The organism is Phytobacter diazotrophicus, assembly GCF_052061655.1.
GTDB lineage: Bacteria > Pseudomonadota > Gammaproteobacteria > Enterobacterales > Enterobacteriaceae > Phytobacter > Phytobacter diazotrophicus.
Genome location: NZ_CM125428.1, coordinates 1259135 through 1311839, shown reverse-complemented (window position 1 = coordinate 1311839; position 52705 = coordinate 1259135). Strand labels below are relative to the sequence as shown.

General features: G+C 50.8%; 70 protein-coding genes, 1 tRNA gene and 2 pseudogenes (1 of these 73 only partly in view). 14 read left to right on the top strand and 59 right to left on the bottom strand.

The genetic code is table 11. The annotated features are described in order from the left end of the window. Positions 1 to 124: 124 nt before the first annotated feature. From lepB to ACS0RQ_RS06470, 3 genes are all read right to left on the bottom strand, one after another. Positions 125 to 1099, bottom strand: a complete 975-nt coding sequence (gene lepB / locus ACS0RQ_RS06480; RefSeq protein WP_039079627.1) for a signal peptidase I — start codon at positions 1097 to 1099, stop codon at positions 125 to 127. Between the two features lie 16 nt (positions 1100 to 1115). Next, entirely contained in the window at positions 1116 to 2915 is a 1800-nt protein-coding gene (gene lepA, locus ACS0RQ_RS06475) for a translation elongation factor 4 (protein ID WP_271849567.1), read from the bottom strand. A gap of 154 nt (positions 2916 to 3069) precedes the next feature. Continuing rightward, positions 3070 to 3459 carry a HumD family translesion DNA polymerase gene (locus tag ACS0RQ_RS06470; protein ID WP_499079323.1) on the bottom strand — a complete coding sequence of 130 codons (390 nt, stop codon included), beginning with the start codon at positions 3457 to 3459 and terminating at the stop codon, positions 3070 to 3072. Positions 3460 to 3885: 426 nt separating this feature from the next. On the opposite strand from ACS0RQ_RS06470, the gene ACS0RQ_RS06465 reads away from it, so the two are divergent. Further along, a complete protein-coding gene (locus ACS0RQ_RS06465) occupies positions 3886 to 5022 on the top strand; it encodes an acyltransferase family protein (RefSeq protein ID WP_334632468.1) in 1137 nt (378 codons plus the stop codon). Positions 5023 to 5067: 45 nt separating this feature from the next. Here the strand turns inward: ACS0RQ_RS06465 and ACS0RQ_RS06460 are convergent, their stop codons facing one another. The 11 genes from ACS0RQ_RS06460 to ACS0RQ_RS06410 form a co-directional block, all read right to left on the bottom strand. Continuing rightward, complete coding sequence (locus tag ACS0RQ_RS06460; RefSeq protein WP_334632469.1) at positions 5068 to 5244, bottom strand: hypothetical protein; 177 nt, start codon at positions 5242 to 5244, stop codon at positions 5068 to 5070. 15 nt (positions 5245 to 5259) lie between these two features. Continuing rightward, the gene (locus ACS0RQ_RS06455; RefSeq protein WP_334632470.1) at positions 5260 to 5682 is read right to left on the bottom strand and encodes a tail assembly chaperone; all 423 of its coding nucleotides are present in this window, start codon (positions 5680 to 5682) and stop codon (positions 5260 to 5262) included. Between the two features lies 1 nt (position 5683). Further along, on the bottom strand, positions 5684 to 6886 hold the full coding sequence (locus ACS0RQ_RS06450) for a gp53-like domain-containing protein (RefSeq protein WP_420488904.1): 1203 nt from the start codon (positions 6884 to 6886) through the stop codon (positions 5684 to 5686). A 2-nt stretch (positions 6887 to 6888) separates the two neighbouring features. Continuing rightward, positions 6889 to 7530, bottom strand: coding sequence for a baseplate wedge 1 family protein (locus ACS0RQ_RS06445; RefSeq protein ID WP_334632471.1), 642 nt, complete (start codon positions 7528 to 7530; stop codon positions 6889 to 6891). Further along, on the bottom strand, positions 7527 to 8756 hold the full coding sequence (locus ACS0RQ_RS06440) for a baseplate J/gp47 family protein (protein ID WP_334632472.1): 1230 nt from the start codon (positions 8754 to 8756) through the stop codon (positions 7527 to 7529). Before ACS0RQ_RS06440 ends, ACS0RQ_RS06445 begins: the two co-directional genes overlap by 4 nt. After that, positions 8753 to 9115, bottom strand: a complete 363-nt coding sequence (locus ACS0RQ_RS06435; protein ID WP_249572479.1) for a contractile injection system sheath initiator — start codon at positions 9113 to 9115, stop codon at positions 8753 to 8755. The genes ACS0RQ_RS06440 and ACS0RQ_RS06435 overlap by 4 nt, the downstream gene beginning before the upstream one ends. Beyond that, the gene (locus tag ACS0RQ_RS06430) at positions 9112 to 9822 is read right to left on the bottom strand and encodes a phage baseplate protein (protein WP_334632473.1); all 711 of its coding nucleotides are present in this window, start codon (positions 9820 to 9822) and stop codon (positions 9112 to 9114) included. Before ACS0RQ_RS06430 ends, ACS0RQ_RS06435 begins: the two co-directional genes overlap by 4 nt. A gap of 4 nt (positions 9823 to 9826) precedes the next feature. Continuing rightward, positions 9827 to 10582 carry a hypothetical protein gene (locus tag ACS0RQ_RS06425; protein ID WP_334632475.1) on the bottom strand — a complete coding sequence of 252 codons (756 nt, stop codon included), beginning with the start codon at positions 10580 to 10582 and terminating at the stop codon, positions 9827 to 9829. An 82-nt stretch (positions 10583 to 10664) separates the two neighbouring features. Beyond that, on the bottom strand, positions 10665 to 10970 hold the full coding sequence (locus ACS0RQ_RS06420; RefSeq protein ID WP_334632476.1) for a phage baseplate plug family protein: 306 nt from the start codon (positions 10968 to 10970) through the stop codon (positions 10665 to 10667). Continuing rightward, positions 10967 to 11782 (bottom strand): hypothetical protein, encoded by an 816-nt coding sequence (locus tag ACS0RQ_RS06415; RefSeq protein ID WP_334632478.1) that lies wholly within the window; start codon positions 11780 to 11782, stop codon positions 10967 to 10969. The genes ACS0RQ_RS06420 and ACS0RQ_RS06415 overlap by 4 nt, the downstream gene beginning before the upstream one ends. 39 nt (positions 11783 to 11821) lie before the next feature. After that, complete coding sequence (locus tag ACS0RQ_RS06410; RefSeq protein ID WP_249572484.1) at positions 11822 to 12334, bottom strand: KilA-N domain-containing protein; 513 nt, start codon at positions 12332 to 12334, stop codon at positions 11822 to 11824. A 229-nt stretch (positions 12335 to 12563) separates the two neighbouring features. Between ACS0RQ_RS06410 and ACS0RQ_RS06405 the strand changes: the two genes are divergently transcribed. Beyond that, the gene (locus ACS0RQ_RS06405; protein ID WP_334632480.1) at positions 12564 to 13007 is read left to right on the top strand and encodes a hypothetical protein; all 444 of its coding nucleotides are present in this window, start codon (positions 12564 to 12566) and stop codon (positions 13005 to 13007) included. A 1-nt stretch (position 13008) separates the two neighbouring features. Here ACS0RQ_RS06405 and ACS0RQ_RS06400 read toward each other — a convergent pair whose 3' ends face one another. The 39 genes from ACS0RQ_RS06400 to ACS0RQ_RS06210 all read right to left on the bottom strand — a co-directional run bounded on the left by ACS0RQ_RS06400 (position 13009) and on the right by ACS0RQ_RS06210 (position 38390). Further along, positions 13009 to 15333, bottom strand: coding sequence for a transglycosylase SLT domain-containing protein (locus ACS0RQ_RS06400; protein ID WP_334632482.1), 2325 nt, complete (start codon positions 15331 to 15333; stop codon positions 13009 to 13011). Further along, a complete protein-coding gene (locus ACS0RQ_RS06395; protein ID WP_249572487.1) occupies positions 15330 to 15548 on the bottom strand; it encodes a hypothetical protein in 219 nt (72 codons plus the stop codon). Before ACS0RQ_RS06395 ends, ACS0RQ_RS06400 begins: the two co-directional genes overlap by 4 nt. Then, positions 15545 to 15955, bottom strand: coding sequence for a hypothetical protein (locus ACS0RQ_RS06390; RefSeq protein WP_334632485.1), 411 nt, complete (start codon positions 15953 to 15955; stop codon positions 15545 to 15547). Before ACS0RQ_RS06390 ends, ACS0RQ_RS06395 begins: the two co-directional genes overlap by 4 nt. Next, positions 15955 to 16383 (bottom strand): phage tail fiber protein, encoded by a 429-nt coding sequence (locus ACS0RQ_RS06385; RefSeq protein ID WP_334632487.1) that lies wholly within the window; start codon positions 16381 to 16383, stop codon positions 15955 to 15957. The genes ACS0RQ_RS06390 and ACS0RQ_RS06385 overlap by 1 nt, the downstream gene beginning before the upstream one ends. A gap of 9 nt (positions 16384 to 16392) precedes the next feature. Continuing rightward, positions 16393 to 17883, bottom strand: coding sequence for a DUF3383 domain-containing protein (locus ACS0RQ_RS06380; RefSeq protein WP_334632489.1), 1491 nt, complete (start codon positions 17881 to 17883; stop codon positions 16393 to 16395). Continuing rightward, complete coding sequence (locus ACS0RQ_RS06375) at positions 17880 to 18398, bottom strand: phage neck terminator protein (RefSeq protein ID WP_334632491.1); 519 nt, start codon at positions 18396 to 18398, stop codon at positions 17880 to 17882. The genes ACS0RQ_RS06380 and ACS0RQ_RS06375 overlap by 4 nt, the downstream gene beginning before the upstream one ends. After that, positions 18395 to 18766, bottom strand: a complete 372-nt coding sequence (locus ACS0RQ_RS06370; protein WP_334632493.1) for a hypothetical protein — start codon at positions 18764 to 18766, stop codon at positions 18395 to 18397. Before ACS0RQ_RS06370 ends, ACS0RQ_RS06375 begins: the two co-directional genes overlap by 4 nt. Next, positions 18747 to 19214 (bottom strand): hypothetical protein, encoded by a 468-nt coding sequence (locus ACS0RQ_RS06365; RefSeq protein WP_334632495.1) that lies wholly within the window; start codon positions 19212 to 19214, stop codon positions 18747 to 18749. Before ACS0RQ_RS06365 ends, ACS0RQ_RS06370 begins: the two co-directional genes overlap by 20 nt. Then, a complete protein-coding gene (locus ACS0RQ_RS06360; protein ID WP_334632497.1) occupies positions 19207 to 19611 on the bottom strand; it encodes a DUF4054 domain-containing protein in 405 nt (134 codons plus the stop codon). Before ACS0RQ_RS06360 ends, ACS0RQ_RS06365 begins: the two co-directional genes overlap by 8 nt. Before the next feature lie 3 nt (positions 19612 to 19614). Next, positions 19615 to 19941, bottom strand: coding sequence for a hypothetical protein (locus tag ACS0RQ_RS06355; protein WP_334632499.1), 327 nt, complete (start codon positions 19939 to 19941; stop codon positions 19615 to 19617). Between the two features lie 3 nt (positions 19942 to 19944). Next, positions 19945 to 20964, bottom strand: a complete 1020-nt coding sequence (locus ACS0RQ_RS06350; protein ID WP_334632501.1) for a major capsid family protein — start codon at positions 20962 to 20964, stop codon at positions 19945 to 19947. Further along, the gene (locus ACS0RQ_RS06345) at positions 20964 to 21461 is read right to left on the bottom strand and encodes a structural cement protein Gp24 (RefSeq protein WP_334632503.1); all 498 of its coding nucleotides are present in this window, start codon (positions 21459 to 21461) and stop codon (positions 20964 to 20966) included. The genes ACS0RQ_RS06350 and ACS0RQ_RS06345 overlap by 1 nt, the downstream gene beginning before the upstream one ends. Continuing rightward, positions 21461 to 23296, bottom strand: a complete 1836-nt coding sequence (locus ACS0RQ_RS06340) for a DUF2213 domain-containing protein (protein ID WP_334632505.1) — start codon at positions 23294 to 23296, stop codon at positions 21461 to 21463. Before ACS0RQ_RS06340 ends, ACS0RQ_RS06345 begins: the two co-directional genes overlap by 1 nt. A gap of 63 nt (positions 23297 to 23359) precedes the next feature. Beyond that, a complete protein-coding gene (locus ACS0RQ_RS06335; RefSeq protein ID WP_334632507.1) occupies positions 23360 to 24169 on the bottom strand; it encodes a phage head morphogenesis protein in 810 nt (269 codons plus the stop codon). Next, a complete protein-coding gene (locus ACS0RQ_RS06330) occupies positions 24126 to 25553 on the bottom strand; it encodes an anti-CBASS protein Acb1 family protein (RefSeq protein ID WP_334632508.1) in 1428 nt (475 codons plus the stop codon). The genes ACS0RQ_RS06335 and ACS0RQ_RS06330 overlap by 44 nt, the downstream gene beginning before the upstream one ends. Beyond that, positions 25550 to 27070: a phage terminase large subunit gene (terL, locus tag ACS0RQ_RS06325; RefSeq protein WP_334632510.1), complete on the bottom strand. Its 1521-nt coding sequence runs from the start codon at positions 27068 to 27070 to the stop codon at positions 25550 to 25552. Before terL ends, ACS0RQ_RS06330 begins: the two co-directional genes overlap by 4 nt. Continuing rightward, positions 27024 to 27533, bottom strand: a complete 510-nt coding sequence (locus ACS0RQ_RS06320; RefSeq protein ID WP_334632513.1) for a DUF2280 domain-containing protein — start codon at positions 27531 to 27533, stop codon at positions 27024 to 27026. Before ACS0RQ_RS06320 ends, terL begins: the two co-directional genes overlap by 47 nt. A gap of 30 nt (positions 27534 to 27563) precedes the next feature. Then, complete coding sequence (locus ACS0RQ_RS06315; RefSeq protein WP_334632515.1) at positions 27564 to 28208, bottom strand: putative metallopeptidase; 645 nt, start codon at positions 28206 to 28208, stop codon at positions 27564 to 27566. Positions 28209 to 28279: 71 nt separating this feature from the next. Continuing rightward, on the bottom strand, positions 28280 to 28540 hold the full coding sequence (locus tag ACS0RQ_RS06310; RefSeq protein ID WP_334632517.1) for a DUF1378 family protein: 261 nt from the start codon (positions 28538 to 28540) through the stop codon (positions 28280 to 28282). Beyond that, entirely contained in the window at positions 28537 to 29067 is a 531-nt protein-coding gene (locus ACS0RQ_RS06305) for a hypothetical protein (RefSeq protein WP_334632519.1), read from the bottom strand. Before ACS0RQ_RS06305 ends, ACS0RQ_RS06310 begins: the two co-directional genes overlap by 4 nt. Next, a complete protein-coding gene (locus ACS0RQ_RS06300; protein ID WP_334632521.1) occupies positions 29064 to 29591 on the bottom strand; it encodes a lysozyme in 528 nt (175 codons plus the stop codon). Before ACS0RQ_RS06300 ends, ACS0RQ_RS06305 begins: the two co-directional genes overlap by 4 nt. A gap of 2 nt (positions 29592 to 29593) precedes the next feature. Continuing rightward, the gene (locus tag ACS0RQ_RS06295) at positions 29594 to 29836 is read right to left on the bottom strand and encodes a phage holin (protein WP_317077090.1); all 243 of its coding nucleotides are present in this window, start codon (positions 29834 to 29836) and stop codon (positions 29594 to 29596) included. A 52-nt stretch (positions 29837 to 29888) separates the two neighbouring features. Then, entirely contained in the window at positions 29889 to 30377 is a 489-nt protein-coding gene (locus ACS0RQ_RS06290; protein WP_334632523.1) for an HNH endonuclease, read from the bottom strand. A gap of 215 nt (positions 30378 to 30592) precedes the next feature. Next, a tRNA-Ile gene (locus ACS0RQ_RS06285) sits at positions 30593 to 30667 on the bottom strand. A 390-nt stretch (positions 30668 to 31057) separates the two neighbouring features. After that, positions 31058 to 31747, bottom strand: a complete 690-nt coding sequence (locus tag ACS0RQ_RS06280) for a bacteriophage antitermination protein Q (RefSeq protein WP_334632525.1) — start codon at positions 31745 to 31747, stop codon at positions 31058 to 31060. After that, a complete protein-coding gene (locus tag ACS0RQ_RS06275; RefSeq protein ID WP_334632527.1) occupies positions 31744 to 31866 on the bottom strand; it encodes a PPVAKH motif-containing phage-derived small protein in 123 nt (40 codons plus the stop codon). The genes ACS0RQ_RS06280 and ACS0RQ_RS06275 overlap by 4 nt, the downstream gene beginning before the upstream one ends. Further along, a complete protein-coding gene (locus ACS0RQ_RS06270; protein WP_334632529.1) occupies positions 31863 to 32501 on the bottom strand; it encodes a recombination protein NinG in 639 nt (212 codons plus the stop codon). Before ACS0RQ_RS06270 ends, ACS0RQ_RS06275 begins: the two co-directional genes overlap by 4 nt. A gap of 2 nt (positions 32502 to 32503) precedes the next feature. Beyond that, positions 32504 to 33100, bottom strand: a complete 597-nt coding sequence (locus ACS0RQ_RS06265) for a DUF1367 family protein (protein ID WP_334632531.1) — start codon at positions 33098 to 33100, stop codon at positions 32504 to 32506. 147 nt (positions 33101 to 33247) lie between these two features. Next, positions 33248 to 33502 (bottom strand): DNA polymerase III subunit theta, encoded by a 255-nt coding sequence (locus tag ACS0RQ_RS06260; protein WP_334632533.1) that lies wholly within the window; start codon positions 33500 to 33502, stop codon positions 33248 to 33250. A gap of 35 nt (positions 33503 to 33537) precedes the next feature. Next, positions 33538 to 34059 carry a DUF551 domain-containing protein gene (locus ACS0RQ_RS06255; protein ID WP_334632535.1) on the bottom strand — a complete coding sequence of 174 codons (522 nt, stop codon included), beginning with the start codon at positions 34057 to 34059 and terminating at the stop codon, positions 33538 to 33540. Next, a complete protein-coding gene (locus ACS0RQ_RS06250; protein WP_334632537.1) occupies positions 34056 to 34472 on the bottom strand; it encodes a hypothetical protein in 417 nt (138 codons plus the stop codon). The genes ACS0RQ_RS06255 and ACS0RQ_RS06250 overlap by 4 nt, the downstream gene beginning before the upstream one ends. Then, entirely contained in the window at positions 34469 to 34978 is a 510-nt protein-coding gene (locus ACS0RQ_RS06245) for a hypothetical protein (RefSeq protein ID WP_334632539.1), read from the bottom strand. The genes ACS0RQ_RS06250 and ACS0RQ_RS06245 overlap by 4 nt, the downstream gene beginning before the upstream one ends. A gap of 3 nt (positions 34979 to 34981) precedes the next feature. Next, a complete protein-coding gene (locus ACS0RQ_RS06240) occupies positions 34982 to 35560 on the bottom strand; it encodes a hypothetical protein (protein WP_334632542.1) in 579 nt (192 codons plus the stop codon). Continuing rightward, positions 35557 to 35751 carry a hypothetical protein gene (locus ACS0RQ_RS06235; protein WP_334632543.1) on the bottom strand — a complete coding sequence of 65 codons (195 nt, stop codon included), beginning with the start codon at positions 35749 to 35751 and terminating at the stop codon, positions 35557 to 35559. Before ACS0RQ_RS06235 ends, ACS0RQ_RS06240 begins: the two co-directional genes overlap by 4 nt. Further along, positions 35744 to 36085: a hypothetical protein gene (locus ACS0RQ_RS06230; RefSeq protein WP_334632545.1), complete on the bottom strand. Its 342-nt coding sequence runs from the start codon at positions 36083 to 36085 to the stop codon at positions 35744 to 35746. Before ACS0RQ_RS06230 ends, ACS0RQ_RS06235 begins: the two co-directional genes overlap by 8 nt. 87 nt (positions 36086 to 36172) lie before the next feature. Further along, complete coding sequence (locus ACS0RQ_RS06225) at positions 36173 to 36952, bottom strand: replication protein P (RefSeq protein WP_334632547.1); 780 nt, start codon at positions 36950 to 36952, stop codon at positions 36173 to 36175. Beyond that, positions 36949 to 37677: a helix-turn-helix domain-containing protein gene (locus ACS0RQ_RS06220; protein ID WP_334632597.1), complete on the bottom strand. Its 729-nt coding sequence runs from the start codon at positions 37675 to 37677 to the stop codon at positions 36949 to 36951. The genes ACS0RQ_RS06225 and ACS0RQ_RS06220 overlap by 4 nt, the downstream gene beginning before the upstream one ends. 134 nt (positions 37678 to 37811) lie before the next feature. Continuing rightward, the gene (locus ACS0RQ_RS06215) at positions 37812 to 38132 is read right to left on the bottom strand and encodes a CII family transcriptional regulator (protein WP_334632549.1); all 321 of its coding nucleotides are present in this window, start codon (positions 38130 to 38132) and stop codon (positions 37812 to 37814) included. Positions 38133 to 38165: 33 nt separating this feature from the next. Beyond that, positions 38166 to 38390, bottom strand: coding sequence for a transcriptional regulator (locus ACS0RQ_RS06210; protein ID WP_165159171.1), 225 nt, complete (start codon positions 38388 to 38390; stop codon positions 38166 to 38168). Positions 38391 to 38500: 110 nt separating this feature from the next. Between ACS0RQ_RS06210 and ACS0RQ_RS06205 the strand changes: the two genes are divergently transcribed. Together ACS0RQ_RS06205 and ACS0RQ_RS06200 are read left to right on the top strand one after the other, a co-directional pair. Then, positions 38501 to 39202, top strand: coding sequence for an XRE family transcriptional regulator (locus tag ACS0RQ_RS06205; protein ID WP_334632551.1), 702 nt, complete (start codon positions 38501 to 38503; stop codon positions 39200 to 39202). Positions 39203 to 39255: 53 nt separating this feature from the next. Next, positions 39256 to 40164, top strand: coding sequence for a hypothetical protein (locus ACS0RQ_RS06200; RefSeq protein WP_334632553.1), 909 nt, complete (start codon positions 39256 to 39258; stop codon positions 40162 to 40164). 34 nt (positions 40165 to 40198) lie between these two features. Here ACS0RQ_RS06200 and fumD read toward each other — a convergent pair whose 3' ends face one another. Beyond that, positions 40199 to 40408, bottom strand: coding sequence for a fumarate hydratase FumD (gene fumD, locus ACS0RQ_RS06195; protein WP_334632555.1), 210 nt, complete (start codon positions 40406 to 40408; stop codon positions 40199 to 40201). A 171-nt stretch (positions 40409 to 40579) separates the two neighbouring features. On the opposite strand from fumD, the gene ACS0RQ_RS06190 reads away from it, so the two are divergent. From ACS0RQ_RS06190 to xis, 9 genes and pseudogenes are all read left to right on the top strand, one after another. After that, positions 40580 to 40756, top strand: a complete 177-nt coding sequence (locus ACS0RQ_RS06190) for a hypothetical protein (RefSeq protein ID WP_334632557.1) — start codon at positions 40580 to 40582, stop codon at positions 40754 to 40756. Between the two features lie 483 nt (positions 40757 to 41239). After that, the gene (locus ACS0RQ_RS06185; protein WP_334632559.1) at positions 41240 to 41422 is read left to right on the top strand and encodes a hypothetical protein; all 183 of its coding nucleotides are present in this window, start codon (positions 41240 to 41242) and stop codon (positions 41420 to 41422) included. Then, a pseudogene (locus ACS0RQ_RS06180) lies at positions 41406 to 41537 on the top strand (hypothetical protein); the annotation flags it as partial. The gene ACS0RQ_RS06185 and the pseudogene ACS0RQ_RS06180, both read left to right, overlap by 17 nt. A gap of 81 nt (positions 41538 to 41618) precedes the next feature. After that, entirely contained in the window at positions 41619 to 41798 is a 180-nt protein-coding gene (locus ACS0RQ_RS06175; RefSeq protein WP_250353155.1) for a YdaE family protein, read from the top strand. A 124-nt stretch (positions 41799 to 41922) separates the two neighbouring features. Beyond that, positions 41923 to 42975: pseudogene (locus tag ACS0RQ_RS06170) on the top strand (RecE family exodeoxyribonuclease); the annotation flags it as partial. 1815 nt (positions 42976 to 44790) lie between these two features. Next, positions 44791 to 45879, top strand: a complete 1089-nt coding sequence (locus ACS0RQ_RS06165) for a RecT family recombinase (RefSeq protein WP_334632561.1) — start codon at positions 44791 to 44793, stop codon at positions 45877 to 45879. A gap of 40 nt (positions 45880 to 45919) precedes the next feature. Further along, positions 45920 to 46105 carry a hypothetical protein gene (locus tag ACS0RQ_RS06160; protein ID WP_334632563.1) on the top strand — a complete coding sequence of 62 codons (186 nt, stop codon included), beginning with the start codon at positions 45920 to 45922 and terminating at the stop codon, positions 46103 to 46105. Next, complete coding sequence (locus tag ACS0RQ_RS06155) at positions 46102 to 46320, top strand: TraR/DksA family transcriptional regulator (protein ID WP_334632565.1); 219 nt, start codon at positions 46102 to 46104, stop codon at positions 46318 to 46320. Before ACS0RQ_RS06160 ends, ACS0RQ_RS06155 begins: the two co-directional genes overlap by 4 nt. Before the next feature lie 35 nt (positions 46321 to 46355). Beyond that, a complete protein-coding gene (gene xis / locus ACS0RQ_RS06150; RefSeq protein ID WP_334632567.1) occupies positions 46356 to 46643 on the top strand; it encodes an excisionase Xis in 288 nt (95 codons plus the stop codon). Here xis and ACS0RQ_RS06145 read toward each other — a convergent pair. From ACS0RQ_RS06145 to rpoE, 5 genes are all read right to left on the bottom strand, one after another. After that, positions 46621 to 47850 (bottom strand): tyrosine-type recombinase/integrase, encoded by a 1230-nt coding sequence (locus ACS0RQ_RS06145; RefSeq protein WP_334632569.1) that lies wholly within the window; start codon positions 47848 to 47850, stop codon positions 46621 to 46623. The two genes, xis and ACS0RQ_RS06145, sit on opposite strands and share 23 nt — an antisense overlap. Positions 47851 to 48265: 415 nt before the next feature. Then, the gene (gene rseC, locus ACS0RQ_RS06140) at positions 48266 to 48736 is read right to left on the bottom strand and encodes a SoxR-reducing system protein RseC (RefSeq protein ID WP_271849566.1); all 471 of its coding nucleotides are present in this window, start codon (positions 48734 to 48736) and stop codon (positions 48266 to 48268) included. Then, on the bottom strand, positions 48733 to 49689 hold the full coding sequence (gene rseB / locus ACS0RQ_RS06135; RefSeq protein ID WP_039079565.1) for a sigma-E factor regulatory protein RseB: 957 nt from the start codon (positions 49687 to 49689) through the stop codon (positions 48733 to 48735). Before rseB ends, rseC begins: the two co-directional genes overlap by 4 nt. Then, complete coding sequence (rseA, locus tag ACS0RQ_RS06130; RefSeq protein ID WP_039079564.1) at positions 49689 to 50339, bottom strand: anti-sigma-E factor RseA; 651 nt, start codon at positions 50337 to 50339, stop codon at positions 49689 to 49691. The genes rseB and rseA overlap by 1 nt, the downstream gene beginning before the upstream one ends. Before the next feature lie 31 nt (positions 50340 to 50370). Next, positions 50371 to 50946 carry an RNA polymerase sigma factor RpoE gene (gene rpoE / locus ACS0RQ_RS06125; protein WP_044172203.1) on the bottom strand — a complete coding sequence of 192 codons (576 nt, stop codon included), beginning with the start codon at positions 50944 to 50946 and terminating at the stop codon, positions 50371 to 50373. 426 nt (positions 50947 to 51372) lie between these two features. On the opposite strand from rpoE, the gene nadB reads away from it, so the two are divergent. Beyond that, a protein-coding gene (gene nadB, locus ACS0RQ_RS06120; RefSeq protein ID WP_039079563.1) for an L-aspartate oxidase crosses the window boundary here: on the top strand, positions 51373 to 52705 show its 5' portion. The gene runs 287 nt beyond the window's last position; 1333 of the gene's 1620 nt are visible here — the first part of the coding sequence; it begins with the start codon at positions 51373 to 51375; its stop codon lies off the right edge, out of view.

Sequence of the window (52705 nt, the reverse complement as noted above, 5' to 3'; positions counted from 1 at the left end):
TGAGGAGCCAGCCTGAAACTTCGGGGGAACATTCTATACGCAACGACATGGGATGTCGTTAGTCTGAACGGATTTATCGCGGAAATAATTCGGGGTGCGGATATTCTGTCCGCACCCCGTTCAATTAATGAATGCCACCAATGCGACTTAAGCGCACACCGGTTGGCCATTCACCTTCTTGTTTTTCAAAACTCATCCAGATAGCGGTAGCTCTGCCCACCAAATTGGCTTCTGGTACAAAGCCCCAATAACGGCTGTCAGCGCTGTTATCGCGGTTATCGCCCATCATGAAGTAATGACCCGGCGGAACAATCCACGTCGCCAGCGGCTGGCCCTGCTGTTTGTAATACATGCCCAGTTGATCCTGCGCGACCGGCACGGTCAGAATACGGTGGGTGACATCCCCCAGCGTCTCTTTGCGCTCACCCAGACGAATACCATCATCACGGTTCTCGCCTTTCGGCAACTGGAAGAAACCACTGCTGGCTTCCCCGCCCGTGCGGCGCCCGAAGGTCTGCACGAAATCACTCGGTTCAACATTACTGTAGGTGATTGGCAGCGCGTTATCACAAGCCTGGCCGGAGCTGCATTTTGGCTGAACGGTAACCTCTTTGGCGACAGGATCGTAACTCACTTTATCGCCCGGCAGGCCGACAACACGTTTGATGTAATCAAGACGCGGATCGTCCGGATATTTAAATACCGCGATGTCACCCCGTTTCGGATGACCAGTTTCGATCAGGGTTTTCTGGTAAATCGGATCTTTAATGCCATAGGCGAACTTCTCAACCAGAATAAAATCACCAATCAGCAGCGTTGGCATCATCGAACCTGACGGGATCTGGAAGGGTTCATAAATAAATGAACGCACGACCAGAACAATCGCCAGCACCGGGAAAACCGATGCGCCAGTTTCCAGCCAGCCCGGTTTCGGGCCGACTTTTTTCAGCGTTTTGTTATCGAGGGCATCACCTGTTGCCAGTTGGGCAACAGCCTGACGCTCACGGCGTTTGGGTGCAAAAATAAACTTATCCAGGCACCATAGAAATCCCGTCGCCAGGGTCGCAACGACCAGGATCAGGGCAAACATGTTCGCCATGCCAACTCCTTAAGGGTTATTTGCCGTCTTTACCGACATGCAGAATGGCGAGGAACGCTTCCTGCGGCAGTTCGACGTTGCCGACCTGCTTCATGCGTTTCTTACCTTCTTTCTGTTTCTGCAGCAGCTTTTTCTTACGGCTAACGTCACCGCCATAGCATTTTGCCAGAACGTTTTTACGCAGTTGTTTTACCGTCGAACGGGCAATGATGTGGTTACCAATGGCCGCCTGAATGGCAATATCAAACTGTTGACGCGGGATGAGCTCTTTCATCTTCTCAACCAGCTCGCGCCCGCGGTATGGTGCGTTGTCGTTGTGGGTGATCAGCGCCAGCGCATCAACACGTTCACCGTTGATCAGCACGTCCACACGAACCATGTTAGAAGCCTGGAAGCGTTTGAAGTTGTAATCCAGTGACGCATAGCCACGGGAGGTTGACTTCAGACGGTCGAAGAAGTCGAGCACCACTTCCGCCATCGGGATTTCATAGGTCAGCGCCACCTGGTTACCGTGGTAAACCATGTTGGTCTGCACGCCACGTTTCTCGATACAGAGCGTAATCACGTTGCCCAGGAACTCCTGTGGCAGCAGCATATGACACTCGGCGATCGGCTCACGCAGCTCATAAATATTGTTCAGCGGTGGCAGCTTGGACGGGCTGTCGACGTAGATAATCTCTTTCGAGGTGGTCTCAACTTCGTAGACTACCGTTGGTGCGGTGGTGATCAGATCCAGATCATATTCACGCTCCAGACGCTCCTGAATGATCTCCATATGCAGCAGACCAAGGAAGCCGCAGCGGAAACCAAAGCCCAGCGCGGTAGAACTTTCCGGTTCGTAGAACAGCGATGCATCGTTCAGGCTCAGCTTGCCGAGCGCATCACGGAAGTTCTCGTAATCGTCGGAGCTTACCGGGAACAGACCGGCATAAACCTGCGGCTTCACCTTTTTAAAGCCCGGCAGCGCTTTGTCAGCCGCATTTCGCGCCAGCGTCAGGGTATCGCCCACCGGCGCGCCCATAATGTCTTTAATGGCGCAAACCAGCCAGCCTACTTCGCCGCAATTCAGTTCAGTACGGTCAACCTGTTTCGGTGTGAAGATGCCCAGACGGTCAGCGTTATAGACCTGGCCGGTACTCATCACTTTAACTTTATCGCCTTTACGCAGCGTACCGTTTTTCACACGGATCAACGACACGACGCCCAGGTAGTTATCGAACCAGGAGTCAATAATCAGTGCCTGTAACGGTGCATCCGGATCACCTTGAGGTGCCGGAATTTCGCGCACCAGGCGTTCGAGGACATCGACAACACCCACACCGGTTTTTGCAGAGCAACGCACCGCGTCGGTGGCATCGATACCAACGATATCTTCAATTTCTTCCGCAACACGTTCCGGATCGGCTGCAGGCAGGTCGATTTTATTCAGTACCGGCACCACTTCCAGATCCATTTCCATGGCGGTATAGCAGTTTGCCAGCGTCTGCGCCTCTACCCCCTGGCCGGCATCCACCACCAGCAACGCACCTTCACAGGCGGCCAGCGAACGGGAAACTTCGTAGGAGAAGTCAACGTGACCAGGAGTATCGATAAAGTTCAGTTGATAGGTTTCGCCATCGGACGCTTTAAAGTCCAGCGTAACGCTCTGCGCCTTGATGGTAATACCGCGTTCACGTTCGAGATCCATAGAATCAAGAACCTGAGCTTCCATTTCGCGATCGGACAAGCCGCCACAAATTTGGATAATGCGGTCAGACAGCGTCGACTTACCGTGGTCGATGTGAGCAATGATGGAGAAATTTCTTATGTTCTTCATAAATATGAATTTATTAACTCGCTATGCTGATTGATTCTTCTTGATGGACACAGCGGTGGACATTCCACGATAACTACCCCATCAACGACTGGCGAGCATATTACACTGTAGCGTTGAAATCGTCAGCAAACGATCTGTTGGTTAACATATGATGTTACATCACCGGGCAGTCGTCGAATTCTCCAGTTCGGGCATCGTTGATGATGTAAGTCACGACACCCTTCACCACGACCCTTTCCTCGCAGTCGTCGTCAGTTATCCATGTTTTCTTATCAGCGTGGTCCAATTCTTCCAGGTGCACCTGCGGCAGTAGCCTCAGACGCAACAGCCTTATCTGGTCGTTCAGATGACAAATCACCAGGCTTCCGTCTACCGGAGTCAGCGATGTGTCCATGACCAGTATCGCGCCCTTCTTAATGCCTTCCCGCCATGATGTGACCCCACAGCGAATGAAGAATGTCGCCGCAGGCTTTCGTATCAACTCCCTGTCGAGAGATATTGCATCTTCGTGGTAATCCGCTGCCGGGCTTGGGAATTGTGACATTGCAACCATAACTCACCTCCTGAAAATACTGTATATAAAAACAGTATAATCAAAAGAAAGTGATCGTGGCAACCCGCCGAAGTTAACCATACTTATGTAACCAGAAAAGTTATATATTTATAAAAGAAACTCATTTTTACATGCACGAAAAGTAAAATAAAACATTGTCCAGAATCAAAGGTCATAACTTATTAAGGCAGGAAATTAAAATACAGCACAAAACAACATTCCCGAAAGTTAATGAAAGCTTACATGTATTTAATTAAATATTAACATTTTGAATAAAATGTGTTTTCTACTCGAATGTTGCACACTATTGCGCTATATTCGAGATTCAGCAATAAAAATACTTACACAGCGTTACTATATAAATCTGAACAAAGATTTTTACAGTTAATTCCTCATTAATAATTAAATTTTTTGATTATGAATAAACTCAACCAATTGACTGCACTACGGTTTTTTGCTGCATTCGCAGTGGTAATAGGTCATGCTGGAGATTATCAACCATTCTCCATGTATGCTGTTCACTTTTTTAACAAATCACACGCAGTATCGTTTTTCTTCGTTTTGTCAGGTTTTATTTTATCCTTTGTTTATAAACAATTCTCATCGCCTGGCGCTTGTTGGGATTTCTTCACGGCAAGGGTATCAAGAATATTTCCTGTTCACGCATTTACTTTATTTATTTGTATTATTGCTTTTTGGCCTGATATTTATTCGGCAGGAAGTGGAAATCTTGACACGATATTTATTTCAAACCTATTCATGATTCAGTCATGGATACCTGATATCAAATATTATTTTTCATTCAACGGTGTATCATGGAGTATTTCTACTGAGATAGGATTCTATATCCTATTTCCTCTAATGATATATCTTATTAAAAGATTCGGCGTTATATCATTTGCCATACCTGTAATAGCAGCGGTGTGCATGATATACCTTACAATTCAATGGCAATTGCCTATTGTTGGCGTTAACGCGATTGATGCTACAGGTATGATTTATATAAACCCATTATGCAGGTTTTTTGAGTTCTCGCTTGGCATTGCGGCTTGTATGGTTTATGAAAAGATAACCACCAGTGACATCAAAGTGCTAAGAACCAGTGCTGTCAGTATCCTGTCATTAGTTATGATATTCGTCTGCCCTTCGCTTGTATATTATATCGGAAGGTTATTCCAGACATCACCTCAATGGCCGGTTTCAATCTATATGTTTCAGAACGGAATGGGGATTTTCTTTGCAGTGACAATCTGCCTGGTTGCGGCGTGTAATGGATGGATTGCGAGGGCGTTGGGTAATAAATTCTTTGTATGGCTAGGTGAAATAAGTTTTTCTCTTTATATGGTTCACCAGTTAGCAATAAGGTTCATAGTTAAATACTTTCAGCCTGAAATAAATATAAACTCTGGTTTTGTATTTTCCATGTACATTATTGTATCATTAATTCTTTCAGCTATGGTTTATCACCTGATTGAATGCCCGGCCAGAAAGGAACTAAGAGAGTTTTTCTCTTCAATAAAATTGAGATTTTGTAGCTTTGTGCATCACGCATAAAAATAAGTCTACAAGGCCCGCAAAAGCGGGCCTTATTTAACATTTTTATATCGGAATGATGAAATCACAGTCGGGGTCTGGGCAAATCCAGCACAGCAACCCGTAACGCATCCCCTGATACATCTGCGATCCACAAATAGGACAGAATTTTACTGTCTGCGTCTGAGCGTTGCTTTCATCGACTGCCGGGCTTTCTGGAGTCGTGGTTGTTTTCTCTGCCATTATGCGATCCTTATTTTAAACGGGATATTGCGCAATCACTTCCGCGCGATCTGATGAGTACTGCGTTTTTCGTGCTGCAATCTGAGAAACAACAGCGCTTTTTTTGGCGCTCTCGGTTGTGCCATCGTCAACCGCAGCAGCCAGCCACGCGCGATTTAGCGATTCAATATCAGCCTGATACTGAGTGGTGAGGTTTTGCAGGGCTATTTTCAGAAGCTCTGAGTTTGGTGGTTGCGGAATATCTACCCAGGCCGGTTCGCCATCAACCGCGCCGAGTTGCTTGCCATCTGGTGGCGTTTGCTTCCAGAACGTCTGGGCCACTTCGTCGGTCAGTAGCACCGCATCTGCTGGCCAGGTTTCTGATGTGTACGTGCCGTCGTCTTTCCATCTGGCAGGAATGAATGACAGTAATGACGGCGAAAAATAAACACTTTCCATATTAATACCCCAGTACAAAGTAACGGATTGCAGCTCCTGGCGCTGCTGCGCCAGTTGAAGAGACTGACGCAAATAACTGAATTGTGGTCTGAGTAATAGACGCAACCTGCGTTGTAATCGCGTACCGGCCGCCGCTGTAATATGCACAGACCGCACACAACCCACCGTTAGGGAATGGCGTCGGCAGCGTAGCCTGGGAAAGCCCTGTTGCATCAGAACCGGATGTCGTACCCCACTGCACTATCAGGCCGCCGGGAACGTCCGGGATGCGAATAAAATCATTCAGTGCAAACGATCGCTTAGACATGAATGCCGTTATCGCTGCAGACACAAACGCAGTAGTGGCGAGTAGCGTTGAGTTGTCACCTGCTGTTGGGGTTGGAGCTGTCGGGCTGCCGGTTAAAGCAGGGCTGGCAAGAGGCGCCTTTGTATTCAGCGCAGCGTTGACGTTGGCGGAGAAAATAGGATCGTTACCAACCGCTGACGCCAGTTTATTGAGAGTATTCAGGTTCGACGGAGCGCCGCCTATCAGGGCTGTAATCAACGACTGAGCAAACTGCGTGGTTGCGATTTGCGTATTGTTCGTTCCAGCCGCTGCTGTCGGGGCAAACGGTGTCCCCGTAAACGACGGGGAGTTAATTGGTGCTCCCTGCAGGTAAAAAAGCGCGTTTGCAATGGATGTCTGACTAATAAGGTTACGTCCGACCGACGTCAGGGAGGTCAATGAATATGTGTTTGCTCCCGTGAAATAGGGAAGCGTATCAGCGGCACCCGTTAATCCTGCCAATGAAGCCAGACCAGAACTCAGGTATGACAGCAGATCAAGCCAACCAGTTGTTACCGAGTTTGGATTATTGGTATTGCCGTCAGTCGTGCTGACGAAAATTTTTGAGCTGTTATCACTGATTAAAACGGCCCCTTTCGGGTATCCGCCGATGCTTGTAGAAAAGGCGGCATCAAACGAATTTAAAGCACCAGCGGAAAACCAGCGGCCAATGCTGCACAGCTCATATAAAATCTGGTTCATGTCCTGACCTTTTGGGGGCAGTCCACCAGCAGACTTGAGCAACATTGTAATGGCCGGAAAGCCAACATCATAAGATGCCTGATTACTTCCCGCCGGGGTGGTCGATAGTAAGTCTTCGCGAGGGCCATTAATGGCAAATGGCACAGGTTGTTTTTTCGGTGCATCTGTACGATTCATATTTAGTCTCTAAAAAAGGTTCCGTCATTGAATGGATATGCGTCATCAGCGAATCCGAAATAAGGAGGAACAACTTGTGAAATATTTAACTGAACGCCACTCGGGACAGGCACAACCTCATAATTAGTCAGAATTGACACCTCATAAGGAGCCAGAGCAAATTCAAACGTTATGCCTATCGTCATGTCACCGTAATTTACGCAATAAGCTCTGCCCCTTCCTGAAAAAAGCATTCTCAGAAATTTGTTTATTTCTGGAATTGTGGCAATGCTGATATTTGAAAATGCTTTACACAAAATTAAGGTGCGGTATGCGTCATCACCTAAACGAACTGATGTTGTTTCCTGAACGCCAGCATAAAAAGGTGAATCGTTAAAAGGTAATGGATAGTCAGGAGCACCATCATCAGCCTCTGCATAACCAAATGAATCGCTGTCTATTGGTGCTGTAACATATCGGCTGATACCAACAATTTTACCCCAAACATCCAGACCATACGTTTCATTTGTCGTTAAATCCCATACTCGCTTAATAAATTCATCGGTGAAATCATCAAGACTTACCGCCTGGTTAAATGTATCAATGATATTTAATAAACGGGTACTTGCTGAGTATTGAGTTAGGATTGTGTTTTCCCATGTCACGACAGTACCACCGTAATATCAGATGCCTGAATAGTCGGAACCTGATTTATCCCCATGGTTACGGATGGAGTGAACGTCACGCCGTCCAGAGAAACTTCCAGAGAGAGTATCCCGACAGTATCAGGAGAGATGGAAATAACCGGGGCATAATATTTCCCGGCGTTAATGGTTGCACCAATTCTGGCTTTAACAATGCCGTCGTAGTTTCCGTTAAAAACCGACTGGACCATCGCCTGAACCTGAGCCGTGATATCGCTGGGAGGGTTCAGGCTGCCATCGAGCGTCACCCTGAAATAGACACGCGTCGGTGCGGCCTTTTGCCACTGCATAGTGTATGAGGGGTAAGGCGGCTCATAATTTTCGCTGTCATACACCGTATAAGTTGTGCTGCCGTTAAAGTTGCACCCCGGGTTATATGTATTCAGGATTGCTTCGGCCACATCGGCATCTGCACCGCCGTAGACGCAGATCCAGATTGAATGCGCTGCGACAGAAACGCTCGTTGCCCCCTTAATCACTGCGGCAGCAGTCCTGTTTGACCAGACATAGGCGTCCAGTACGTTCTTCGTGGCCAGAAGGGCTGCCAGCGTTGCCCCGTCCTGATTTCGTGCATTCCGAGCAACAGACTGTTTACGGCGCGTCTCAAAAGCTATGCGGCTTTCGACATTCACCCCCACGACGCCCGGCGCGGCATTGTTAATGGCATCCCATCCCGGAACTGCGCGGTAGATTTGATTCAGTTCGCCAATACCGCAGGCAATCGGGCCGGTAGTCTGACAGGTAAACTGTACATCGACAGTGCCGGATGCCGGGATGGTCGCGGCATCAGAGGTGGCATAGATATATCCGTTGACGTCAATAGCCGTGCTACCAGCCGGGATTACCGTTCCCACGAGCCCGACGCATTGTGCGGTGACGACTGTCCCTTGCGCGGAAATGCGATCCATGAAATAGATTCGCCCGATGCCGTCCTGCCAGCGCCCGGTTGCATAGTCCGGGTTCATCTGGTTAAACAGGCAAAGAAGCTTGTCATTTTCCTGGGCAATGATTTCTGTGTCTGACTGCGCAATCTGGCCCTGCGGTGTGCTCAGTGACTGACTGGCCCCCGACCCCATCGCGGTGTTAATGTCGGTCAGGCGCCCGGATAAAATATCAGCCACGTCCGGAACGGCTATTCCCGTCTCCGTAATGGTTACATCAGGAACAGAAGTCGTTAATGTCGTCATAGGTTTGCCTGTGCAACTTTTCCGTAAATATCAGTGACGCGAATTGTCCCGGTCGTATTCCTGGTGCTCTTGTCAAAGAAAACGCTCGCGACAGCCTGATCCACAATCGCCAGCTTTTTGGCTTCGGCCTGCATCTTCTGCGCGATATACCCCGGCGTGGGCGATTTCCCCAGGACGTTTTGTTTCCACGGAATACCCAGGGTATTGTCGAAATAGCACTCGCCATAAAACACCAGACACGCGCTGGCCACATCCTGCGCGACCGCTTCACTGTCAGTGGCGATCGCAATATTCCCCTGACCATCCAGCATCAAATCCCAGGTGCTGGTATCCAGTTTCAGTGTTTTGTAGTAGCTCATACGGTTATGCTCGGGCCGTCAGATGTTTTGGTTGAAGAGCCGCTCTGTACGTTCTGTACCGGGTGATTGTGAGCGTCATAGGCATCACGAAGTGCTTTGAGAGATGCGCTTTGCGTCCCGCTGTTGTCGGTGATGTTTCCGCCAGCTGTAATATTCCCGGTAACGTGCATCAGATGGGTTGTGACGTTTACACCGCCAGGCGCAGTAATATTTGCGGTATTACAGTTCACATTAACGTTGCCGGGAGAAACGACATTTATGGCGTTATCAGCGAACTGCACGTACTGCGTCGGCTGGTTATTCAGTACGCCGCCAAAGTAGATCGCATCAGTCTTGCTGTGCGTCCTTTTGCTCCCAGGCACTGATTGTTTTCTGTTGGCGCGGGCAATGCTGTTGTCCCGGTCGCAGGATGCGATGATGCCAATGTCACCCACTACCGGATCCATGATTACGGCGCTGTTGCCGCGCTGTAACCGCCATACCGGCACGTTGTAAATGACGGAGTTTGGTATCATTGCCCCTGTAGGATCGACCTGAGTCACCAGCGGCGTAACATCAACGACCAGATTCGGCGCAGTTCCGCGAATGGCATTCACCACCACGAGATCAATAAATGAAGCACCGGACAATAATTTTTTAAAAATTAATGCCAGCGATTCAGCATCATTCGTTTGTGGAGTTGTTGGAGTGAAAAGATTCTCAGCCATTAAACTACCCGTCTATTTTTTTGTTCGCGATACAAATCGAATGCCATGGCCCATCCTCAACCCATGAAGAAAGTTCATGAGTTACGCTGGTCAATTTATAATTGCTGCTGGCATGCGGTAATGATGTTACTAATTTTATTTTACGACCAGTAGTTAGCAATGAGGAAAATTGTGTCTGAAACATTACTCCGCCATTAGCAAATATTGGATAACCAATAAGACCATAATCAGGAGAAATTAATGGGATAATCTCATCTCTTTCCTTTTCATCATCCCAGAAAGAAATCTGCGGCGACATTACCGACATTGATACTTTCATGTCGTAACAGATCTGTTCAAGTTGGTCAAACACACTTCCATAATAATGAGGGTTAGTTAAAGTTTTCCCCTCCAGCCCGATAATGAGAGGATTATATCCGGCATTTTTACAAATAGCCGTTAAAACGCTGATTAGTGGTGTTGCGCCATTAAAAGAAAACGGAGAGGCTACTTTATTTTGAAGTTCAGCATTGGCTGTCGCTGTTATTAGTAATGCTGCATTTGGCACAGCCATATTAGCCATTGACGAAGTCAAAAAACCCGCAAATAAAGTGGTGTCTTCAACATAAATACTCAGGCTGACCTTATCAGTATCAGGGCCATAAAGTCCCATAGCTTTAGAAGATAGCGCCGCCAGCAGTTCAATACCCAGACCATAGATGCTGACACTTACCTGTGTGCCAAACAAATTACCAGAGGACTGGCAAGACACGGTTGCCATGACATTGCTGATCGATATTTTATTGCTGTTCGTTCCTTCAAACGTCGACGTTAGATTGTTAAACTCAAACCGAAGAGATCGCTCAGTATACAAGCTCATTCTCCTCTATGTAGTAGAGGGTGTACCTGCCGCCCAGGCCGTCATAGGTCGGGTCGTTCTCCCACTGGCTGTCGATAAATACCAGATCCCCCTTAAACCCGAGATACGCATAGCGGACCATTTTATTACCGTACAGACACGGCACACCCTGAAAAACAGGCGTGTTATTGACCGACAGATCCATGTACAGGAAGCTTTCACGCTGAATCAACCGGATTGTGCATTGCTGGCCGCCAAGCGTTACCAGCAGAGTTTGCGATTTAACGGCCTGCAGGCCAACAGTCATCATGTGATAGCCTTATTGATCTGTTTAACCAGCACGGTCGCTTTTTGAGTGGCGCTGTTCGCTACCACCGACGCACCCTCTTTAACCGTCGTAAGGGCACTCTGAAAAGTGGTATTAATCCCGCTCTCAACTTTATCGACCAGATCGCCAACTGAGCTTTTCAGGGATGACCAGGATTTGCTTAACTCATCAACGGTGGAGTCTGCCGCGTTTGATTGTTTTAGCGCAGACCCAACGCCGGTATTACTGTTGCTGATTGCATCAGTAGTTGGCTTGTCCTCTGACTGAGGGCCGGACAAAATGACTTCCATCTGCTGGATGACTTCCTGAAATTCCAGGTAAACGGTCAGCATGGTTATTCCGTGTTGCGAGTCCACGTCATACGAATAGTCAATCAGATCGAAGCTTTCCAGCGTCTCTTTTGGCGTCTCAATGTCGTAAATACCGGTCGTTCTCAGCATGACCTGAATGGTTCGCAGCGCATCGGACTGGCTGGTTAGCGTAAACGAAAAGATGTCAGGAATAGAGCCGCTGTAACCTGTAAGGCCGTCAATAATAATCGCGCAGCGCACCCGCCGTGGTTCCCTGACCTTGTTGATGGACTGATACTTTCCTTCCTCGACCGGGGCGTTAGTGATTGAGGCCCGGCCGCCTGGCTGTATTGATGCCAACCCGCTAAATTCCAGCGCTACATCACTGGTGCCGTTGTAGCGGATGACGTAAGACGACCCCAGAACGCTGTTGATGATCGAAAGGGGCGACCCGCCGCCAATGGCATTAAAAATGTCATTCGTGTTAAGGCTCAAAATGCTCATTGTCACCGCCAATAAAAAACCCGCCATGGGCGGGGAGGGCTAAATAATTCCAGGAAGATACATTTGAACTTCATCTGCAACCCGGTCACGCGCAGCATGCAATAATCGCTTGCGACCTCCCGAACCCCATTTAGCCATTTGACTGGCACACTGGCTGATCGCCTTGGTTTCTGAGGTTATGATGTGATCGATTTTGTTCAGGCGGGACATGGCGTCGAACCCTCTACGAACCAGCATTTGAAATGTTTCATACACTTTGATTTCAAATAGTGGATTCAGCCATGCCGCATAACGAATTGCGATCAGCTCCAGTCCCCATGAGCCTTGAAGTGGCCCTCCCTTAATCGTAAGCACCGATGCGATTTTCTTCGCATCGCTTAAAGCCCGAACAAATCTCCTGATCTGCTTCGTTTTAAGAAACTCACCGGGCCTCTGTGATTCAGTAGCCTTACCTTCCGCTACTGCTGCCGCATGCAGGTCATTGAGGTTATAGCGTCCTTCGCCATCAACACGAACTGAAACGCCGTTTACTGATACGGTTGGATAATTCATCGGATTTACCTTTTAGTGATGAACCTTGTTCGCACAGGAATACGGCCCTCAGAAGGCCCGACAGCCAGCCGGTTCCTCAAGGGTCATCCTGAAAGATTCTGAGTGATAGTTGCGCGTGCGAATGCGCATTTGGTTTACTGCTGGCATAAAAAAGCCCACCGAAGTGGGCTCTGTTGCGTGTTATTGAAACAGTAAAGGGTTAAAGTTGATAAAAAATTAAGGGGGCTATATGGAAACTAAAAAAATCACTAATTTTTTTGCAGCGTTGTTGTTTGTAGGATTGACATCAAATTACGCGTTAGCGCTGCCATCAAAAGATGAGGCTCTTGCCGCATGCTCTTCTTTAGTAAAGAAATCCAGACTTGACCCTGTTATCGACTCTCTTTACGGAGAGCAGTTGGCCCAAGTTGCTATGAAAGATTGCATTACTACCATAGGGGAATCCAATGGTGATCCCAAAAAAGCGAAAGAGGTTTCAAAAAGGCTCAAGTCGGAATTTGGGAGATCTATGTGGGCTTTAATTGGATCTCCCTATGTATCACAAACAGAGAAGTCAATGGCCGTAAATATGGAGGACTGGCACGCGCGCATGATGAACAATTCTGCAATAATTGCTGGCGATTATGGCGAACTTGCACTGGAAGCCAGAAAGGGCAGACAAGGCAATAATTAATTCAATTATTTGCACTCGAAAATGTACCGTTTGTTGTTGACCTTCTGGCCTGCTGTTCAACACTACGAGTCAGCGCATCCACAGACTGAGGGTTGCTGTTAACCACAACCTGGCCTATGTGGGTGCTGCTCTTTTTGCTGTTGTCCACAGTTGACGTGGTGGCAACAGGTCGCGCTTCTGCCAGTTTCTGCTGCTGCAGGTAGTATTCTGGCTGACCATCACCCCCTGTTTGCAGCCCGTTTTGCCAGTTTCCATACCCTTCACGACGTGCTATTGCAGACCGCAATTTTGCCATTACTTTCGGGTCAGACAAATTTAACTGATCGGTCTCCCCCATTCCCATATAGGAAGCAACATCCTTAACAAAGGCGTCAATATCCTTCTCTGATTTAGGCGATCTGGCAGTCACAATATCTTTAATCGTGCTGAGTTTTTTGCTCCCTGGCGTACCAGAACCGTTAAAATACCCCATCAACTGATTGGTTAATGCTTCCCATCCCTCGCGCTCAGAAGGGAAGGGGTTAGAGCGGTGCGACAAATTGGGAACATTCGGCTTATTGTCCTGGCCGTTAATCGGGGGATTTCCGCCGCTTGAAGATAGCTGATAGGGTTTGCTGTAAGCCAGTATCCCCTTGTCCTGATAATCGGTGGCATTTCCCTGGTTAGCATTCACTGCCGGGCCTCCGCTCATGGCATAGCGAATTTTACCAGTGTATTCCCTTGTTTCTTTCGGCACCGGTCTCCATTTCCCGTCCTTATCAGTAAATCCGTCCTTTCGACCTTGCTCTATCCACTGATCAACATTTCCCTGTCCCCAGTTATAAGCCATGAGAGCATCATCAAGGTTGCCGCTATATTTTTTTAATAGCTGGCTCATATAGATTGATGCCGCCTGTCTGGCTTTTTCCGGGTTTAACCTTTCATCAACCTGAGAATCAATTCGCAGGCCCAAATCACGACCGGTATCGGCCATGATCTGATATTCACCTACCGCACCTGCTGGGCTATACAGATTTGCACCATCACTGGATTCAACCTTCCTGATTGCATTCAGAAGATTATCGGTAGCCCCTGGTATATCCCACTGTATGTTATCACCCATTACGGTTCCTGCCGGGCGCCCGTAATCGGTATCAACACCAAAAGCTCTCGCTGCATCTCCAACATCACGTTTAACGGAGTCTGCCGATGATTGTGCACTTGCTTTGATATCCTCTCGATCATTATAGAGATAGGTTCCAAATGCTATAAGTCCAGCCAGCCAAGGCGGTACGCCAGCGCCAGTAACCTTACTTCCTACATACGCAGCAGCGAGTATTTTTAATGCATTTTCAGCGCCACCAACCGCTCCTGTAAATGCGACCATTTTATCTCCGGCATCACGAAAAAATCCGATAATGTCCCCGTGATGTTCTTTGATCCAGTCACCAAAAATTTTAAGTCCTGTCATGACTTCTGGTGCGAATGCCATTGCCAGATCCTGGCGAATGCGGGAAAACTCCGAATCCAGTTGCCCCAATGTTACCAGCAGGTTTTCCTGCTCCTTGACCTGCGCCGCGGTGATATTCGATTTTTTGGTTTCGGAGTCCACGAGCGATTTCAGTTCGCCTGATTTAATTTTGGCCGCATCAGTCGGATCGAAACCTGTAGCCGACATCACCTGCATCAGGTTTTCCTGAGAATGCGATTTGCCGTAACGCGTGAACTCGGCAAGCGCTTTATTCGGATCGCCGAGACGGTTGATATTCAGCCCGGTACGCGCGCCCATCACCATCAGGTTTTGCGCCGCGCCGGTCAGGCCGCCGAATACCGTCGGATCGGCAATGTTGGCCAGCGCCATGCGTGCGTTACCGGCGGCAGAGATAAACGCATCACCATTTAACCCGGCCTGCTGGAACCCGCGCTGCATACCAAACATCTTGTTTACGTCAGATCCAAAGAATTTAGCCTGATTGCTGGCCCTGACAATTTCGTTTGAGGTGGACGTGAATAACTGTTTGACACCGTAAAGCCCGGCACCGATACCCAAAAAACCGGCGGCAGCAACCGTCACTCCACGAAAAGATGAGGTTGCAGCCGTAGTAAAATTTTTTATATCAAACGCCATTTCGGAGAATGATTTTCCGGTCTTTTTATTGGCGTCCTGGATTTCCTCGCCCGTTTTGGCAATTTCTTCTCCGGCAGCCCTGGCGGTATCGCCGATGCCCCCCAGTTCTTTGGTTACGTTATCGCCAAGCTCTTTAGCCCCTTCCTCAACCTTTTTCTTGCCGTTCAGGAATTCATCGGCTTTAACGGTAATTTTGTAGGCCAGTTCCTGAATAATCATTTCTGCTCCAGATGTTCGCGCCACACGCGCTGATTGAAATTATCGACTGAAATAATCTCCAGCAGGTTGTACATATCCCTGACGGATAGTCTTTCCTGCAGATCGAGGTATGTTGCTTTTCCAGAACAGATAACGGCGTTGATGGCAGATGAGACGTTGATGGTTGAAACTAATTTTGCCGGAGAAGAGATCTCTTCCAGATAGGGGTATTTCACTTTCCGGCGATGACTAAAAAACCGAAATTTACTTCGAAGACTTTATCCATAAGTTTTCGGATCGTCGAAACCTCTTCGAAATCGTTAGGGCCGTCAACTTTACGAATAATGCGCTGACCCTCGTTGTAGATGACGATTTCCACGGTTTCGATAAGCCGGTTACGCAGTTTGCTGGACACATCCGGGTGCGCAGAGGAAAGCACGCTGAGGCCGACCGTAGCCAGCCCCGCGCACCCCATGGCGATCACTTCGGGTGGGATTCCGGTAAACCCGGAATCACCCATAGCACGGAAAATATCCTGAGCAAGTTCGTCGGCATCCCAGGCGGAAAGCTCAGTGATAATGAACTCTTTGCCCTTATCACGCCCCGCGTCATCAGCAATAAACGTGACTTCTTTACGTGCCATCAGATTGCGCTCCTGGTTACGCCCTCAAAGCGGAATACGGCAGGGCGAGGTTGCATAACGCGTTTGCCTGGAGGTACAGGCGTCCACGTATACAACACGCCATTCACGAACGTGTACTTGACGGACAGGGACGGAATGCGAAGCACGGCATTACAGAAAAAGACCGACTGAGCCGTTTTTTCATACGCCTGCCAGTCATCAAGTTTACTGGCAGCAGCAGACGGCGGCGCGAGGGTAATGGTCCATTCCACAGGGTTAAAAATCAGACCTGCATGGTAATTCCCGTCGGCTGTCATGATGTCTTCTTTCGTGGTCAGGGCTGCCGCCTCAAACATACTGTCTGCCGCGTAGTTGTCGACCGTGAATCCCGCCGGGTACAAAGACGGGACGATGATTTTTAGCGACGAGTTGGCGCTTGAAATATCCATGTTTGGTCCTTACAGAATCGCTGCGGAAGTCATGGTGATGGACTGGATCAACTGACCGTCCACATAAAAGAACGTTACCCCGGCAAGTTTGCGGGCCTGTCGGTTCGCGCCGGATTGCGTCGGGATGTACAGATACCAGCCGTCGGAAAAAAGAGGCGCGGAGATATCTTTGCCGACCACGTTGTTGACCTGTCGGATCTGCGAACTGTCCAGCGTCACGCCTTTGCGGATGATGCCGAAGTTAACCCCTTCGTTTGCCGGGTCCGTAATTGCAGCATCAATGGACGCGTAGCCCTCGGCGTTATAAGGAAACGACTGGTTGGCAGTAAACGCAGCAGTGAACGCAGCCAGCAGTTTGGCATTCAGCCACACCTGGCCGATGAAGCTGTCCAGCCACAGGAATCGGCCTGTAATAGCGCCATCAGAGGCATACTGAGCAACGGTCTGATTCTGGCCATAATTGCCGTAGAAGTTGTAGCCGTTCGATTTCAACGCCTTCGCCGTGTTCAGATCGGAAACGTTTGGTGCCAGGCCTGAGAAAGCCCGGAATTTAAACGATACACGTCCACCGGTACGGGCAAAGTCAAGAGATGCACCGTAGGCCAGCGCAGTCATGGCATACAGATATGATCCATACACCGGGAAAATGTTTTCGTAGCCATTGGCAACAACAACCTGCTGAACAAAACAGTTGCTGTTATTGGAAATTGTGGGTGCATTGGATGTGTCATGTACCACGTAAGCGTAACGGCTGGGCGTGGAGTTAGCCCAGGCGCACAGCTCGGCTTTCTGGTTGTCGGTCAACTCAACCACGCTGGCGAATGCTACCCAGTCCTGATTAGTGTTGACCACACCATTCATCATGTCGGTCATGCTGACAGCATCAGAACCCGGCGAGACAGTGGCGGCAGTAGCGGCAGTCAACAGCAGGCCGGTCGCCAGCGCGCCTGCGGACGCGAACGAAACAGAGCTGTCAGCGCCGGTCGTCGCGGAACGGATGATGAAGCGACTGGCAATCGCGTTCCAGACCACATCAACTTTCGTTGCGCCGATCCCGGTCTCCAGTTTGGATGCGATATCGGAAAAACTGGTCGCGGTTGACAGGTCAATAGAGGTACTGGTTGTTGCGGTGCCGTCGACCGTCAGGGTAATGGTGCCCGCCGGGATTGCCTGGAGCGTAGCCAGAGACACTCCTTTCAGGCTGGCCGAAAGCAAGTAACCGGCGACCGGCGTGGTCACGATGCGCGCCATCAGCAGCGTGCCGGGCAATACCGTTGAATCGTCGTAGCCTTTGAAATAGCGCTGCGCAGCGAGAAACTCTTTCGAGGTGCTACCCATCAGCGCGGAGACGTCAGAGTCCTGATAAAAATACGAAACGGATCCGACAGGAACCAGCTCATTGTCAGTGAGCACCAGGCCGTTGGCATCAACTGCCGCCCCGGCAGCGGCCACTGTACTGGGCGTAATCGCAAAATCAGTTGATAAAGGGATTGTAGTCATTTGTCTGCCTGTTCAGTTGAGAATTCGACGGTTTCGAAGTAGTCCTGCGGAAGCGTGACGATAATGTCCGCCTGTAAAGAAAGCGTGAGGGTGTAACGCTCCTGCCATTGCTCTTCGGCGTTAATCATGGGCGCCTGAATCGCATCGGATGAATAAAGCGGAGACAGTCTCGCATCCAGAGCCTTGATCGCTTCCCAGGCATAACCACTGCGAAATACTGTCTCAAGGATGTTGGCCCGGTCACCGGCCCCATCACCGTAGATGTCAATCTGCAAATCCGCCCTGCGCACCTCGGTGTAGGACATGGCGCTGGTTGACGGGATTCCCGTATCCTGCCGGATGTTTTCCGTGGTCGACAGGCGAATGAAGCGTAAGGGGGTGATGATGCAAAACTGGCCTTTCAGCATGGGTGCGCGATTCGCCTGCGCCTGCTGGCAGGTTCCGCAAAGCGGCTCGATAAAGTCCGCCAGGGTGTCGATGATGTTATCGACGGTGTAATCAACGGTCGCGGTCATGTATCCACCTGGAGGCAAACGAGCAGTCGGCACCAGTCCGGCCACAATTCCATCGGCTCAATCACCAACCACGTTTTCCCATCGACAATGAACAGATCGCCCCCCTTCTGCATCTCACGGTTTACGCTGTAGAAGCTTCCGTTGACGTGAATGGACTTGAACAATCCCTGCATGTTAAGGCCGTCTACGTGCTGCAAATCGCCTTTGGTTAGGGGCTGAAACTGAATGGTGATTGGTTCGTCTGGCGCGTACTGAGGAATAGGCTTGCGCCCAGGCCCCATCACCTCGCCAGAATAACGCCTGACGATTGCGGTAATGTTGGGGTTGACGCTGCGTATCAGGCTGTTGCTAATCCTGTGAAGATTCAATATCTCCTACCTCGTATTTCACATCGCCGATCATGACCTTGCTGTCTACGAGGGGCTTGGTTGAATCCGTGCGTCTCTCCTTGCGTGTCCGCCTGATGTGCAATGTGGTTGGAGAGAGTGGAGGGTCAATCAGCTTGGAAATTGACTCCTGTACATCGCCCTGAATCTGAGCGCCTACTACCTCAAGAACCTGCCCAACTGGATATCCAGCCCTTATTCCTCGCCCAATTGCATCTCCCCATTCCTTTTCGTGCTCAGCTATGGCATTGCGGAAAAATGGGCGGGGTGGCTGATTGTTTTCAGGTCGCCCGTACTCGTTCCCGGTGGCAACTTCTGATACTGGCGTTCCATCCGGGTACGTAGCACCATCAATGAAGCCAACTTTCACCTGCTTAGAGTCAAGCTGAGAGGCGACATTATTCAGAAAGTCCTCAATAGCATCAGCCATACACGCTCCCCGGATAGTAGTTCGCCATACGGTAAACTTTCGTTGCCTGCCAGAAGTCCATTCCGTGATGGCTTTGGGTGTACCACATGTAACGGAACTCAATTGGCCCAGCATCGGATGAAACAGACACGCTTCCCTCTGATGCTGACGCCAGCCTCCCAACCATTCCCGTTCCGCCGTTACCATTAACATCCCCGAACCTCATGTATGCCAAATGAGCCATAAGCAGATAGAGCAGACGCTCTCGCTTGATGGCATCTTCAACTAGTGAGTACTCGGAGTTGTTCAGATAGTCGGTAGACTGGTCAAACAGAAATGGAAGCTGGACATCAGGGACATTGGAGTATTCGGGGAACATGGCGCGGAACTTGGGGATATCAAGCACCACAATTGCCATGGTTTATTCCTCTTTGTCGGGCTTGGTCGTCTGCTTTTTCGGGTCAAGCTGCTCCATGCCGGTCTTCTGTCCTGAGCGCTCCTGAGAGGCGTCTTTTGCTGATGCTTCGTCAGTAACAGCAAACACGATGCCATTACGGATTATGGGCTGGTCTGCGAAGGTTTTCGCGAACCCCTCCCATAATTCAGCAGGCACATCGCGGGTGATGCCAAAGCCGTTAATCAGCAGAGAATCATTGGTGCCAGCGAGTTTAACCCGCTGACCTTCGTGACTGATGACCAGGCCAGCAGGCAGTTTGCAGCCGATGATGTAAGTTGATGCCTTTGCCATTGCTTATGCTCCCAGCATTTGCGCGAACAGGAATGGTTGCGTGATTACCGCGCCGTAAGTGGTACCGGAGTATTTCTGTTTGTAGTGGGAAAGCTCGGTTACCAGCGGGTGGGCGCGAAGTTTCTCACTGTACGCCATGAAGCCGACTTCCTGACCCTGAGCCTCTTCAACAAACATCTGAATCAACTCTCCGGCTGCAGTGCTGTACTGCGGTGCGGTTTCGATTCGCATATTCGGGAAAGCTTTTTTCAGCATATCTTCCAGGGAGGTTGCGAAGATTTCGTTTGCTGATTTCATGTTCACACTGAGTTTGTTGGACATCACCAGAACGAGCTTAGACGCCATGTCCACGCCGTCACCTACGATACCGTTGGTGCGTGCTACCAGGTCTTCATACAGGGCAAGGATGTCGTTGTACTTATCAACCACCTGCTTACCGCTCCACAGCACGGTGCCGCCAACGTTCAGCGGGGTGATCGGCGCAGGAAGGGACGGGTCGTTCAGAATCCCGTAGTTGCGCAGACCGGCAACGCCGTAGAAGTAGAACTTGTTCTGGTCCTGGTCGAGGACGTTAACCGCAGCACGCTGTTTTTTGGCGGCATACGGCAGCATAGCCAGTCCGTAACGCTCCTGCTCCAGTTCGCCATACTGCACGACGGTCTGGTAGCGGTATACGTCACGATGTTCCCATGACGGAGTAACCTGCACCGCGCCCTGTTCGCTGTAGTCGTCATACGCTACAGTATCGCCGGTTTCTTCGATGCGCTGGATCATGAAGCTGTCCTGAGCCCACGCACCGCGCTTCTCTTCGCGTCCGAGAATTGCTACGGCGCGGTTCGGAGTGAACAGCGTTTCGACAATGGTCGGGTCGATGAATGTGGAAACGATTGCCGGGATACCACCGTTGGGAGCCAGTGACGGCTGCGGGTCGGCATCCATTGCCAGTCGGTTAACTGACGCCGGGAAGGTAATACCCTGGGCGTTAGCAACCTGGATAAAATCTTTAAAAGTTGGTTGTGGCATTATGCTTTGCTCCAGGAAGAAATGATTACCAGATCGCCAACTGCTGCGCCCTGAGAGACGAACCAGTCAGTTTCAACATGACCAGCTACGGTCGCGCCTGCTGCACCGGTAGCGATAGTGCCATCGGTGGTGCTTGCGAATACCTTCTGCCCAACAGTGGCAACGGTAGAGGACTTAACCCAGAAGTCACCACCGACTTTAGGGGAAACTTCAACACCGCCGCGAATCAGCATGCTCGCGCTCTGGCCGTAGCCGATGACTGCCTGCGCCAGATTCTGGATAAATCCAACCGGTTTCGAGTCGGCAGCCGGGGCGACGTTGGTCACGATTTTCGGATTGGTTGCATCGCGGAATACGAAAGTGGCGATAGTTACGCCTGCGGTAGCCGCCTGGAATGCACCAGGGCCACCTGCTGCGGCGATGATTGGAGAAGATGAGGCCGGATGACCTACCTGACCGACACCGCGAAGGATGTCTACCTCTGTTTGAAATGCCATTATGCTTTACCCCCGCGAATCATTTTCAGTACATCGGATTTGGTATCGCCGCTCAGATGGTGAGGGGCGGAGTCTTGTGCCATCGCTGGAGCTTTAGCCAGAGCGTTGAACACGGAGCGCAGAGCACCTTCTGGCAGAGTGGCGTGGTCTTCGCAGCCCATTTGTTTCAGAGCGGTGCGATAAAACTCTTCCGCGCTGTCGCATGCCAATTCACCAACTACCGGGCGAACATCACGCTCTGCCTGACGCAGCGCTTGGAAGCGAGCTTCGACACCTTTAATGGCAGCGTCCATCGCCAACTTATTGTCGTTTGCCATTTTTTCTTTCTCTTTATTATCGGCTTCGTTTTTCGCGGCCCTCTCTTTGGCTTCGCGCTCTTTTTTCTCTTCTTCGGTTTCAGAGTCGTTGGCCTGGCGCTGGTCGCGTTCGCGGTCTTTTCGTTCACGCTCTTTGCGCTCTTTAACCTCTTTCTCTTCCCTGGCCAGGCGTTCAGCTTCTGACTCGTTATCTCGCTCTGCCTGAGTGGCTTCATCTTTGATAACTTTGGTCACTTCCTTTTTAACTTCATCAGGGTCAGCATCACTTGCCAGTTTCGGCAGGATATAGGCCCAGAACTTTTCTAATTTGGACATTAGCGTTTTTCCTATTGAAGGTTTGGAGTCATAAACAAACACGTCGGGACCAACCCGACCACTTGGCACGATTGCCACGTGATTACAAACGATGTCGCGCATAACTCCATCGTATGCCTCGCCCTCGTACACGCCGGGAGTCAGGTCGAGCCGGTAGCGGTAGGAGGATGAAATTTCTTTCTGTCGCTCAGTCTCAATGCCCATGATGGAATCCAAATCCCATACAACCATTGAGTTTTTCAGGTAGGTATCATCGAATTCCGCGCTCTCACCAGTTGACCCGATGATGGCCTCCTTGGGTGGCTCTGCGACCATTACGCCGATATGCTGGTTAAGTACCGGCTTGTTATTGAATGTCGGCGCGGCCTTACGCAATTCTTCCGGGTCACGCAGCAGGCGATACGCCTTTTCCGGGATAAGTCCCAGCGCCTCAGCGTCAGGAATTTCTTTCCCGTAGTACACGCACACGTTAGCCTTGCTGATTGGGGTAAGCGCGACATGCATCATTCCGTCTGCGTCGTAACTGCGAACGCTGGCGCGGTCGAATGCGAATGCTGAGTCATTAGCCATACCAGCACTGTCCTTTGCGTACTTCATTTTTACCGTCACTGGTTGGCCTGGTGATTTACCTGGGTGAATGCTGACAACTTCCAGTTTTGCGTTGCGCGGCAGGAGAGTTTCGCTCTCGTGCTTGTTGCTGGAGAGGTTAGTTACATCTAACCCTTTAGCTCCTGGCTGAGTTTCGATTTCCAGCATTACGCCACCAATGCTGAACATTCCCGCAATTTTCTTTTCTGTGGACGTGGAAAGAAAAGAGGGGTCTGACACCGTCATTCCCTTTTTAATTTCTCCGTTGGGAAATAGCTTCTTGGCATCATCACGGCTGATTCCTCGATACAGCGTTTCACCACCCAACTCACCCTTATCAATGGCCGAGTCAAGGCGGGAAACATCAGGGTCTGATTTGTCGCCGCTTCTTAGTTGAGAGTTTATTTTTAGGAAGTTGTCGCCGGAGTAGCTGGATATTGCGGATTTTTCGTTTGGGGTTAACTTGACACCTTTTTTCTTTGGCGGGGTATTTCCGATTTTCCCCTCTGCCCCCTCCACAACATCGCCATTTCCATTAATTTTTACGTGCGATCCATTTATGGTTATCCACTTATCTTCATCCTCGGCGAGCAAAAATTCAGTCAATTCGCTCATTCTTTTACCTTTCTTTAGGCAATAAAAAAGGCCACCGAAGTGACCCTGATAGTTTGGTTGTTGCTAAAACGGCAGCACCGGTTTCCAGACACAGCCACAATTTGGTAGCTGGCCTGGCATGATGTACTCGCCATCAATCAGGCAGCCCTCAGAAAGCTTAAAGCGCCTTCTCTCTTTGCCAGCCTTAACGTGACTCTGCCGCGGTTTGTGCCCGCCCCCGCTATGCACCCACTCAGCTTCGACGATTCCTGCTGCCTGCTGTCTTGCTGCCGATAGCGCGCTGGTTGCCTTGCGAGTCTGGTCGCGGGCAATGAATTCAGCTCTGCGCCGTGTGATGCCGTGACGCTTACCGAAATTAGCCTCTATCTCATCAGCCAAGCCTTTACGATCGCCACCTCTCGCCACCGCCCGGTAAACCATTCCCTCAACCTCAGTAAAGTATTTCTCAGGGATAGAGCGAATCAGAGACACGTTTTCCGCAATGATGGCGTCAACCTTTTCGGTCATGGCTGGCGTCCACTGCATATTGATAGTGAGCGATTCTTTGCGGGCTGTCGCGAGCAATCCTCTGTTTACCGCTGACTCTGTTTTCTTAACCAGGTCATCAGATATCGGGAGTGCCTTGTTGATGAAGCGATCTACCCATTTACGCGATAGTGCATCGAGAGCACGTTTAACCAGCTGCACAGGGTTGGCGTCCATTGCCATTTGTGCGTCCTGAGCCAGAGGGTTATCACGGATGATATCGAGCACCTGACGCTTAACGTCGTCGTTCATCTCGCGTATCTCTGTGAGCAATTCCCGCTGATACCACTTGATGTTCCCGGCGTTATAGTTCACCGCTCGTAGGCTCTTCGTCTTCTTCCGGCTCATAGTCACCATCCAGAGTTTCGAAACCGGCGTTTTCAATGCCTTTCAGTGCTTCACGAGCCTCTTCCGAGCTTACCAGTTGGCTGTCTGCCGCCACTGCTACCGTTTCAACGCGCAGCTTGGCGATTTCAGCACGCTCTTTCTCGCTGATTTCATCAAGAGGCTTGAACTCGAAATAGATGTCGTCGTTGATAGCACCGAACTCAGATAACTGAATCAGCTTGAAGATGTTTTCCAGTGGTCGACGCATCTCGCCATCCTGATACCCGGACACTGTTTCATGCCACGTGGCAAGCTCAGAGTCGCCGGAAGCGTTCAGGCCAGCCGGGGCATTACCCAGCAATTTCAGGTTAGTGATACGGGCAGGCATGCATAGCTGGTCTTGGTAGTTCGATAACAAGTTTGACAGGTCGCTGAGCGAGGTCTGCATGTGCAGCAACTCCTCATTGTTGTCTAGCGCCCAAATTCCGAAGTTGTCCTGATATTTTGTAAATAGCTTAATGCGTTTATCGAACTGACCAGGCTCCTGCAACCGTGCATCCATATCAGTCTTTAACGCCCTCATGCGCAGCGTTCGGAGAATCTTAATCACGTTCTTCTTGGCGTCGCGCCAGTCGGTAACGTAATCCTCCATCAGTTGCGTGAGCGACAGGCCGCCGAAGTTATACGATGGCTTGAGGATGTCTGGAACTGGTCGGCTGACGATATCCATGAAGCGGGATTCGTGTACCGTATCACCCATTACAAACCATGCTTGCGGTTTGTAGAATCCTGCCTGTAGAGGCCAGCGTGTGTTATATAGCGCTGGATATACCCATGTTGGGTCGACAACGCGCAGGCCTTTCAGCGAGTCCTTTGTAATCTTCCGTGGATCAAGAAACAGCGGCTTACTCAGCTCATCCCCGATCGCGCCAACGTCGATGAAGATGTGCGCCACGCCAAACATCGAGTCCTGTCGCACGGCTTCGTGCATCAGGCGCTTAACGTCGTACTTCTCCAGCGCCCTTTCCATCTCATCGATTGCCGGGTCGTGGTCGCCTTCCTTTCGGCTCTTAACCTCAATCCAGTTGCGGGTCATCTCGTCAGCGAACACGTTATGCATGTTCGAGTATTCGACCTGCTGAGACATCGCAGCCAGCGCAGGATAACCACGGAACCCGGAATACTCAGTTCCGGCATACATGGCGTTGATCGCCTCGTAAGGCGTCGCATCCATTGCGAATGTAGCTTTCTCTTTGTCTTTCGGGATGACACCTGGCAGCGGCTCGTAGGTCTTAAACTCAGCCATTGGCGCAGCGTCATTAGCAACCGCCGCAGAGTCCAGGTGCATCTGAGTAATCTTTGCTGGCTCCCGGCGAGTTGCCTGCGCGGCTTTACGTCTTGTCATTGAAGTATCTCGTCTGGGATATGGAACAGAATGCCAGCCTTCGCCTTCATCTCAGTGATGGCGTCCATCATTGGATCAAGCTGGTCATCGTGGGTATTGAATTCAGGGTTAATGGCTTCCATCTCGACGAGGAAGTCGTTTATGAATGGCTTGTCAGCAGGTAATTTGATGTAACCGGACTCAATGAAGCCCTGCGTGTCCATCAGGCGCGTGTATTTGTCCTTATCGCGCTGTATAGCTCTTACCGGGCATAGCGCATCTTTTCTGATGCTCTGAATCAGTCCAGTACCAGACGCCTTATCTTCAATCGCCATGTGCCGTAGCGGGCCGTTCTTAAGTGATTTGCAGGATGCCCAGAACGCGATGGCACGGCGCTTAAGCTCGTCGGCTTCCCACTTACCGCGAATCATATCGATAAGGTACATGTAGCCGTCAACACCCAGCCCCCAATGCTCGAATACGGAGAAGTCGTTAACCTCTTTCGTTTTCTGCGCGGTATCGCCGTAGACAGCCCGCCATTTCATTACCGGAAGCTCTTTGTACTCGCCAAACCATTCGGACTTGATCAGGCCGCCACCTTTCGCGGTTGGCCTCTGCTGATACAGGGCATTCCACACCAGCGACCCGCGCTGCTTTGCTTTATCGACAAAGCTTTGCGGCATACGCTCGGGGAACAGGATTTCGCCAGGCTTGCGCAGGAAGTATTTCTTCCCGTTCAGCTCGTGAATTTCTTCTTTCTCAGCCTCCATAGGAAAGCTGACAACGCGCCACTGCTCGCCGCCCTCTTCCGCCTTTTTCAGCAACTGGCCAGCCAAATCGCTCTGATGCCAGCGGGTCAGAATGATGATGATGCCGTTAAGCTTTGGATCGGCGCGGGTGAAAAACGTCGTGTCGTACCAGTCAATCACCGCTTCCTGGTAAGTGGGCGATGACGCTGTTTTGTAATCCTTCGCAGGGTCATCAATGATGCCGATGTTCATCCCCTGCCCGGTGATACCGCCGTTAACGCCAGCGGCACGATAAGAACCGCCGTGAATATCACCTTTTGCGCTGACCACTTCCCATAATTCGGCAGTGCGTATGGCGCCACCAGCTCCAGTGCGGCTTGATGGGAGAAGCGTGTCAGGAAAAACTTCGGCGTATTTCTTTGATCCTACGATGCGCTGCGCATCTCGTGACATGCGGTTGGCAAGGTCAGAGGAATACGAACACGCAATGACGTTCCAGTCCGGATGATTACCCAATATCTTTGCAGGAAAGCGCCTGGATGCCAGCTCGCTCTTTCCTGAGCGTGGCGGCGCAAATATCATCAACCGGGGCATATTCCCGGCCTCTACCTCTTTCTGGAAATTGTCAAGTTCAGCGCACAGCAGTTCGTTAAACCAGCCTGTCTCGTACAGGGGGTTCGTGTAGAGGGTAAAGTCCAGCAGGTTTTCCTGCGCGTCCTGAATCGCCCGTTTGCGGTACGCCTCAAGAATTGTCGAGTTTTTCCTCAAGCTGGTTTTTGCGACGGCCATAACCCAGCTCCCGTAACGCCTCGTCTAATTGTTCGTTGGTCATATCTTTATGCTCAATGGGGCCGCCATCTTTACCGGTGCTCTCCACCTTCAATTTATTTGTGTAAGCGTCACCCACCTCTTTTGCTGCCTGTTCCAGCAATTGAGCTGTCATGCCGATATTTTTCATTCCCTCAGCAGTCGTGGCCATGCGTTGCAATACGCGCAGGCGATAAGCCTTATTGGCGATCGGGATATCGGAAATTTCATTCTGAAAACGCTCGCGCGTGGCATAGAACAAATCCACCCATTTTTTAGCCAGGCCTTTTCCGCTGACTTTCGTTGGGTCATGAGATTCGACTTGCTGAGGGGTTACTTTGATCCCGTAGTCTTTCTGGATAGCATCGACAACAATTGACAGCGTGTCATAGCACGCAAGCATTTGAACGATGGCGGCTTTTATTTCTGGTTTTAATGCAGCCATAAATCACCATCCTTCCAAAGCATTCCAGATTTAAGCCAGTCTTAACATGCATGTCCCGCACGCTCTGGCAACATCGATATGTGCAACCTCCGCAGGTTGATTTGCTGCATCCACCAGTTCCTGTACATCGCGACTCGCACCGTACCGACGAACCACACCAACGAACTCTTCAACATCGTGACCGCGCAGCGTGAGCACAGGCATCCCGGTCTCTTTGTTGAACTTCGGCGCGCCGTAGCCATCGGTAGCCTGGGCGATGTGGTAAAGCTCATGCTCTATCAGTGCACAGAATTCCAGATCGTTGCATTGCTCGCAGTAATCAGCGGCCAGGGTGATGATGTATTTCGGTATGCGACCGAACCATTCATGCATCTGCTGTTCCATGCGGGATTTCTGCCAGCCACCGGCGCGCATAGCCACTTCTTCGCACTGCCCCAGCACTGTGCGGCCTTTTTTGGCAAAAATAGATGATGCCCACATGAAAGCTATGTCAGCATCAGCCAGCGCATTTGTGAGGTGTTCATGATCAGGGTTATAGAGTCGCCCTTCTCCGGAAAGAATGTGGCGATTAACCCATTCACCGATTTCAGTAGCTGGAATAATTCGCGTATAAGGCAACCAGTTTTCGCCGGTAAAGTTGACGGGCGGATATGGTCTACGTTCTTCTTTTCCCATATCTCAATCCTGTTTGATTTACATGCTTTTGACATTATCGAAGCCCCTCGTTGAAGGGCTCCTGTAATGCCTTACCCAACCACCGGGCCGGATGTGCTCGTTGCTGTGGAATCTGGAGCAGCATCCGCTTCTGCCTGGAGTTGTTTAAGCCGTACCTGCACCAGAGCTTCCACTTTATCGGCTTCGGCCTTTGCCGCTGCTGCGGCCTCCTGCATTTTCGCCTCGGCGTGAGCTTTGAACCAGTCGCGGATTTTTACCCAGCCACCAGCGATGAGCAGGAACGCACTGGTAGCGGCGGAAAAGTACAGCAATAGTGTTTCGAATAACGTCATTTCGTTTTCCCTTGCCTGATTTGTTCAGCCTGCCTGATGGCGGCCAGTTGGTTGTTTGCTTTCTCTATCGAAGCCAGCAGAGGTTCTATCCAGAGAACAGCCTGGCAGTACGTCAGTTGGCTGGAGGGAGTGGAGGCACTACCGGCTTTGTCAGTTCCGGCGGTAGCGGTGTGCATTGCCCCGGCACGTAGACTGTTCGTGTAGTTGAGCAGCCCGTCAGCAACGTAAGCAGGCACAGGGTAATCACACGTTTTTTCACGGCGGAGTATCTCGCGGTATTCGATAACGGTTGTTTCTGCTCTGGCGTCCACGGCGGCATTAGCATCTGCGGTACCGGATGCCAGCGCGCTGAATGCCTGACTTTCTGTTGCCTGCTGTTGAATGACTTTTGCCTGTAGCAGGACATTGGCATCAGCGGTATCAGCGCGGCTACTGTTACTCGCATAGCGGGAACCAAAGAACAGGCCAAGCCCGGCCACCAGCAGAATCAGGCAAACGATGACGCTGGCGCGCGCTTCGGCGCTCACTGGTCTATCCCCCAGCACGCAAGCGCACTTTCCTGGTCCCGGCGTTCAATCTGCCCATAGCAGTTGTTGGAACGTACCCGGCAATCTTTGCCGCCGTCTTTAATCCACCAGCGGATTGCCTCACACGCACCTTTACGGTCTCCAGCATTGATGCGCTGGTAGAACGTTGATGGGAAGCATTTGCCAGGGCCGATGTTATACGGGCAAAACGAGGCAATCCCGGCCTTTTGCGGTTCGGTCAGCTTCACATGGATGTTTTTATCGACCCACGCCAGAGCCGCATCACGCTCTTTGGCGTTGACCGTATCGCATTTGGCCTGCGTCAGCTTCATACCCTGATGTACTGGCTTACCGTCCACCAGCGTGGCACCACGGCAAATTGTCCAGATCCCGGAACCATCACGGTAAGCCGTCAGGCTGTTACCCTCTTTCTCATTCAGGAACTGATCCAGAATGGTGGGGGCAGAAGCACCAGCAAGAACAAGCCCCAACACAGCGGCGCTGAGTTTTGTTTTTGAGGCCATGGTTAATCGTCCTGCGGTGGCGATACGAGTTTCCCGGCAGAAAGCGCTTTCTCGTAGGCTTTCGTCCAGCGGCGTTTGAAATACAGATTGGTGAAGTATGTGGCGGCACCAATGATGATCCCGCTTATCAGCGCAATAAAATTCCAGTCCAGACCGTGAAACCAGTCATAGGCCCGCGCAAGGCCTGTACAAATCAGGCCGCCTGACGTGCAGTACGTGGCCGCCGAGAAGATTTTATCAGGCATGGTTTTGATCATCTCGTCACCTCCGATTAGTCGGGGTGCTGTGGCAGTAAAATTAACCGTAATTAGCGTAGCTACCGTGGAGCTTTGCTCTCATTGAATCAAGCCAGGAAGTTAACTCGGATAAATTTTTAGAGTACCTCCCCCAACGGCGCCCATTTTTCTGTATGTAAGCGCGATAACCACCCGATTTATGTATGCAAATTCCTTTTGGTAATAACGGGTTGCCATTTGTCTGTTTTTTTCTATTCCATGAGTTTTGACTAAGCGTGGCAAGCCTAAGATTTTCTATAAGATTATTGTTTTTATTTCCGTCGATATGATCAACACAAAAACCATCAGGAATTTTCCCATGGTTTAGTTCCCATACAAGGCGATGAAGTTGAATTTTATTTGTTAAAATAGATATGACTAAATACCCAGAATGATGCTTTTTAACTGACGGGTATTCTCCCATCTTTTTCCTGCCAATATCTTTGTTACATTTCAGAAATGACGGGGATTGAGGGTCATAAGAAAAATATTCGCTATATAAAATTTCCACGCGTTTACCTTCTTTGAAATGAACCTTTGTCGCATAGGAAATCAACCCGTCGAGGCTCGCCAGCGCTAACTGACTTCCTCAAAGGCTCATTTCAAAGGCATGGGTTCGACGATTAATACTGCGCATGCGAAGCGCGAAAAAAAGCCCGCTGCATGGCGGGCAATATGGGTCGAGCAAAACCGGCGATTAGGCCGAAGGTACCCGCTGGTTGGGTTTGGTTCGCCCGGCTGGATTCGAACCAGCGATCATCCAATTATTAGTTGGGTGCTTTACCGCTTAGCTACAGGCAAATAAAAAGCCCCGCTGGATGCGAGGCATTATGTTCTTTGCCACTTCCCGGAGTGGCCACGCTCATGCCCTTGAGTTGCTGTCGCCCTTTGGCCGCTTATAACCGGTACGCTTTGGCATTGCGCTGCTTTACCGGCATACCCTTTTCTTTATTAACCCTCACCAGCGGTATGTCGCAGTTCGGACCTGCGTCTGGCTCCCTTAAGAGACTCGGGGCCACATCATGACTGTGGCTTATAAGTGCGGTCTATCCGTTTTACTGGCACATAATTCAGCCCTCCAGAAACGAAAAAGCCCCGCGATATTTTCGCAGGGCCGCCATGTAATTCTATCGTCTTTGCCGCCATCTACAATTCAGGCAGCATATCAAAGTAGACTCAAATATGGCTTATTTAGTTCGGTTTTGCAAGACTTGCATGTAAATTTGTTGTCTTTTGTTGTGAACGTGATCGGCAAATTGAAATCAGAGACTGCTTATCCAGTGCGAAAAATATGCGAGCCATAGCCAGCCAGTGCGGTTTATATGTCTCTGTCCATGTCGAATCAGCGACACCTACAAGCGCGGCAAGGTCAGCAAACTGATAACTCTCACGCCGGGACAGTTGCTCTTTGACGTCCTGCGCCGCCAGCCAGATAAGCGCCTTGAGCTTTTCTTTCGTCTTCCCTGCGATGCGCCGGCCTTTAATCATCTCGCTGAATAGCTGCCAGCCATGCTGAACGATCACGGTCTGCAGACTGAAATCTGTTTCATGGAGATAGTTCCATTTCACCCAGGCGCTTTCGGCGTCTTCCAGCTTCGCGATAGCACGGCGCCAGCTTGCGGTTGAAAACTCAACCGGGATGACCTGCGGAATAGAGGTTCCTTTCGCGTGCGACTGCTTGCCCGGTACCGGAGGGTTGCGCAGCATGATTTTCTTCCCCGTCACCTCGTCAACGATGAACTGGCGTTTGCGCGGGTACCGTTCGTGGGTGAACTGGAGTTGCTCCACCAGCGCGACTAATTGCCCTTTCGTGCGACCGCTAAAGTCAGCAGTGGCCAGCGCGATTTCTTCCCGGACGTATTGCAGATATTGTTCGTTCATGCGGCGGCCTCTGATGGTTGTTTTTGTGTGGTCTTAACCGGCTTGCTGTGGCGCTTTACTGCGGGCAGTTTTGCCCGCGCTACGCTTTCGGCCTGGTACTGGATATATTCGGGTTTCACGCAGCCTCCTGATGACGTGCGCGGCGCTTTTCAAGTTGGCGAGCCCGGCTGGTGAAGATGGATTTAATGCGCTGAAAGTACGGAATATCGAACTTGCGGGCGGTGTTGTTATTGTTCAGAACCTCAACGCGGTCAGCTCCAATGCGCTCAATCAGTCCCAGCTCGAAGGCTTTCTGCGCTCCTGCCCGGTCACGGTTGCAATAGACGCACTGTGCCGCCGTATTGTGTAGATTGAACGCCAGGTGCGCAGCGGCCCCACGGGTGCGGTAATGACCACAATCCATCGTCCCGCCAAGTTTCTGCTCAGGCATTCGCCCGCAACTGATACACGGCTTGCCAGCGTCACGCAGGCGGACGTAACGGTTAAAGGCTTCCTGGGCTTCTGTTCTCCACTGCGATTTAGTCTTTAAAGCAATGCGGCGTTCGCGCAGGCGCTGACGATCGGCTTTATCGGCTTCTTTCTTTTCCTTGAGTTTGCGGGCGGTAGCTTTGGCTTTTTCTTTCTCGCGTAACCGGATGGCGTAGGCCGCGCCGTGCTCCGGGCAGCACCAGCGGATATTGTCGAAAGCCGGGTGAAACCAGTCCCCGCAGACTTTGCATTTTCGCCGTGGGCGCTTTTTCTGATTATTCACCATACTCACCCCGCATAGCTCATCAGTTGCGCTGCGGCGTTCTCAGCGTCATTAGCGGAACGAAATTTACGACGGAGAATGTAATTCCACAGGACGTTCAGCACTGACTGATAAACGCCGTTAAACTGCGCGTCATCCATGCTGGCGAACGATATTGATTTGGCGATTTTCCGGCGGGAGCCGTCCGGCATTGTGTACTCGTCATAAAATCCGGCCTGAATGGTGGCCCACTCGCGGAAAGATTCGAAGTGTTTGACTAGGACGACATCGCGCGAACGCACCAAGCCGACAGTATTCAGATACATGTCAGCGGCATTATGGAGGGCTTCGCGTTGTGACTGGCTTGCTGACAGGAAATCAATATAGCCAGCAATAAGCGCACGCTCGGAATCTTCAACCAGACCGCCGGTAGGGGTCCAGTAGTGATAGCCAAGCGTCAGGAGCTTGAAGAACTTTTTGTGAAATGCGTAGTTTCGTGGTTTACGGAATTCACCAGAGATCAACTGGCCTACTGGCAATAGCTGTAGAAATTCACTGGTTCCGGGTTCAGCCGGAATCAGAACGTTTTGATAGCTTTTTTCGAAGTGCAACGTGAGCGCCATAATGTCCCCATCAGGCGCAGATAGTCGTCAGTTCTCAGGCTGACACTGGTATTATGGACAGGTGTGTTCGGAAAATCAAACCCATGATTTATTTACGGTACATCCATAAAGCAATCACGGCACAGACCGCGATGAGAATCAATCCATTCATTTTCTATTAGCCTCAGCCATTTCCGTGTAACGCGGATCGCTGGCGCGCGGAAGTGTCAGACTCTTTTCCCGGTAGAAGCGCACGCGCTCCATGAAATACTCACGCAGATGCTCGGGCTGTTCGCGAGCGACTTGCTCGGCGATGACCGGCTGATTCAGCCGCTCTTTGTACGCCACGCCAGCCGCCGCCAGGTCGACATTGACCTTGTCCATGTCTTCCTGCGGTTTTGCTGCCAAATTCCAGTCACTCATAAATACCCCCTCGATGCTTTGAGGGGGAGTATACATCACTGGACTGGCGGTGCGGGAAGTGGTTGCCAGTGGGAAACGTCGATATACTCTTCGCGTCCTTCTTCGTTTAAATTCCAATAAAAGTGTCCATCTCCTTTGTGGCTTGCAACTAATTTGTCTTTATTCAGCGTCTCGAATACCAGGACGTCTTCGTGCTTATTTGGCATCCGCTCGCTTACCGGAATCCAGCCATCAGGTGCTTTCGGCGCTGCGGATATCGCCGCTTTTAGTGCGCCCCGCATAGATAATGGGTGTCGATACATCGCTTCAACCATTAAATCGGTCGGCTCAACCGGGACCAGCACATACCCATCATGCACCGTTACAGGTTGCCCTGAATTACCGGACTGGAGGGCGGCGCGCTTTTTCCAGACTATCCATGCAACCTGCATATCCCACGTCATATACTCGCCATCGCCATTTTTAACGCGTCGACGGTCGACACTGTTACCAAAATAATCATCCATGAACTTTTCAAATGCTGTCCGCTCATCCGGCAACAACGTTTCGTCTTTCATGATTTACTCCCGTTGAGCATGGCGGCGCAGTCCTTTACCGCTTGGCATAATTTATCCCTGTGATGGGTAGCGGCTGTCCCCTTATTCCAGTCAACGCCCATTGCTATCCCTTGAGCATGGGCTAATAAGCGTTCGAAACACTCCGGCACCGCAGGGACTGGTGCTGGGTGGGAAAACACTTCGTCACCGTCTTCCGGTTCGTTAGCCATTTGGACAACATACGTCGGATTTTCATAGCCACGCAGTTGCTGAATGACATGCCCTACCGGCTCTTGCTCATGCGCCGCCAGTACGAAGCGGGCCAACGCCTCAGCTTCTTCGGCTGGCAACATTACGTTGTGACCAGCGCCATACGTTTCACGCCACGATGCGATTTTCTCCAGGCGCTCTCTGCTCGGTAATTGTGCTGTCATACGGCCTCCTGGCGATTAACTATTACGCCGTCATAAATTTCGTTAAGATGCCCACGCAATTCCATGCGTCGCAGCGCCGAAAGCATGTAATCGCATTCGACCTGTTTGTTGCCTGCAAATGGTTTGTGCTCTGGACTAGACCAACTGCAATTACATACTGGCCATCCGTGAACCTTACGCACTTTCCCATTGACTACATGCAACAGTCCCCATCCCGGAGGAAGGTCTTCTACAGTAACCACGCCTGGCTCGCTGATAAAAAATCTCCAGTCCCCCATACCAAGCTCTGGCTGCTGACGAAAACGCTTCTTCCTGTCAGCAAGGAGATCTGATCGTGAACATTTAGCCTCGATAAGACATGATGCAAAATTCCTGAAACCCATTGCGTCTGGCTGTTCACCCGTACTGGTAACGGCTATAAAACGGTCATGAAAGCAGACTTTGAAGCCATTGCGTTTAAGGAATTGATAGGCAATCTGGCAAAGTTCATCGTGATTTAGTGCCATCTTTCACTCCCCCACGACTAAAGTGATGCCAACGGCGGTGCAGGCTTCTTGTATTTCGAAAATTGAATACACAGGGTAGCGCTCAGAGCCATCACAGCAGCGGTCTTTCACGCTATGAGATACAGCCACATCATCCCAATAATCATCGGGCGGATAACCTGCCTGAATCCAGATGAGATGAGCATGAGGCTTCGGCAACTTAACGGTGAGCGTGCGGGCCTCCAGTTCGGTTATGCGTTCCAGAAGCTTGTTAACAACACCAACATGGTGCTCTTCTCTTTCCATGAGAGATCCTCCGCAATGTTTTTTCTCCAGTTCAGCAATCAGCGCCTTATCAGCGTCACGATCTGCCAGCAGGGAGAGGATAGAATCAGACGTACATAATTCCGCCAGTCGCGCGTAATTCTCGTTTTCTGCTGAATACTCAGGAAAACAAATATCGCGAAGAACGGTAAACACAATGCCGCCTTTATTTCTCAGGCACATTTTCCCGTGATACACGACAAGCGATAATGGCTCTTGCTTACCGCACGACTCAGCAGCCGCTCTGAGTGCCTGAATCTGTTCGTGGGTTATGCTCATGACTGCGCTCCTTTGCTCTCGACACGATAGCAGTGATTTTTCCAGCGGTTCTGTGCGGCGCTGCGTTTAGTGGCAATAGTATTTATTTGCTTGAAATAACTACCATAAATACAAATAGCGACACGCCTATTGGATATACGAACGCGACTTTCAAAGTCTGCAAACAGAAACTTAGCTTTGCGGTTACGCATGGCTGGCTCCTTTGCTCTCGCGAAGCTGGCGGGCTAATTGCTCTGCGCAATGCAGCAGCGCATCAGTTGCTTCACGAACCGAAACTTTGTCATTGTCGTCGAGGCATGCTGACTGCTTATGCAGTACAAACGCTTTACACAGGTCGTTAAAGGCTTCCGCTCTCAGTGAGTCTTCCCCAGCAACCAACGCGTCGCGCTGCTCAGTCACTGCTACCAGCTCGCGCAGGCAGGCAAGCTCAAACTCACTGCTCAGGCTCAGACCACCAACAACTATGCCTGCACTTTCCAGATCAGCTATGCGCTGCTTTACGCTTTCCATCGTTACCTGTTTCATGCTCTTGCTCCTAAACCGAAAATTTTGTTGATGCGATAGCCGGCATAATTACGGCGGCGCTAGTCAAAAATGGCGTTAGCATCTGTGTCATCGGATAATCCCCCGAGCCTTACCTCGCAAATACTCTTCCCATAACCACTGAGCGGGAGTTAACGCACCGAGCGTTGCGGCGTTTGGCATGCAACCAAAACTTTTACCTTCGGGGTGGTATCCTTCGGCGCGGCTCGCATGATTGACCGGAATCACTTCATCGGTGTGCTCAATTGCGATTACTGGCTCTGGAATTTTTTCTCCACCAGCGACTTTTAACGCCCATTCATCCAGTTTTTTTGAAGCGTATTTCTCCGTTTCAACTTCACTAAGCTGGCGTTGGTACATTGCACGTCGGGCATCGGTGACAATCCAGTACATGACAGGATGAGACCATGGGAAATGCTCAGCTCCGCCGGTATGAAGCCCCTTTTCGCGGTTGTAACGATGAAATTCATTCATCACATCCACAAGGGTAAGCCCCAGGACTGTGCGGCTGTCTTTGCACCACTTGATGAACTGACCCGGTGACGGCCAGAATGGTGACTCACTGGATCTCGCGTTACGCACACCCGCCGAAAGCTGCTCACGGGTACGAATCCCGTTTTCAGAAAAGGCGGCAATCCATTGGCGCTTCGCTGTTTTTTCTTCGGCGTCGGTGCGCAAATTGGTCTGAGTTGAGGCCGGGAAAATCTGTTTCAACTGCCGAAAAAGTGCGTCAACCAGTCTTTCAGCTTCAATGTTGATGAGCTTCTGTGGATCTTTTCCACCTGTAGCCATTCTGGCCATCGCATCGCCATCACGATTGTTTACCGCGGTCATAAGCTGAGCGGTCATATGAAATCCTCCCATCCTTCGCGGCTGTTCCAGTGCGGAGTGTCAGGCTCATCTCTGCGTCGCATGGAAAGAGGATTCACTCTGGCGTTTCTGAGCCATACCCGGAATGCTGAATTCCAGTCGATCAGCTTTGTACCGCGAGACTGGTGATAATCACGGAAGTTCAGTAGCTCGGTTTCGATATTCACGCCTTTCTCAGAGGCAATGGCAATGTGATCAGCAGATGGCTTAAAAGCCTGCGGGAAAGGAATCTCCCCATTAGGTGAAATTCCGATTCGCCGCTTTGCAGCCTCGCTGATAAAAGCCCCTCGCGCATAGAGAGAGTCTGGTTCAGTGACTGGTTCAAAAGAGTGACTGGTTCTGGTGCCATCTGGTGGCATAGGGGGTGTGCCATCTGATGGCATAGGGGGTGCTACCTCGTGGCATACCCCTGTGCTTTTTAGTGGCATAGGGGTGGCTTCAAGGTTCAGGTAATAAACGTTTGAAGTGTTACCTTTCCCGTTATTAACCCCTATGCGATTCTCGCGCTTTATCAGCCCCATTTCTTCAAGTGCATCAATGTGGTTACGAACTGCTGACTTGCTGCATTCACATTGATCGGCAATGTGCTGATATGAAGGCCAGCATTCCCCCTTGTCATTGGCGTTATCAGCCAATTTGATCAGGACAAGCTTACGCAGTGAGTTTCCCACTTTGACCCCCATTGCTTTCGCCATAAGTGACATGCTCACGCGATACCTCCCCTTTGTTTACTCTTACTGATTTACCAGGCATACTTACCTCGTAATTACCGCTGTAATTGCAACCGAAGGCCGGTACTGTTCGCGCAGTCCGGTCTTCACCCTTTCTGATTCCTGCATTAGTCCCACCCCAGCGGGCCAGGCCTGCAACGTTCTGCGCGCAAACCGATATCAGCCAGCGTCTCGACCGATTTCAGATAGTCGCGTGAGACAACCACCGCTTCCGGCGGTACGACCTGCAACTCCAGCGCTGAAATCTCCTTGGCCATTTCGGTGAAATGGTTGTCAGCCTTACGTTTGCTGATAGCTGACTCACTGACACCGATGCGCTCGGCGTAATTCTTTTGCCCTATCGAGGCCAGTCGGTTGAGCAAAGTGCTTTCGATTTCAAGCGGGTTGAGAATCGGCGGTTCTAACTTGCGTGATATTGAGTGCTCCATTCGTGATACTTCCTCTTGGTGTTGGGCCGCCGGTCAGGCGGCGTGGTCTGGATGCGGAAACAGGTCAGGAAGGTCAGGTCGAATCTCATGGGCCTGAACTTCCCCGCCAGTTGCGTTAACGATGGCAGTTACTTTTTCAGGAGAAACAGATCCGCCATTCAGCCACTTATGAACCGCTGGCTGACTGACGCCGCAAATCTCCGCCAGTCGCTTTTGACTGCCAACGATTTTTAAGGCTCGCTGGATAACTTTATTCATGGATTTTACCTGTCCGGTGATTGGATAGAATGAAAGATAACTCAAGTTATGGGGAATGTCCATAACCTTTGTTATTTTACTATTGATAACCTCGGTTATAGATTTACGACATGAAAACTTTCGCAGAACGACTTAATGCAGCCATGAATATGGCCTCCCTTTCACAGGCTCAATTAGCTGAACGGGTTGGCATATCACAGCCAGCAGTGCAAAAAATGGCGTCAGGAAAAACTACCGGCAGTAGGAAGATGGTAGAGATCGCGCGCGCGTTGAATGTTCGACCTGAATGGTTGAGTGCTGGAATTGGCGCAATGAAAGTTAGTGACGATGCCCTGCCGCCGGAAAACGAATGGGGCACCGTAGACGCGTGGGACAAAAACACGCCGCTACCAGCTGATGAGGTGGAAGTGCCGTTCTTGAAGGATATTGAATTTGCCTGTGGTAGTGGGCGCGTGCAGGAAGAAGATCATAACGGTTTTAAGTTGAGGTTTTCAAAGGCGACACTGCGCCGGGTGGGAGCTAATACGGATGGTACTGGCGTTCTGTGCTTCCCGGCAGTAGGAAACAGCATGGAACCGTTAATACCTGATGGCGCCACTGTGGCGATTAACTGCAACGATAAACGCATCGTGGATGGCAAAGTCTATGCCGTTAACCAGGATGGCTGGAAGCGGTTAAAAATGCTCTACCGCGTTGGTCCAGACAAAGTAAGCCTGCGCAGCTACAACAGCCAGGAGCATCCTGATGAAGAACACCCCTTGTCAGAGATTGAGATTATCGGGCGCATGTTCTGGTCTTCAATGCTATGGTGATGCCGCAGACGTACAGGAAGCATGGTTGATTAATATTTCAAATGGGAATGGCTATGGATGCTCCTTATCAACTAGAATTTACAGAAAACATACACTATTCAATAGGTAATAACCCAAGCATTAAAGAGATTATCGAATCCTTGCAGGGCTGGGAAGCGATAATAAAACAGTCAAAAGGTGTGCTTGCTGAATTAACAGGAAGTGATATCCTGGACATAGAAGTTAGGGTGCAAAAATTAGAAGTAGGCAGCCTAACTGAAAAAATAATTATCAAGTTAGGTTTTGGCAACGAAGAGAATTTTGATAAATTCCTCGAAAATGCGCATGAAAAATACATCGGAGAAGGAAAGATGCGTAGCGCCTTGGTTTGGACGGTTGTTGCTGGCGTACTCGCTATGGGTATGTTTTATGCCGTCAAAAACATGGCGCCAAATAACACCTCTCACTTCGAGTCTAATAATAATGTAATCATTAACATAGGTGCTGGTGAAACCAATATATCCCCAGAAAGAATCCAGTCCGTTTTAAATAGCACGCTTGTTGACAAAAAAATCGCGGCTAAAGGCGCGGTAAAAATCATGTCACCAACCAGAAATGACGAAAATGCAACATTATTAGTTGGTAGTGACAATACCGCAGTAACAATTCCGGCAGACCTTATCGCAAAAACCCCAACAGAAGTAACATTTGAGCCAGATACCTACACGCGCGACCATTATGATGTTGATTTGGAGATAAGAGCCCTTGATCTGGATAATCCAGCAAAAGGATGGGCGGCGGTAATTCCCGGCTTGGTGGATAGAAGAGTGAAGCTGGTCTTGGCTCCAAACATAAAACCTGATGATTTGTCACACAAGTTTGCTTTTCGTGCTGACGTTACAATTACATACAAGCTTACATCGTCAAAAGGCGACGCCTACAAGCCTACCGAAATATTCTTAAGTAAAATGATAAATGAATAACTAACCCGGCCACCGCGCCGGGTTTTTTATGCCTCTACTCCTCCAGCAGCTTCACTGCAAGCTCCATCACCTGGATCTGGTCTAAATCCCACTTATCTAGTCCCTTCGCTATCTCAGTTCTTAGCACATCGGCAATTGCCACTCTCTTTGTCTCATGCCCCTCTGCAACCATAGCAAACACAACATCACCAACGATACGACACATCTCCTGATACCGTTCTTGCGCTGCCGCTTCGTAATCCATAGCCACCCAACTGATGTTTTTTTGAGCATAACACCACGCATTTACAAAATAAATTACTTTTACTATCAAGTAATTATAACTTAATTATTATTATTTATAATTTAGGTTATTGCATAGCATCATAACTAAGGTTATCTTTAACTCATCCAAACAACAGCGATGAGGAAGACCATGAGCAACGAAGAAAGAATCCTGAATGTGGCAGCCAAGACTGCTGCGTTTATTCGTGGCGAGCTAAAGAAATCCGGCCTTTCGGATTATGAGTTTGTTGATGTGGCTGAATGCTTGCTGGCGGCCGGGAATGCAGGCCGCCGTGGACTGATTGCTGAGAGTCAAAAGAGGGCTTAGAAGGGCGGAAGAGGAGCTGGAGACGGCTTATATACCACTTTCGCGAAGACACCATATACGTGTCCGCAATTAAGGCAAAAAGCAGTTTCAAACCATGGGTCACCCAATTTGTTCTGTTGTTGGCTTGGTATGCAGTGAATGTGCTCGTTACCGACAATTTTGCACTCCGGGCAGCGTGGTTGGTTAAGTGGTTCTGACATGAGTATTTCCTTGCTGGTTGTGTAGGAACTCCAGCATACCACCGAGCCTGATGTGGTTAAAAGACAGGCGGTTAGCCTCTTCCGAGAGGCGTTACCAAAGCTGATTTGCGAGTCAGTTTTGGTATCCAAACAGCGGGCTTCGCGGTGGTGAATTGCAGTCCACCGAGACAACCAGAAGACAAGCGTCTGGCGCCGCCAGCGAGGCCCACCAATTAGATTTTGGTAATGCGAAAGCGCAGATGGTTTTAACTCCGCCAGCCGGGCGACAACGGCAGAGGATGAGATGGAAATTACTCATGAAGGCAAACGCTACAAAGTAACGCCGATGGCTAATCAGTCGTTCTGGCGTCTCACTCGAGTTGATTCACCGCGTGAAGGTTTCACGGTCAATCGTGACTGGCTGGTTAACCACGGTTACTGGCCATTATCCGAAGAAGTTCAGCGACAGCATGCATCGGAGGTCTGAAATGGTTAATCAACACTACGGCACGATGCATATCATTCGCCAGTGTGTGGCACCCGGCATGCTGGCCATGCATCAGGGGCGCACCTGGAATGTTTCGGCAGTTCGTGGTCGCAATGTCTATCTGCGCACCCTGCGCGAAACGACTCGCATCAGTGATTGCCTGGTAGAGGTTCTGCTTAACGGGAAAGGGGATCCGATGATTCAGGGGAAACACAACTCGCACATCAAATGCGCATATTGCGGAAAACCGCTGACGAATGACGCTGCTATCAAAGCAACCATCGTCTACGTCCACGGCGCCCAACTGGCGCGCAAAGAAAACGACTATTGCTCAAAGCAATGCGCCGAGCATGACCAGATGGCGCACGAATCGTAAAACCCGCCGAAGCGGGCTGTACGTCCGGTGACACCGACCAAAGCACACCGGAATTTTTAACACCAATAAACCGCAGGCGGCTTATTCAGCGCCGGGGATTTTATCACCCAAAAATGAGGTCTGTATGGAATTTTTCACCTTACTCAAAGCCAGCCAGAAGTCAGGGAAGCCTAACGGCGTTTTCTGGTTCTCCGCTAAAACCGAAGCACGCGCCAAACTGCAGGTGCAGGTCATTATTGAAGACGCTGGCATTGAAACTGGTCGTGGCTGCGATTACCAGTTGCCGATATTTACCAATTTTCCTGTTTTCGATGATTTGCCGGAAGAAGAAGTTATCGATTTTACCTGGTGTGATCGCTACGGACTGGATGAAGACGGACGCACCTGGCAGAAACTCGTCGTTAGCGCTCCAGTGAAAGCCGATCCGGAAGTGAAACAGGAAACAACCACCAGCACCAACGGACAGATTTCTCCAAAAGTCGAAGAAGCTATGCAATGGCCGGTCGCGCAGATGCCTATGCGTTCTCTGCTGCTTTCTCAGTTCATCAGTGAAGAATTCACCCACCATGCAACCGCGGAACAGCGCAAACAGATCTCCGCGCTGGCTATGGACACGGATAACAGCTACGTCCAGAACATGCTGCTGGCTGCCGAAAATGCCGATGGGTTTAAAAGCCTTTCCACTCACGACGTCTGGAAATACACCCAGGCCGTCAAGACAGTCTTCGCACAGGATAAGCGTCACGAACTCGGCGCTGTGGTTACTTTCACCAAAGCATGGGTTTCCACTCCGCATATCGATCGTGGTCTGCTCGTTAAAGAGTGGGTCAGCGGCAAACGCATCGCCTCCATTCAGCGTACCGATACCGGCACGAACGCGGGTGGCGGCAATGCCACTGATCGCAGCACCGACTACGAGCACACACTGGACACGCTGGATATCGAAATTGCGGCCGCAACCCTGCCGATGGATTTTGATATCTACAACATCCCCGGAGGTATCTATCGCAGGGCAAAAGAAATCATTTCAGGCAAAGAAAGCCCGTGGAAAGAATGGTCGGCGGTGCTGCGCAAAACGCCTGGCATTCTCGATTATTCCCGCGCAGCGATTTTTGCCGTGATTCGCACTGCTGATAACAATCTGCACACCTCTTCCTCGCTATTGCAGGTATGGATATCAGCAAACCTTACTGAAACTGACCACGCCAAGCCTACCGCCGAAACACTCTCCGCTGCGCGCCAGTTAGACAGCGCTGCTGTGGTTGCAGGAGTGATTCAGGGTACTGAGCCCGTCGAAAGCCTGGATAAGCTCTCAACTGAATTTTCTGTTGTAGGGAAACTGGCAGCAGCGGCTAACACTGTTGACATAAAACCAGCACAACCGGAAGTCGCTAATCTCGGCGGCGGCATGTTCTCCATTGATGGCCTGACAGGCCAGCAATCCACCACCAGTACAACCAAAGAGGCTGCCGACAATGTGCAGATGGAAACGACTGTCACGGTCGAAAGCAAAACTGATAGCGAAGTATCAGCAGGCCAGAGCGTTGATGACACTGGTGCGCCAGCAGCTACCCTGACGGCCAAAGAGATTCTGGCTCCGGTCGGCGAAGTGCTGGCATCTGCGATGGCGAAATTCGATCAGGCCGAAGAGATTAAGGATGCCGTTGCCGAACCCGCACCAGAGTACCCGGCCTACTTCGAACCGGGGCGCTATGAAGGCCTGCCGAACAACGTCTACCACGGCGCGAACGGCATCAGCAGCACGCAGGTTAAAGATGCCCGGGTGAGTCTGATGTACTTCAATGCTCGTCACGTTGCCAAAACCATCGCCCGCGAACAGTCCAAAGTGCTGGATATGGGGAACCTGGTGCACGCACTGGCACTCCAGCCAGATAATCTGGAAGCTGAATTCAGCATCGAACCGGTTATCCCAGAGGGGGCATTCACCACCACGGCAACGCTACGGGCTTTTATCGACGAGTACAACGCAGCGCTGCCGCCGCAGCTCAGTGCTGACGATATCAAAACTCTGCTGGAAGACCACAACGCCACCCTGCCCGCTCAGATATCTTTAGGCGGTGACAAAGACGCAATTGGCATTGCGTATCTTGAGTTGCCAGATGAATTTAAACGCATTGTTGGTGACGATAAGAATTTCACCGCAGCAGCCATGAAGGCTTGCATCAAAGAGTACAACGCCACCCTGCCCGCTCAGGTGAAAACCAGTGGAAGCCGTGATGCCCTGCTCGAGCAACTGGCCATTATCAATCCTGACCTTGTTGCACAGGAAGCGCAGAAGCCCACGCCGCTGAAAGTGTCCGGTACCAAAGCAGAAATGATCCAGGCCGTTAAAAGCGTCAAACCCGATGCGGTGTTTGCTGACGAACTGCTGGACGCCTGGCGCGCAAACCCGGATGACAAAATCCTGGTTACCCGTGCGCAACTTGCGACCGCAACGGCGATTCAGTCAGCGCTGCTTGCTCATCCTACCGCTGGCAAGTTCCTGACACACCCCAGCCGCGCCGTAGAAGTAAGTTATTTCGGATTTGACGATGAGACCGGGCTGGAAATCCGCGTTCGACCTGATCTGGAAATCGATATGAGCGGTATTCGCATCGGCGCTGATTTGAAAACGATCAGCATGTGGAACGTTAAGCAGGAAAGCCTGCGTGCCAGACTGCATCGGGAAATCATAGACCGCGATTATCACCTGAGCGCAGCCATGTATTGCGATACAGCAGCGCTGGACCAGTTCTTCTGGATTTTCGTCAACAAAGACGAGGGTTATCACTGGATCGCCATTGTTGAGGCAACCGCAGAACTGCTGGAGCTTGGGATGCTGGAATATCGCAAAACCATGCGCGCTATTGCCAACGCTTTCGACACTGGCGAATGGCCGGCACCGATTGTCGACGATTACGCCGACGAACTGAACGACTTCGATATGCGCCGCCTTGAAGCGTTGCGCGAACAGGCTTAAGGGGGAATGAACATGTCTACAGCAATTTCAACCAGCGAAAATAAAACACAGATGATCGACAACATTTCCATTCTTACCAATGGCGAGTTATTCGACCGTCTACGGACCTTATCAACGGTGATGGCAAACAGCGGCGCATTTGTGCCCGAACATTTTCGCGGTAAACCTGATGCCTGCATGGCAGTGGTAATGCAGGCAGCACGATGGGGCATGGATCCGTTCGCCGTCGCCCAGAAAACTCACATTGTTGGTAATAGCGGTGTATTGGGTTACGAAGCGCAACTGGTAAACGCCGTCGTAACCAACATGTCACCGACAAAAGACCGCCTGCATTACGAATGGTTTGGAGCATGGGAAAACATCGTGGGTCGTTTCGTAGAGAAAACCAGTTCTAAGGGCAATAAGTACATTGCCCCAGGCTGGGATTTAAAAGATGAAGCAGGTGTAGGGATCCGAGTCTGGGCAACAATGAAGGGCGAGGACGAACCGCGTGAACTGGTTTTGATGTTGTCTCAGGCTCAGGTGCGTAATTCAACCTTGTGGGCCAGCGACCCGCGTCAGCAGCTTGCTTATCTCGCCGTAAAACGCTGGGCGCGGTTGTATTGCCCGGATGTGATTTTAGGTGTTTACAGCCCTGATGAGGTTGAAGAGCGGACGGAGAAAGAAATTAATCCGGTCTCTGGGGCGAGAAAGACCGTGCAGGAGATCACTGCTGAGGTGGAAACAACCACCAGCGCGCAGGAGTCCACGCATTCCATTGATTCGCTGGCCGATGACTTCCGTGACCGCATAGATACCGCTGAGGATGTCGACAGCGCCAAAGCCGTACGCGCTGATATCGAATCGCAAAAAGCGGTACTGGGTTCAGCATTGTTCACCGAGCTGAAAAACAAAGCGGTCAAACGCTATTACCTGGTCGATGCCCGCAACAAAGTTGAGGCGGCGATCAACTCCCTGCCACAGCCAGATGAACCTGATGCCGAGGCCCGTTTTCTTGATGTTGAGAAATCACTGACGGCGGCCAGGCGACACCTCGGCGATGAGCTGTACGAAAAATACAGCGTAACGCTGCTGGATATGAAACCGGAATACGTGAGCTAAGCAACATCGGGAGGGGAAACCCTCCCACACAGGAGGATGTATGGAGTGGAGTATTGAGGAACTTGCTTTGCTGGCCCGTCACAGTAACCCGGTTGTTTCAGAACTGACTGGCCGCAGCGTGGAAGAAGTCGCGGAGCGTCGCCTGCAGCGGAATATCGAAATCAACTGCTGGGACAAATTCGATCCGGAGCGTGAAGCGGAGAAAAATGAAGGGGGTGCGGCGTGACACCAGAAATCATCGACCCCGCCAGCGAGCTTGAAGAACTCCAGCGACAGGCTGCCATTCAGGCGCACCGCATTGACCGCAACGCGGTATCAGCGACCCACTGTGATGAATGCGGTGATGCGATTGAAGAGGCGCGGCGCCGGGCAATGCCAGGCTGCCGGATGTGTGCGAGTTGCCAGGCTGACGCAGAAAAGCGCGGTAAGCATCAACGTTGAATTGACCGGCCCCGGTTGGGGCCATAGGTGTGAAGATGAGCAAAAAACATAGCGAAAAATTTGAATGGATGAGCACCCGGGAGATCTGCGATCTACTGAGTATTTCGTCACGCACTCTGGAGCGCTACCGGAAACGCCCGGCGGGCAGCAACCCGTTCCCTGAGCCTGACTGTTCGTATATGGGCGGATCCAATAAGTGGCTCACGTCTAAAGTTACCGCCTGGCAAATCAGGGAAATGTCCCGGCAGACTCGCCGGCCCATGTCACACCTGAATGTTGCCCGCGACAGTAAAGGCCGAATTATCCGGCCTGACGCGGCGTGAACTCCAGAACGTCGGGCTCGATGATGCTCATCAGTCGGGCCCACCACTTACCGTATGCAACCCTCATCTCGTCGAGATACGTATGTTTGTCATATACCGACCAGACGCCAGGCAATTTATGCCCCAGCATTATCTCGGCAATATGCGGCTCAGTGAGTTCGGAAAAATTTGTGCGCGCGGTACGGCGCAGGTCATGAATCGTAAAGTGTGGAACCTGCTCGTTATAGGCTTTCAGCATAAACTTGACCAGGTTACTACTGATGCTCATGTGGAAACCTTCACTCATCGGCTTCTCAGCATAACGGGAAAATACATACCGACCCGGAGACAACTCAATAGCGCGCCTGATTAACGGGACAATCTCAGCAATGATTGGGCGAACAATCGGCTTTTTAGTTTTCCTGCCCGTTTTATGGTTTTCCCATGGAACAGTCCAGACCCCTTCTTCAAAATCAAAATGGCTGATTTCCGCCTGCCGCAACTCTCCGACCCTGCATGCCCACAACAGTGACAATTTATAGAGGATCTTGTTTCGCTCTATAAGCCGCGAATCCTCTATCGCGCGCCAGACAATCGCCAGTTCTTTACGGTCCAGGGTTCGCTCACCCATTTGTTTCTGGATGCCGAAATCACGCCCAGACATTTCTGACAGCGGGTTAACTTCCAGCAGTTGCCGTTTCACTGCCCAGGAATAACACTGTCGGCCGTTACTAATCACCCGACGGGTGATCTCAGAATAGCCCTCAGCCAGACGATCAAGAACGGTGAGCCAGTTATGTAGCGTTAACTGGTGCGCCGGGTACTTACCGATTTTGGGAAAAACGTGGAGTTCAAACGTTCGCATGATCTGACTGGCTGTTTCTTTCTGAATACAGACCATCAAATACCATTCACGAAACAACTCTTCAAAAGTGTACTGACTGTTTATTTTAACTTTATCAAGGCTCTGCCGGATGCGTGGATTTTCTCCCCTGGCGAGGACAGCCGACCATTTTGCAACTTCATCACGGGCAGCCTTGAGGCTGAATTCAGGGTAACTACCGATCGTCATCTTGTCCTGCTTTCCCAGGAACCGGAACCGGTAGAAAAACGTTACCGCCCCTTTCAGAGAAATGCGTACCCATAGGCCATCACGATCTGCTTTTTCTTCAATTTTTTCGCGCTCGCGCCCAAGGCACGATTTTATATAACTATCTGAAATAGCCATATTTTTAACCCGCCCGTGTCCATCAGAATTTTGGATTCTGTGTCCATCATAGGATATGGACTCACTGATGGACACAAAAACCGTGTCTTATGGTGTCGCAGGTTGACTGTACATGCAACCAGTATATTTTTTCAGGTAGCTTATTTTGCAAGGATCTTTAGGGGAAAATGTCGGAGGTTTGCGGAGGGTGTCGGGGTATCAATTATCGATGTGAGCAATGATCGAAAAGTTACGTATATTCTTCATATAGGGAGATTTTTTGCCTTACGAATAACGAAGAGGCCGCGGTTCGGAGCCTGACGTCAAAAGTCTGAAACGCCGCATTCTACACTACAACCACAATGCGGGGAAATGCTCATACTGGCAACAAACCAGGCCGCGCATTCCCCCCGGTAAGACAGGAAAATCACTGGCATTATTCGGCAGGTGAATTGTCGATGCGCACCAGGTCGGGAGGGAGGCCAACGCTGATAATCACCGGCTGCCATTCGGAACGATTCGCCAGTTTGGGCGAAAAACTCCGCGCCAGTAAAAAACCGCCAACCCCACCCAATATGGCGCCGCACAACGTGGCCAAATCCTGATGAAACAAGGTCTGGAAGAGCGCCGACATCAGGAAAAGACCAACCAGCGGTGACATATACACCAGCAGCGCTGACGTCAATAAACTGGCTTCGCCAATCCCCAGTTCCACTTTTTGCCCGGCAACCAGCGGCTGATCGCACGGTACGGACAAGGTATGGGTCATTTGCGGCCCAAGTTTGTTCAATACGCGGCTCCCGCATCCACTTCGTGAAGCACAACTGCGGCAGGAGGCTTTAACGTCGCACTCCACCAGCGCTTCACCGTTTTTCCATGAGACGACGGTCGCCCACTCTTTGATCATTGTGCTGCCCTGAATTTGATGCTGTCCGCAATACGCTTGGCCGTTTGTGGGGGTAATTCGCCCACAATGGTAATTTCAGCGTTATCACGGATGGTTGTACTCACGGTCCGGCGTCCGGTACGCAACATCTGATCGGCACTGTTCTGATTAGCACGATTGACGTTCACCGAGAAACTAAACAGGCCATCGGAGTAAAGGCGGGATTCGACAGGCATGTCTATGGTCGGAAGCTGGCGACGACTGCTGGAGACTTCACTAAAACCTTGCGGTAACCAGGAAGGCAACCAGTTAAAGGCAACGCTGTCGCCCTGCGGAACGGACAGCAACGGCGGCAAGTTGGCGTTTGCCAGGGTCTGCATACTGCTGGCGATCTGTTGCCCGTTTACGGTGTAGGCAATCACGCGGAACTGTTCCAACGTTTCGCCATCTCTGTCGAGCAGATCCACGCGCATTGGCAGGCGCGTTTCCGCATCCATCCAGACAATGTAGCTATAACGCGTTCCGTCACGGGCAACAACCCGGATCACTTCACACAAGCGATCGGCAATACGCGTACGTCCGACAGAAATAAAATCGTAATAAGGCGCAAGGCGTTTGAAATCGGTATATACCAGCGAAGGGAGCGAATCGACAATGTAGTCGCCATTCAGCGTAAAGGGCTCAAGACCCGGCTCAAAGTAGCTTATCTCATTGCCACGCTGTACCACTTCCCGGCGGGGACCGTCCATTTGCAAAAGCTGAGCGAGCGGTTGATTGTTTACGCGCGCGTGGCGGTAACGCAGAGACTCTACCCCTTGCTTGTTAATGCTGATAAAGGACAGTTCATAGTTGAGTGACTGGCTCGCCACATTCATCTGCTGCAACAACGCCCCGGACGAGGTATCTGCCGAGGCGTTGCTTGAGAAGAACAGGCCTGCTGCCACAAAAGACATGGCACACCAAAGTTGCTTCATTACTGCGATTGGGTTCCTAACGTTTGATTTCCTGGCACTTGCACAGCAGCCTGCTGCGTTTGTGCCTGCTCAAACTTAAGCTGTTCGGAGTGCAGACGACGTTGCAGTTCGTAATCCTGCAACATGGCGTTAATACGGCGACGCTGTTCCTGCACCTGCTGTTGCTGACCGACATCCGCCGTTGCATCAGCCGGAACACCCAGACTTACCGGGCTGGCTTTGCCCATCATCGGCAGTGTATTAAACACTGGCGCTTCTGGCTGCTGGGTGGATTCAGACTGGCCATTATAGTGCTGGACACCCACAATAACTGCAAGCGATACGCATGCAGCCACGCCCATTTGCGTCAATTGACTGGCCCATGGTCGGACTTTTGTCCAGAATGGCATTTTCTGCCACTGGTGCGGCGCAGGCTGAGCCTCAGGGATTAATGGTGTCGTCGGTTGAACAGACTCATTTTCAATCGCGGCCATAACTTGGGCTGAGATATCGAAGTGGAGAACATCAGCCGTATCACCGCGCATTGCGTCGCGAATGAGATGGTAGCTCTCCCAGGTTTTCTGCATTTCAGGATCGCGAGACAGCTCAGAGAGCAGCTCCCTATCCAGCGTTTCACCGTCCATTAAAGCGGAAAGTTGTTCTTTCTGCATGCCTAATACCTTTTCCAGTATCCCGCTATCGTCAACGCCTGATAAGCGGTTGAACTTTATTATCAATAGCTTCCCGCGCTCGGAAGATACGTGAACGCACTGTACCTACCGGGCAATCCATGATAGCGGCTATCTCTTCATAGCTCAGACCATCCAACTCCCGTAACGTAATTGCCATGCGTAAATCTTCCGGGAGCGACTCAATAGTACGGAAAACTATTTGTCTCAGTTCTTCTGACAACATTAAGTTCTCAGGGTTCGAAATTTCTTTCAGTGCACCGCCACTTTCGAAGTTTTCTGCTTCAATCGCGTCGACATCACTTGATGGCGGCCTGCGTCCCTGAGCAACCAGATAATTTTTTGCTGTATTCACAGCGATACGGTATAGCCAGGTATAAAAAGCACTATCTCCCCGGAACGAGTCCAGCGCGCGATAAGCCTTAATAAATGACTCTTGTACGACATCAGGCACATCGCCAGAAGGTACATAGCGGGAAACCAGACTCGCCACTTTATGCTGGTAGCGCACTACCAGTAAGTTGAACGACTTCTGATCTCCTTTCTGGACCCTCTCAACAAGGACCTGATCCGTTAACTGCTCGCTCATCCGAGGTAAAATCTCCCCAAAACCTATTTCCACGCGTAAATGAAACGCCACTCCAAAACTGCACTATATGAGCAAGCAGCCATTTAGAGCGAAGGTTCAGTAAAAAGTTCCGTTACGCCTTTGTTTTTGTGAATCGTTCTGCAGACTTTTCATTATGACTCATTATAAGTCCACAAACTCTGTATCGGGTATGTTGATTATGAAAAGACCCGAAGACCGCCAGAGAGTAACGCAACACAGCCTTTTTTTCATCACCTAATCCATATCAGCTAACAATCTGCCAGATAACGATTTTCTTGCGAGTATCGCATTTATGCCGCCATCGCATGTTTAGCCGTTAGTACAAATCATTAAAAAATGGCTACGCCAGGGCGGAATACGGTGCTATGCTGCCCGAACCTTGTTTAGTAAATTAAACACACCATCATGAAAACAACCCCTGAACTTTCGTGCGATGTGCTGGTCATCGGCAGCGGTGCCGCGGGCCTGTCTGTTGCTCTGCGCCTCGCTGAACGCCACAACGTTATCGTGTTAAGCAAAGGGCCGGTGAGTGAAGGCTCAACTTTTTACGCACAGGGCGGTATTGCCGCTGTGTTTGATGAAACCGACAGCGTTGAGTCTCATGTCGAAGATACGCTGATTGCCGGGGCTGGTATTGTCGAACGTCAGGCAGCAGAGTTTGTTGCCAGTAACGCCCGTCAGTGCGTGCAGTGGCTGATAGACCAGGGCGTCGCGTTCGATATGCAGGTGGATGCACAAGGAAGCGAAAGCTATCACCTGACCCGCGAAGGCGGCCACAGCCACCGCCGCATTCTGCATGCCGCCGATGCCACCGGAAAAGAGGTTGAAAACACCCTGGTCAGCAAGGCGCTGAATCACCCAAACATTCATATCATTGAACGCAGCAACGCGGTGGATTTGATTGTTTCCGATAAAATCGGCCTGCCCGGCACGCGTCGCGTCGTAGGCGCATGGATCTGGAACCGTAATAAAGAGATTGTGGAAACCTGCCATGCAAAAGCCGTCGTGCTGGCGACGGGTGGCGCATCAAAAGTATACCAATACACCACCAACCCGGATATCTCATCCGGCGACGGTATCGCCATGGCCTGGCGTGCCGGATGTCGCGTGGCAAACCTGGAGTTCAATCAGTTTCACCCAACAGCCCTGTTCCACCCACAGGCGCGCAATTTCCTGCTCACCGAAGCTCTGCGCGGTGAAGGGGCGCATCTTAAACGTCCGGACGGTACCCGTTTCATGCCCGATTTTGACCCTCGCGGCGAGCTGGCACCGCGCGATGTTGTCGCTCGCGCCATTGATCACGAGATGAAACGTCTGGGGGTTGATTGTATGTATCTCGACATCAGCCATAAACCTGAGGATTTTGTCCGCCAGCATTTCCCGATGATTTATGAAAAACTGCTGGGGCTGGGGATCGATTTAACCAAAGATCAGGTTCCTATCGTGCCTGCCGCGCATTACACCTGCGGCGGCGTCATGGTGGATGAACATGGTCGGGCCGATGTCGATGGATTGTATGCGATTGGCGAAGTGAGCTATACGGGCCTGCATGGTGCCAACCGCATGGCGTCCAACTCGCTGCTCGAATGTCTGGTTTACGGCTGGTCGGCGGCAGAAGATATTGATCGTCGGATCGGCATGACCCGCCCTGCCCCCACGCTTCCCGCCTGGGATGAAAGCCGCGTCGACGATGCCGATGAACGTGTGATTCTCCAGCATAACTGGCATGAACTGCGCT

Bases quoted from the DNA above. Each gene is read 5' to 3' on its own strand.
- fumD (WP_334632555.1), bottom strand. From the start codon at position 40,408: ATGGATTACGAAGCGGCAGCGCAAGAACGGTATCAGGAGATGTGTCGT.
- ACS0RQ_RS06440 (WP_334632472.1), bottom strand. From the start codon at position 8,756: ATGACGACATTAACGACTTCTGTTCCTGATGTAACCATTACGGAGACG.
- terL (WP_334632510.1), bottom strand. From the start codon at position 27,070: ATGGCCGTCGCAAAAACCAGCTTGAGGAAAAACTCGACAATTCTTGAG.
- ACS0RQ_RS06405 (WP_334632480.1), top strand. From the start codon at position 12,564: ATGGAAACTAAAAAAATCACTAATTTTTTTGCAGCGTTGTTGTTTGTA.
- ACS0RQ_RS06360 (WP_334632497.1), bottom strand. From the start codon at position 19,611: ATGGCAATTGTGGTGCTTGATATCCCCAAGTTCCGCGCCATGTTCCCC.
- ACS0RQ_RS06430 (WP_334632473.1), bottom strand. From the start codon at position 9,822: ATGGCTGAGAATCTTTTCACTCCAACAACTCCACAAACGAATGATGCT.
- ACS0RQ_RS06260 (WP_334632533.1), bottom strand. From the start codon at position 33,502: ATGAGTGACTGGAATTTGGCAGCAAAACCGCAGGAAGACATGGACAAG.
- lepA (WP_271849567.1), bottom strand. From the start codon at position 2,915: ATGAAGAACATAAGAAATTTCTCCATCATTGCTCACATCGACCACGGT.
- ACS0RQ_RS06355 (WP_334632499.1), bottom strand. From the start codon at position 19,941: ATGGCAAAGGCATCAACTTACATCATCGGCTGCAAACTGCCTGCTGGC.
- ACS0RQ_RS06145 (WP_334632569.1), bottom strand. From the start codon at position 47,850: ATGGCTATTTCAGATAGTTATATAAAATCGTGCCTTGGGCGCGAGCGC.
- ACS0RQ_RS06230 (WP_334632545.1), bottom strand. From the start codon at position 36,085: ATGAAACAGGTAACGATGGAAAGCGTAAAGCAGCGCATAGCTGATCTG.
- ACS0RQ_RS06330 (WP_334632508.1), bottom strand. From the start codon at position 25,553: ATGACAAGACGTAAAGCCGCGCAGGCAACTCGCCGGGAGCCAGCAAAG.
- ACS0RQ_RS06185 (WP_334632559.1), top strand. From the start codon at position 41,240: ATGGAAATTACTCATGAAGGCAAACGCTACAAAGTAACGCCGATGGCT.
- ACS0RQ_RS06335 (WP_334632507.1), bottom strand. From the start codon at position 24,169: ATGAGCCGGAAGAAGACGAAGAGCCTACGAGCGGTGAACTATAACGCC.
- ACS0RQ_RS06420 (WP_334632476.1), bottom strand. From the start codon at position 10,970: ATGATGACTGTTGGCCTGCAGGCCGTTAAATCGCAAACTCTGCTGGTA.
- ACS0RQ_RS06295 (WP_317077090.1), bottom strand. From the start codon at position 29,836: ATGCCTGATAAAATCTTCTCGGCGGCCACGTACTGCACGTCAGGCGGC.
- ACS0RQ_RS06365 (WP_334632495.1), bottom strand. From the start codon at position 19,214: ATGGCTGATGCTATTGAGGACTTTCTGAATAATGTCGCCTCTCAGCTT.
- rpoE (WP_044172203.1), bottom strand. From the start codon at position 50,946: ATGAGCGAGCAGTTAACGGATCAGGTCCTTGTTGAGAGGGTCCAGAAA.
- ACS0RQ_RS06160 (WP_334632563.1), top strand. From the start codon at position 45,920: ATGGAGTGGAGTATTGAGGAACTTGCTTTGCTGGCCCGTCACAGTAAC.
- ACS0RQ_RS06300 (WP_334632521.1), bottom strand. From the start codon at position 29,591: ATGGCCTCAAAAACAAAACTCAGCGCCGCTGTGTTGGGGCTTGTTCTT.
- ACS0RQ_RS06255 (WP_334632535.1), bottom strand. From the start codon at position 34,059: ATGAAAGACGAAACGTTGTTGCCGGATGAGCGGACAGCATTTGAAAAG.
- rseB (WP_039079565.1), bottom strand. From the start codon at position 49,689: ATGAAGCAACTTTGGTGTGCCATGTCTTTTGTGGCAGCAGGCCTGTTC.
- ACS0RQ_RS06200 (WP_334632553.1), top strand. From the start codon at position 39,256: ATGGATGCTCCTTATCAACTAGAATTTACAGAAAACATACACTATTCA.
- ACS0RQ_RS06390 (WP_334632485.1), bottom strand. From the start codon at position 15,955: ATGGCACGTAAAGAAGTCACGTTTATTGCTGATGACGCGGGGCGTGAT.
- ACS0RQ_RS06455 (WP_334632470.1), bottom strand. From the start codon at position 5,682: ATGGAAAGTGTTTATTTTTCGCCGTCATTACTGTCATTCATTCCTGCC.
- ACS0RQ_RS06320 (WP_334632513.1), bottom strand. From the start codon at position 27,533: ATGGCTGCATTAAAACCAGAAATAAAAGCCGCCATCGTTCAAATGCTT.
- ACS0RQ_RS06410 (WP_249572484.1), bottom strand. From the start codon at position 12,334: ATGAATTATCCAACCGTATCAGTAAACGGCGTTTCAGTTCGTGTTGAT.
- ACS0RQ_RS06415 (WP_334632478.1), bottom strand. From the start codon at position 11,782: ATGAGCATTTTGAGCCTTAACACGAATGACATTTTTAATGCCATTGGC.
- ACS0RQ_RS06240 (WP_334632542.1), bottom strand. From the start codon at position 35,560: ATGAGCATAACCCACGAACAGATTCAGGCACTCAGAGCGGCTGCTGAG.
- ACS0RQ_RS06165 (WP_334632561.1), top strand. From the start codon at position 44,791: ATGTCTACAGCAATTTCAACCAGCGAAAATAAAACACAGATGATCGAC.
- ACS0RQ_RS06400 (WP_334632482.1), bottom strand. From the start codon at position 15,333: ATGATTATTCAGGAACTGGCCTACAAAATTACCGTTAAAGCCGATGAA.
- ACS0RQ_RS06175 (WP_250353155.1), top strand. From the start codon at position 41,619: ATGATTCAGGGGAAACACAACTCGCACATCAAATGCGCATATTGCGGA.
- rseA (WP_039079564.1), bottom strand. From the start codon at position 50,339: ATGCAGAAAGAACAACTTTCCGCTTTAATGGACGGTGAAACGCTGGAT.
- ACS0RQ_RS06460 (WP_334632469.1), bottom strand. From the start codon at position 5,244: ATGGCAGAGAAAACAACCACGACTCCAGAAAGCCCGGCAGTCGATGAA.
- ACS0RQ_RS06220 (WP_334632597.1), bottom strand. From the start codon at position 37,677: ATGTCACTTATGGCGAAAGCAATGGGGGTCAAAGTGGGAAACTCACTG.
- ACS0RQ_RS06210 (WP_165159171.1), bottom strand. From the start codon at position 38,390: ATGAATAAAGTTATCCAGCGAGCCTTAAAAATCGTTGGCAGTCAAAAG.
- ACS0RQ_RS06345 (WP_334632503.1), bottom strand. From the start codon at position 21,461: ATGGCATTTCAAACAGAGGTAGACATCCTTCGCGGTGTCGGTCAGGTA.
- ACS0RQ_RS06425 (WP_334632475.1), bottom strand. From the start codon at position 10,582: ATGGCAACCGTGTCTTGCCAGTCCTCTGGTAATTTGTTTGGCACACAG.
- ACS0RQ_RS06435 (WP_249572479.1), bottom strand. From the start codon at position 9,115: ATGAGCTACTACAAAACACTGAAACTGGATACCAGCACCTGGGATTTG.
- ACS0RQ_RS06380 (WP_334632489.1), bottom strand. From the start codon at position 17,883: ATGACTACAATCCCTTTATCAACTGATTTTGCGATTACGCCCAGTACA.
- ACS0RQ_RS06280 (WP_334632525.1), bottom strand. From the start codon at position 31,747: ATGAACGAACAATATCTGCAATACGTCCGGGAAGAAATCGCGCTGGCC.
- ACS0RQ_RS06340 (WP_334632505.1), bottom strand. From the start codon at position 23,296: ATGAGCGAATTGACTGAATTTTTGCTCGCCGAGGATGAAGATAAGTGG.
- ACS0RQ_RS06215 (WP_334632549.1), bottom strand. From the start codon at position 38,132: ATGGAGCACTCAATATCACGCAAGTTAGAACCGCCGATTCTCAACCCG.
- lepB (WP_039079627.1), bottom strand. From the start codon at position 1,099: ATGGCGAACATGTTTGCCCTGATCCTGGTCGTTGCGACCCTGGCGACG.
- ACS0RQ_RS06375 (WP_334632491.1), bottom strand. From the start codon at position 18,398: ATGACCGCGACCGTTGATTACACCGTCGATAACATCATCGACACCCTG.
- ACS0RQ_RS06225 (WP_334632547.1), bottom strand. From the start codon at position 36,952: ATGACCGCTCAGCTTATGACCGCGGTAAACAATCGTGATGGCGATGCG.
- ACS0RQ_RS06315 (WP_334632515.1), bottom strand. From the start codon at position 28,208: ATGGGAAAAGAAGAACGTAGACCATATCCGCCCGTCAACTTTACCGGC.
- ACS0RQ_RS06265 (WP_334632531.1), bottom strand. From the start codon at position 33,100: ATGGCGCTCACGTTGCACTTCGAAAAAAGCTATCAAAACGTTCTGATT.
- ACS0RQ_RS06385 (WP_334632487.1), bottom strand. From the start codon at position 16,383: ATGGATATTTCAAGCGCCAACTCGTCGCTAAAAATCATCGTCCCGTCT.
- ACS0RQ_RS06205 (WP_334632551.1), top strand. From the start codon at position 38,501: ATGAAAACTTTCGCAGAACGACTTAATGCAGCCATGAATATGGCCTCC.
- ACS0RQ_RS06190 (WP_334632557.1), top strand. From the start codon at position 40,580: ATGAGCAACGAAGAAAGAATCCTGAATGTGGCAGCCAAGACTGCTGCG.
- ACS0RQ_RS06245 (WP_334632539.1), bottom strand. From the start codon at position 34,978: ATGGCACTAAATCACGATGAACTTTGCCAGATTGCCTATCAATTCCTT.
- xis (WP_334632567.1), top strand. From the start codon at position 46,356: ATGAGCAAAAAACATAGCGAAAAATTTGAATGGATGAGCACCCGGGAG.
- ACS0RQ_RS06235 (WP_334632543.1), bottom strand. From the start codon at position 35,751: ATGCGTAACCGCAAAGCTAAGTTTCTGTTTGCAGACTTTGAAAGTCGC.
- ACS0RQ_RS06270 (WP_334632529.1), bottom strand. From the start codon at position 32,501: ATGGTGAATAATCAGAAAAAGCGCCCACGGCGAAAATGCAAAGTCTGC.
- ACS0RQ_RS06465 (WP_334632468.1), top strand. From the start codon at position 3,886: ATGAATAAACTCAACCAATTGACTGCACTACGGTTTTTTGCTGCATTC.
- ACS0RQ_RS06350 (WP_334632501.1), bottom strand. From the start codon at position 20,964: ATGCCACAACCAACTTTTAAAGATTTTATCCAGGTTGCTAACGCCCAG.
- ACS0RQ_RS06470 (WP_499079323.1), bottom strand. From the start codon at position 3,459: ATGTCACAATTCCCAAGCCCGGCAGCGGATTACCACGAAGATGCAATA.
- ACS0RQ_RS06250 (WP_334632537.1), bottom strand. From the start codon at position 34,472: ATGACAGCACAATTACCGAGCAGAGAGCGCCTGGAGAAAATCGCATCG.
- ACS0RQ_RS06450 (WP_420488904.1), bottom strand. From the start codon at position 6,886: ATGAATCGTACAGATGCACCGAAAAAACAACCTGTGCCATTTGCCATT.
- rseC (WP_271849566.1), bottom strand. From the start codon at position 48,736: ATGATCAAAGAGTGGGCGACCGTCGTCTCATGGAAAAACGGTGAAGCG.
- ACS0RQ_RS06310 (WP_334632517.1), bottom strand. From the start codon at position 28,540: ATGACGTTATTCGAAACACTATTGCTGTACTTTTCCGCCGCTACCAGT.